Source organism: Acidovorax sp. LjRoot38 (assembly GCF_964252975.1).
Taxonomy (GTDB): domain Bacteria; phylum Pseudomonadota; class Gammaproteobacteria; order Burkholderiales; family Burkholderiaceae_C; genus Acidovorax; species Acidovorax facilis.
Genome location: NZ_CAXUPT020000005.1, coordinates 57672 through 114384, shown reverse-complemented (window position 1 = coordinate 114384; position 56713 = coordinate 57672). Strand labels below are relative to the sequence as shown.

The following is a 56713-nucleotide window of genomic DNA, read 5'->3' as shown; positions in this document are numbered from 1 at the left end:
TGCCAGCAGGTTCACGTTGCTGGGCAGTGCGCAGCTCAGCCAGGGGCCGTCGTCCGACAGGTCCTGGCCCAGGCTGTGGCCGATGCCCGGGAAGTCCCGTTCAAACCCCGCGAGGTAGAACCAGGGCAGGCAGGCCTGGCGCCCATTCAGCCGCCCGCTTTGCGCCGCCAGCCAGGCGCCATTGCCCATGGTGAGCAGCTTTTGCCCTGCGTCCAGCGCAATGCCCAGCTGGCGTGACAGCGCCTGGTGGCGGGCTGCCACAGCACGGATGGCCGGGATGTCCGGCGCGTGGAACGAAGGGATGAACAGCGCCCGGGTGGGGGCCAGTGCCGCATCCTTGTCATCTGGCACCGTGTAGGCTGCGAGGGGGCTCGGCAAGGGTGCCAGGGGCAGGCCCTCGGCGTCCAGCAGGCGCCAGGCAAGGCGGGGTGCTTGTGCACCCAGCCGCTGGCTGGCCAGCAGGTTGGCGCCGCGCAGCAGGTCGATGAGCTGCAGGGCACTGCCTGCGGCCGATTCGGGCAGCAGCGGGATGTCCACGCGGAACACCGGGGGTTTGGGCGGCGCCGAAGGCAAGGACGAAGGTGACGGTGGCATGGCGATATTGGCTCTGTGTATGGCGATTTTCGCTTGTCATGAAGGCAGCGTGCGCTTTTAGCATGAACGTGCTTTTCGCTTCCCCACCCAGGCCCTCGTGGCTGTTCACTCCCTACGGATCTGCCCATGCATAAACCCCTCTCTGCCATCGCACTTGCCGCCGGCCTCGTCGCCAGCGGGCTGACTTTCGTCTCTTCGGCCCAGGCCCAGGCGCTGGATGCCGCGGGCCTGCAGACCATCGACGCCGCCGTGAACGCCGTGGCGCCCAAGATGGTCAGCTGGCGCCGCGACATCCATGCCCACCCCGAACTCTCTGGCCAGGAAGTGCGCACCGCCAAGCTCGTGGCCGAGCACCTGAAGAAGCTGGGCATGGAGGTGCAGACCGGCGTGGGCGGCACCGGCGTGGTGGGCACGCTCAAGGGCGGCCTGCCCGGCAAGGTGGTGGCCCTGCGCGCCGACATGGACGCGCTGCCCGTGCTGGAGAACACTGGCCTGCCCTTTGCCAGCAAGGCCAAGGCCAACTACCTGGGCAAGGAAGTGCCCGTGATGCACGCCTGCGGCCACGACGCCCACACCGCCATGCTGATGGGCGCGGCCGAGGTGCTGGCGGGCATGAAGGCCCAGCTACCCGGCACGGTGAAGTTCATCTTCCAGCCCGCAGAAGAGGGCGCGCCCGTGGAGGCCGATGCCAACGGCAAGGTGCCCAGCTTCGGCGCCAAGGCCATGATCGAAGCAGGTGCGCTCAAGGACGTGCAGGCCATCTACGGCCTGCACATCACCTCCAACCTGCCGGGCGGCGTGGTGGGCTACCGCAGCGGCCCGCTGATGGCCGGGTCGGACAACATCACCATCCATGTGGAAGGGCGGGGCGGCCATGGCTCGTCGCCCTGGGCCACCATCGACCCCATCGTGGCCGCCAGCCAGGTGGTGATGGGCCTGCAGACCGTGGTGAGCCGCCAGCTCAACATCAGCCAGGAACCGGCCGTGGTCACCATCGGCCAGATCCAGGGCGGTACCCGCTACAACATCATCCCCGACAAGGTGGAGATGATGGGCACGCTGCGCACGTTTGACGAAGACATGCGCCAGGAAGCACTCAAGCGCATCACCACCACGGCCGAGTCAATCGCTGCCGCCAGCGGCGCCAAGGCCAGCGTGCGTTTTGGCCCCGTGGCCTACCCCGTGACCACCAACCCTGCGCAACTCACGCAGGCGTCGCTGCCCGCACTGAACCTGGCCATGGGCGGCAAGACCATGGTGATCCCCAAGGTGGCGGGCTCGGAGGACTTCTCGGAGTTCCAGAAGGTCGTGCCCGGCTTCTTCTACTTCCTGGGCGCACCGCCCAAGGGCAAGGAATTTGCCAAGGCGCCACCCAACCACTCCGCGCTGTTCGACATCGACGAAGACCAACTGCCGACCGGCGCACGCAGCCTGGCCGCACTGGCCGTGGACTTCCTGCAGCGCAAGTAAGAAGCGAAAAGCAGAGGGGCGCCGCGCGGCTCAGGCCGTGCGGCGGGGCGAAGCCAGTCGGCTGCCGATGAGCAGGCGAAACGGCAGCAGCAGCGCCACGCCCAGCCCCAGCTTCACCGCGAGGTCACCCAGTGCCCAGGTGATCCACGGGTCGCTGGTGCCCCCAAACGCAATGCTCCAGAACACGGCCGTGTCCAGCATGGCCGCCAGCAGCGTGGCCACCAGCGGCGCGCGCCACCAGACGCCGTGGCGCAGGCGGTCGAACACGGCAATGTCCAGCCATTGCGAGAGCAGAAAGGCTGCGCCCGACGCGATGGCAATGCGCGCAGGCGCCAACACCAGCGAGGCGGCCACCGCCACCCCAAACCCCACCCAGGCCACCCGCCGCGCCTGCTGCGGGCCGTGGGCGCGGTTTACCAGCTCGCTCACCAAAAAGGCCACCGGGTAGGTGATGGCGCCCCAGGTGAGCCAGTCATTGAGGGGGAACTGGACCAGGATGTTGGACGCCAGCACCACGGCGGCCATGGCCAGGGCCGCTGCTGCAAACTGCAGCGGGGTGGGCGAACGCATCATGTGGCGGCACCGAGCAGGCTGCGCGCTACGGCTTCGCCCACCTTGATGCCATCCACGCCCGCCGACAGAATGCCGCCCGCGTAGCTGGCGCCTTCGCCCGCCGGGTACAGGCCCGGCGTGTTCAGGCTTTGCAGATTCTCGCCACGCCCGATCTTCAGGGGCGATGAGGTGCGCGTCTCCACGCCCGTCAGCACCGCGTCGTGCATGTCAAAGCCCTTGATCTTGCGGCCGAACACGGGCAGTGCCTCGCGCAGCGCCTCGATGGCGTAGCCGGGCAGGGCGGCGTGCAGGTCGCCCAGGGCCACGCCCGGCTTGTACGAGGGCTCCACGCTGCCCAGCTGGGTCGAAGGCTTGCCCGCAATGAACTCGCCCACCAGCTGGCCCGGTGCGCTGTAGTCGCGGCCGCCCAGCACAAACGCATTCGATTCGAGCTGGCGCTGCAGCACGCTGCCCGACAGGGGGTGGAACTGACCGGCGGGCAAGGCTTCCACACCGTAGGTCTGGCCCAGGTGGGTCTCAAACGCCTGCGCGTCCTGCGGATAGTCGCGTGGGTCGATGCCCACCACCATGCCCGCGTTGGCATTGCGCTCGTTGCGCGAATACTGGCTCATTCCGTTGGTCACCACGCGGTTGGGCTCGCTGGTAGCGGCCACCACGGTGCCACCGGGGCACATGCAGAAGCTGTACACCGCGCGCCCGTTGGCGGCGTGGTGCACCAGCTTGTAGTCGGCCGCGCCCAGCAGCGGGTGGCCCGCGTGACGGCCCCATCGGGCGCGGTCGATCACGCCCTGCGGGTGCTCAATGCGGAAACCGATGGAAAACGGCTTGGCCTCCATGGCCACGCCGCGCTGGTACAGCATGGCAAAGGTGTCGCGCGAGCTGTGGCCCAGCGCCATCACCACGTGGTCGGCACGCAGCTCGGTGGTCTCGCCCGTGGCCTGGTTCAGCACCTTCAGGCCGCGCAGGTGGCGGGCTTCACCGGTGCCTTCGATGATCACGTCCGTCACGCGCTGCTCAAAGCGGATCTCGCCGCCCAGCGCAATGATCTGCTCGCGCAGGTTCTCCACCACCTTCACCAGCTTGAAGGTGCCGATGTGCGGGTGGGCGACGTACAAAATCTCTTCGGGCGCACCGGCTTTGACGAACTCGTTCATCACTTTGCGGCCCAGGTGGCGCGGGTCCTTGATCTGGCTGTATAGCTTGCCGTCGCTGAAGGTGCCTGCGCCGCCTTCGCCAAATTGCACGTTGCTTTCGGCATGCAGCTCGCGTTTGCGCCACAGGCCCCAGGTGTCTTTGGTGCGCTCGCGCACGGTCTTGCCGCGCTCCAGCACGATGGGCTTGAAGCCCATCTGCGCCAGCACCAGGGCCGCAAAGATGCCGCAGGGGCCAAAGCCCACCACCACGGGGCGCAGGGGCAGGTCTGCCGGGGCCTGGCCCACATGGTGCCAGGCCATGTCGGGCGTGGGCTGGATGTGCGGGTTGCCCGCAAACTGGGCCAGGAGGGCGGCTTCGCGCGCGGGCTGCGCGAGGGTGATGTCCACGATGTAGACCGCCAGCAGGTCGGCCTTGCGCGCATCAAAGCTGCGCTTGAAGACGTGCAGGTGGGCGATGTCGGCATCGGCGATGCCCAGGATTTGCGAGGCAGCGGCGCGCAGGGGCGCCTCGGGGGCTTCGGCCACGGTGAAGGGCAGCCGGATTTCGGAGAGTCGAATCATGTTCTTGCGGGCCCGTGTCGATCGGGCGGGTTGCAATGGCGTGGGGCCGCGATGATACGGGGTGCTCGCCACCCACGGAAGCCCTGGCGTGCAGGGGGCGTGGAGCCGTGTGCCTAAAAAACTATCAAATCAATAGCTGCTCGCGCTTGATGGATAAGCGATAGAGGCACTTTTGAATCATATTTTTCGAGCTTTTGGAACTTCATCATCGCTGCCCGACTGTTGGCGCCAGCGCAGCTCTGCCACACCAAAGGCTATGGCCGCCAGCACCAGTGGCCCAAAGTAATACAGCGCCCGGTAGGCCAGCAGGGCCGCCAGCACTTCTTCCTGCCCCAGCGCCTGGGTGGCCAGCAGCGCCACGCCCACGGCCTCCAGCACACCCAGGCCCGCAGGCACGCGCAGCACCAGCCCGGCCACCGCCCCCAGCAACACGGTGGCCAGCGCGGCGGGGTAGCTCACCTGGTGTTGCAGCACCGTCCACAGCGCGGCGCCCATCAGCATCCAGTTAGCGGCCGACACGGCCACCTGCCACAGCGCCACGGGCCAGCCGGGCAGCGGGAACGCGTGGCCTCTCAGCGTGAGGGCGCGGCCACTGCGCAGGGCACACAGCGCCACATAGGCCAGTGGCAGCAATCCCAACACGGTGCCGCCAAGACGCCACTGCCAGGACTCTACAGCCCACCCGGCCACCGCAGGCGGCTGCCACGTCCACGCCAGCACGCCAGCCAGCAACAGGTAACCCACCCAGTTCGTCACGATGCTGGTGCCCACCACCTGACCGATCGTGCCGGGGTCCACGCCACGCCGGTCGTACAGTCGGTAGCGCACGCCCACGCCGCCAATCAGCGAGCCCAGGTTGAGCGTGAACGGGTAGCTCGTCATGGCGATGGCCAGCGTGGTGGTGCGCGCCAAGCGGTGGCCGCTGCAATGGCGGCCCACCCAGTCAAAGCTGCCATAGGTGAAGTGGCTCAGCAGCGCCAGCGCGCCACCCACGGCCAGCGCGGTGGTGGGCAGGTCGCGCAGCGCCTGCAGCACGGCGGGCCAGTCTACGGTGCGCGCCTGCCGAAAGATCAGCCCGGCCACCACCGCAAAAAAAGCGGCAGCGAACCCCCGGGTGGCCCACGGCCACCAGGCCTGCTGCGGCCAGTGGCGCCAGCCGCGTGGGCTGCTGCTACTGGTGCTGCTGCTGGGGGCAGGTGATGCCATGGCGTCGGCGGTGCCCGTCTGGGTGTCCGCGGGCAGTGTGGAGGTGGCCATGGCGGGGGCTCCGGGGCGCCGTCAGGTGGCCGCGCTGCTGGCGGGCTCGGCCGACGACGTACCTGGGCTGGCCAGCGTGATCGTGGGCTCATGGTGGGGCAGCCAGCCCGCCCACGCCGGGAACCAGCGCATCAGGTGGTACACCGCATAGCTGCGCAACAGACGCAGTCCATTCCAATGGCTGGGCGCTGCAGCTTCGATCTGCTTGCAACTGGTGTCCATCAGATGCGACAGGCGGCGGTGCAGGTGGGCGTTGAAGTCGCGGTCCTGGATGATCACGTTGGCCTCCAGGTTCAGCGACAGGCTCAACGGGTCGAGGTTGCTGGAGCCCACGGTGGACCAGTCCTCATCCACCAGCGCAACCTTGCCGTGCAGCGGGCGGTCGCAGTATTCGTACACCCGCACGCCCGCGCGTTGCAGGTGGTCGTACAGCAGGCTGGCTGCTGTCTTCACGATGGGCATGTCGGGCTGGCCTTGCAGGATCAGCCGCACGTCCACGCCCCGCTTGGCGGCCCGCCGCATCTCTCGGATGAAGCGGTAGCCCGGGAAGAAGTAGGCATTGGCAATGACCACCCGGGTGCGCGCGGCGCGCAGGGCCACGCGGTACTGGCGCTCGATATCGTTGGTGTGCTGCTGGTTGTCGCGCGTCACAAACATGGCGTTGGCTGTGCCTGCGTGGGGGCGGCCGGTAATGTCTGTGGCGTGGGGGCGTTGGTGCGCGCTGCGGTCCAGCACCGCCTCGCGCGTGAAGCGGTGCATCTGCGCCACAACCGGGCCGCGCACCTGCACGGCGTAGTCCTGCTTGGCCTCGGGGCCGAAGTCGGCCATGTGGTCGGCTGAATAGTTGATGCCGCCGATGAAACCCAGCTGGCCGTCCACCACCACGATCTTGCGGTGCATGCGGCGCAGCACGTTCAGCCGCTGCCCGAGGAAGCGACGGCCCGGGTCAAAAATCCGAAAGCGCACACCCGCATCCACCAGACTGCCCACAAACTGGTCCGACAGATCGGGCGAGCCAAACCCGTCCACCAGCACATGCACCTCGACACCGCGCTTGGCTGCGGCCAGCAGGGCGGCATGCAGTTCCTGCCCGATCTTGTCCTCGAACAGGATGAAGGTTTCCAGCATCACCTCGCGCCGGGCCTGGGCAATGGCGTTGAACACACGCGGGAAGAACTCCTCGCCGTTTTCCAGCAACTCGAAGTGGTTGCCCGGAACCCAGCGGGATGAGCGTGGCAGGCTGAAAGCAGGGCGCTTCATAGCAGGATCTCCGCCGCCAAAGGCGCATGGTCCGAGAGCTTGTCCCAGGGTTTTTTGGGCAGTGACAGCGGCGCATGCACAGCGGCGTTGCGCACGTAGATGCGGTCCAGCGCCAGCAGCGGCATGGAGGCTGGAAACGTGCGCACCGCACGGCCAAAGGCCTGCACAAACACCTCTTGCAGGCCCGCTTCGCGGTGCAGGATGTCGTGCGCGCGGTTGCGCCAGTCGTTGAAATCCCCCGCCAGCACCACGGGCTCGTTGGCTGGGAAGCTGCGCAGCAGATCGCACACACGCAGCAGCTGCCGCTGTCGATGGGATTCCTGCAGGCCCAGGTGCACACAGACCGCATGCACCGGCAGGTGGTGGCCCGGCGGCTGCAACACGCAATGCAGCATGCCGCGCCGCTCGGGCCCGCTGATGGAGATATCGTGGTTCTCGTAGTGTGTGATCGGAAACTTGGACAACAGCGCATTGCCGTGGTCGCCGTTGTCATACACCGCGTTGCGCCCGTAGGCGTATTGCGACCAGATGGTGTCCGCCAGAAACTCGTAGTGCGGCACCTGCGGAAAGTTGGCGAACCGGCTGGCATGGCGGTGGTGCGTGCCCAGCACCTCCTGCAGAAACACCAGATCGGCTGCCACATCCCGCACGGCATCCCGCAGCTCATGCAGCATGAAACGCCGGTTGAAGGTGGTAAAGCCCTTGTGCACGTTCACGGTGAGCACCTTGAACGCGATGGGCTGGGGATCGGTAGCGGCGGTGGTGGCCATGGGCAGTCAAACAATCTTTGGAGTGGGTCCCCCGCGAAGCCGCCGCGGTGTGCGCAATGGCCACTAGGGGCAGGCCGAGGGATGACTTGATTGTTTGGGCTGCACTGCCTTGCCGCTGTAGGACGGCTGGCCGTGGTTTTGTGCTGCTGGGGACGAAAAAAATGGGGCCTGATAGCCCCATTTCGTTCTGCAAAGTGCTGCCCTGGCGGCAGCGGCGCTTACGCCGGCAGGAACCCTTCGACCGACAGGTAGCGCTCGCCCGTGTCGTAGTTGAAGCCCAGCACCTTGGCGCCCGCAGGCAGCTCGGGCAGCTTTTGTGCAATGGCGGCCAGCGTGGCGCCCGACGAGATACCCACCAGGATGCCCTCTTCGCGCGCAGAGCGGCGTGCGTATTCACGGGCCGGTTCGGCATCGACCTGGATCACACCGTCGAGCAGGCTGGTGTCCAGGTTCTTGGGGATGAACCCCGCGCCAATGCCCTGGATGGGGTGGGGCGACGGTGCGCCCCCCGAGATCACGGGCGATGCCGTGGGCTCCACCGCAAACACCTTCAGGTTGGGGGACTTGGCTTTGAGCACCCGTGCCACGCCCGTGATATGGCCGCCCGTGCCCACGCCGGTGATCAGCACGTCGATGCCATCGGGGAAGTCCGTCAGGATCTCCTGCGCCGTGGTGCGCACATGCACATCGATGTTGGCGGGGTTCTCGAACTGCTGGGGAACCCACGCGCCGGGTGTCTGCGCCTGCAGTTCTTGTGCGCGGGCAATCGCGCCCTTCATGCCCTTCTCCCGCGGGGTCAGGTCAAACTGCGCACCATAGGCGAGCATCAGGCGGCGGCGCTCGATGCTCATGCTGTCGGGCATCACCAGAATCAGCTTGTAGCCCTTGACGGCGGCCACCAGAGCCAGGCCGATGCCGGTGTTGCCGCTGGTGGGCTCGATGATGGTGCCGCCGGGCTGCAGGGCGCCGGACTTTTCAGCGTCTTCCACCATCGACAGTGCGATGCGGTCCTTGATGGAGCCGCCAGGGTTGCTGCGCTCGGACTTCACCCACACGTTGGCCGCCGGGCCAAACAGGCGGTTGATGCGCACGTGGGGCGTGTTGCCGATGGTTTGCAGAATGTTGTCAACTTTCATGGCGTCTCCTGTGAGTGGCAAAGAAGGGGGTTGATCCAATCCAGCCCTTCAGAACAAATCCGTTCGGGCTGAGTCTGTCGAAGCGGGGCGCGATGGCGAACTCTTCCACAAACTCAAGCGAACGAGTTCCCGGGCTGGCATTGCGGCACCACGCGCATTCTGAACCAGTTGTTCTACAGCCTTGGTGATATGGATATAGCCAAGGCATCCACCCCAGTCTCTGCAACCCGGCTTACAGCTGCGGGCTGATCTCCACCAGCATGGCTTTGTCCACTGGCGTGATCTGCACCCGCACCGGCAAACCCAGTGCAATCGTCTGCGCGTTGGTTGCCGTGTGCTGCGTCACCTCCGTGCAGGTGTAGCGCGCGGCCTGCCCACTGCGCCACACCGCCAGGGCCAGCGGCAGCATCCACTGATCGGCCAGGTGCGGGCCTAAGGCACCCGCGCTGCGCTGGTAGTCGCGCACTTCATCCACCAGCCGCTTGGCAACCTGCTCGGCCGACAGGCTGCGCTCGCCCAGCTGGCAGAACACCTCGGTGATGTGCTCGTACTCCAGCGTGGCGATCAACGCGTTGCCCGGGCCTTCGTTCTGACGCGTAGGGGGCTGGCGCAGTCGGCCGGATTCAAAGGTCCAGCCCATGCGCTGGCCCAGCGCGTCCAGCTCCCGCGTGGCAATGTTGCGCGCCAGGCCCGGCACCAGTGCCTCGCCCCACGCGTCTTGCAGCGGGCCGCGCTCCAGCACGTCCACAGGCGTCAACGGCAGCGCTGCGGGCGTGATGTGTGCCAGCACCTCGCCACCCCCGGCGGGGTAGAAGCCGCGCCGCTGCAGTTGCAGATCCAGGCCCACGCCCAGCCGCCGCACCAGCGGTGCAAACGCCCGCTCCAGAAAATCAAACGGCGGCGCCATCGGGTTGTGCGTGCCGCCCGAGAGCTGCACGCGGCTCTGGCCCTCCGTCAGCATCAGTGCGGGCAGCACGGTCTGCAGCACCAGCAGGCAACTGCCCGCCGTGGCGATCTGAAAGCGGTAGTCGCCTGCGCGCACGGCGCCGGGCGTGAACAGCAGCGTTTGCGACCCCAGTTCCGCGCCTTCTGCATCGCCGCCGCATACCGCCACCGCCGCCTGCACGCAGGCCAGGTGCTGGTGCATCAGCCCCGGCTTGGGCCGCCCGGCGCGAATGCGTGTGATGTGCAGCGGGCGGCCGGTGACCATGGCAAGGGCCAGGCCGGTGCGGAGGATCTGGCCGCCGCCTTCGCCGGTGGAGCCGTCGAGGGTGAGGGGGGTCACATTAGCAATGGGAATTTCTTTTTTCTTTTCCATCAAGGTTTGTTTGAAAACGGATTGCGTTAGGTCGGCACATCCTTACGGGCTTCATGGGTAGCAAGTAGATAAATAGCTAGTGCGCCGGAGAGGTTGACTGCTAGTTCTGCGTGGCGCGCGGCAGGCCGAATGCCTACTTTTCCCTTTCCGTGAGCATCTCCCAACCGGTTCCGGAGTGCCGCTAAACCCTCAACGACAGCCGTGCATCCTCCCAGGATTTGCTTGAAAACCTGTTCAGTATGTTGGGATGGCGCTATTCGCAACTCTTCTGCTGTGAGTCGATAAAGTTTGTTCATGTCAGGGTTGTCGTCGTGTGCAACGTTGCACTCGTCAAGAATTTGCTTGCACACCGACTCAAGGAGTGTTCGAGCCACGGTGATGGCACCCTCCGGATCGGAAGCCCTCCGATCCAGGGCCTTCGACCAAATCGCTTGGGCGTACGCCGAATTCATTCTTTTGACAGCTCCGGAAACCAATGAATCCGCTGGGGAGTCTTGGTCCGATTCAATTTGCTCCAAAAATGGACGAAATTCGCCCCAAATGAAATCTCTTCTTTCGGCATAGGTGGCGTATTTGCCTTTTACGAATTGCCAGAACTGGGGCAGGCTTCGGCACGTTCTCACGAAGCTTGGAACCTGAGACTCAAATCGCCTTTCAGACAAGACGACCTGTCTGAGCCTCACATAGTCAGCGTCGTCTTCGTCATTACCTGTTGCTCGTGAAACCAACAGGTTTTGGAGTGTTTCCACTTGCTCTTTGTAGACGTTCATGCTCTCTCACCCCTTCACACAAACGACCTGCTTGAGCGTGTAAACCACCTCCACCAGGTCCTGCTGCGCAGCCATCACTGCATCGATGTCTTTGTACGCCATCGGAATCTCATCAATCACGTCGGCATCCTTGCGGCATTCCACGCCCTGGGTTGCCTTGATCTGATCTTCGACCGTGTACATCTTTTTGGCCTTGGTACGGCTCATGGTGCGGCCCGCGCCGTGGCTGCAGCTGTTGAAGCTCTCGGGGTTGCCTTTGCCGCGCACGATGAAGCTCTTGGCCCCCATGCTCCCCGGGATGATCCCCAGCTTGCCCTGCTCGGCACTCACCGCGCCCTTGCGGGTTACGAAGACCTCCTGGCCAAAGTGCGTCTCGCGCTGCACGTAGTTGTGGTGGCAGTTCACCGCTTCCACATGCGTCTCGAACGGCTTGGTGATCACCGTGCGCAGCGCGGCAATCACGCGGCCCATCATCACTTCGCGGTTGGCGGCAGCAAACTTTTGCGCCCATCCCACGGCCTTCACGTAGTCGCCGAAATACTGTGCGCCTTCCTCGAAGTACGCCAGGTCCTTATCGGGCAGGTTGCGCTGGTTCATCTCGGCGTCCTTCTTGGCCAGCTCGATGAAGTGGGTGCCGATGGCGTTCCCCACCCCGCGTGAGCCGGAGTGCAGCATCACCCACACGGACTGGTGTTCGTCCAGGCAGATCTCGATGAAGTGGTTCCCCGTTCCCAGCGTCCCCAGGTGCTTGTAGTTGTTGGTGTTCTTGATGCGCGGGTGCGCCTCGCAAATTTCCTCGAACTCATCCACCAGACCGGCCCAGGCGCGGTCGGTCTCGGCGGGCGGGGTGTCCCAGCTGCCTTTATCGCGGCCCATGCGTTTGGGCGTCATCCCCACCGGCACGGCGCGCTCGATGGCGGAGCGCACGCCGGACAGGTTGTCGGGCAGGTCGCTGGCCGTCAGCGTGGTCTTGCACGCCATCATTCCGCACCCCAGATCCACCCCCACCGCAGCGGGGATGATGGCCTTGAGGGTGGGTACCACCGAGCCGATGGTGGCGCCAATCCCCAGGTGCACATCGGGCATCACCGCCACATGCTTGAAAACGATGGGCAGGCGCGCGATGTTGCGCAGCTGGTTGCGGGCTTCTTCTTCCACGGGCACGCCGTTGGTCCACATCTTCACGGGCACGCCGTTGGGTACTTCATATTGTTCGTAGTTGTTCATGTTTCTTTCCTGTTCTGTTGTTCATCTTCAGCTGGCCATTGCATCAAAGACAGCTGCAATGCGTTCGGTCAGCGGGTAGTGGATCTGGCCGCATTTGGCGCATGCCGGGCGCCAGTCGGCGGGTGTCCCGTCCTCTGTCAGCTTCAATAGCTTGTGTGCCCACGCGGCTTTGACTTGCGGATCATTCAGCCATGCCTGCATGGCGGCATGAAAGGGCGCCTCGGCAAACGCGTTGGAGATCGCTCCGCCATTCGTCCAGTATTCCCAGTAGTAGGAATCTACAAAGTTCAGTGTCGCGGCTTCGCGGTCGTCGGCTAACCAGTCGCCCAGCAAGGGCTGTATGGATACTCCGGCGTAGTCCCACATCAGCAGGATGCTGAATGCGTGCTCTCCCTGGAAAAGGCCTTCGCTGTCCGGCTCCCACTGCGCCAGGCCCTCGGCGAAGAATGCCCGTGCATAACCCAGCACGGCAGCCCTCTCGTCAGATGAGTAGGCATCGGCAAGGCAACGCCCCAGCCGGTCGAGATAGATCTCGGTGGAGTGGTGCAATCGGGCTCCTTGCGCCAGCAATTCCAGCATGCGAGGAAGGTAGTACTTGATCTCGTCCGCGGGCTGTACCTGGCTCTTGGCAGAGTCGTTGTATTGATAAAAGTGTTCCCGCGTCAGTTGGCGCAGCGGCAGGCATCGCATCTCGCGCTCCAGTTCGGCATCCATGCAGCAGCCGGTGCAGACATCCAGCAGCCCATGCGGTGCCTGGTATTTCGCAAAGGTCTGGTAGACCGCCTGTGTGGCGGCTTCCAGAGGCATTGCAGCAGTCGTTGGTTTCTTTTTCATGGTTCTCTTTCAGCGCATCTTCACCAGGCCGTTCAGCACCTGGTCCAGTCCACCAAACACCGATATCTTGTCGATGCGCTCGGCCACCCGTTCCAGCGTCTCCAGCTCCTTCATGCGCAGGGCGACGGGGTTGTCCTCCATCACCTTCGCCGTGTTGAGCAGCGAGCGCGTAGCGGCGGTCTCTTCGCGGCGGCGGATCACGTTGGCCTGGGCCTGTTTCTCCGCCTGCACCACCTGGGTCAGGATGGTTTTCATCTCGCCGGGCAGCACGATGTCCTTCACGCCCACGCTTTCCAGCTGCATGCCGTAGGGCGATAGCTTGGCGGCCATGTGCGCGGTCACCACGTCGTCGATCACCGTCTTGTTCTCCAGCAGCTCATCGAGCGTGCGGGTGCCCACGGCGGCGCGCAGCGCAAACTGCAGCTCGCGATACAGGTGATCGGCGGGCTTTTGCAACTGGGCAAAGGCGCGCAGCACATCGGTGTAGCGAAAGGTGGCCGAGAGGTTCAGCCGCAGGCTCACCTTGTCGCGGGTCATGATGTCCTGGCCCGATACCTCCACGGCTTGCAGGCGCAGGTCCACCAGCTCCACGGCGATGGTGCGGCCGTACTTCCAGAACGCGTAGGCGCCCGCAGGCAGCAGCCGATCCACTTTGCCGTCGATGGTGAGCAGCGCGCACTGGCCCTCGGGTACCTGCACCTGCAACACACCAGCCAATCCGGTCACGCTGCGCTGGCGCAGTTGTGTGTGTGTCAGGCGCGCCACCAGGGCGGCGGGCAGCTCGGGGCTCGCTTCCAGGTCGATCACCTGCACGTTCACCTCCACCAGGCCTTTCCAATAAAGGCGGCGGGTGCCAGGGGGCAGCACCTCGACCAGCACGCCGTTTTCGCTGCGCAGGCCCACTTGCTGCTCCGACAGGTTCACTTGCACAAACTCTGCCGCCACCACGGCAGGCTCCTGCGCCATCAGGTAGTCGGCCAGGCCGTGGGTGAAAGCGGGTTGTTCGAGGGCGAAGGTCTCTACGCGCAACTGGTCCATGCCTGCAAACAGCCAGTAGGTGCCGCTTTGGAGCACGCGGTCAAAGCTGCCGTTGCGCAGCAGCAGGGCGCGTTCGTTTTTCTTCACGGTCACTCGTTCGATCAGCTTCATCATTTTTCTTCTCCTTGTTCTTTTGTTGTCGTTACTTCGTCGTTGTTGTCATTGCAATCAGGGTGCCGTTACAGCGATGGCGGGGTGCCAGCGGGCACAGCCGGGGCCTTGCAGTGCGCCGTGGTTGCTGCCCTGCAAGCAGGGCGGCAGCGTGGCTGGCTGCGGGCGCGGGCCGTGCCGGGTGCTGGCACAAACCGCCACCGGCTGACGGGGCCTTGCCTTGCGGGTGCGTCCAAAAACGCAACCCTGGGGCAACTCCCCGCGTTCGGCGGGTGGTCTTTCGACCGGTACTTCCAAGTGCTGGCCTTGCGGCCGTGGGCAGGAATCGAACCTGCGACAACCCCTTTCGGGGGGCTCTACCAGACTGAGCTACCAGTGGTGGCAAGCCGGGAGTCGAACCCGGCGCGTCCTCTTGCGAGGCGTCACCACGACCTTGCCGTTACCCAGCGTTTGCGGTGTGCGGCATGCAAGGAATCGACAAGGCCTTGAGAGCCCGGAATCCCTGCACCGGCGGGGCGAACGTTGGTCCTAACCCCGGCCTGTGAGCGGTCACCGCTTGCACTGGATGTCTTATCTATTGCCAGATGCGTGCCAGTTTGCGTTTTTTCGACTGAACTGCTTCAACCCATTGATTTATATGCAGAAATTCCATTCAATGATTTTTTATTTGTTTAAGAAATGTGAAATAACTAGAATGAAAGCTAAATAAATAGATAAATAGCATGCGCAAAAACAAAGTCGTGATCGGTTTCCTTGGCACCCAGCTCGACTCCGGCCGGGGCGCGGGGCGGTGGGAGAAGTGGCGCCCCACCGTATCGCTGGTGCAGCATGAGGACGTGGTGATCGAGCGGCTGGAGCTGCTCTACACGCCGCCCCACCAGGACTTGGCGCAACAGGTGCGCGCGGACATGGTGATCGCGTCCCCCGAGACCACGGTGAACCTGGTACCCCTGCCCATTGCCGACCCGTGGGACTTTGGCGAGGTGTATGCGAAGCTCTTTGATTGGGCGCAGCGCTACCGCTTTGACACCGAGCGCGAGGAATACTGGACCCACATCACCACCGGCACCCACGTGGCGCAGATCTGCCTGTTCCTGCTGGTGGAGTCGCGCCGCATTCCGGGCGTGCTGGCGCAGACCTCGCCGCCCAAGCGCCAGCAGATGGGCGACCCGGGCAGCTACACGCTGATCGACCTGGACCTATCGCGCTACGACGTGATCGCGCAGCGCTTTGGCGCCGAGCAGCAGGACGCGGTGCAGTTCCTCAAAAGCGGTATTGCCACGCGCAACGCGCGCTTCAACGCGCTGATCGACGAGGTGGAGCGAGTCGCGGTGCGCTCGCGCGCGCCCATCCTGTTCACCGGGCCCACAGGCGCGGGCAAGTCGCACCTGGCGCGGCGCATGTACGAGCTGAAGAAGGCGCGCCACCAGGTCGAGGGCGAATTTGTGGAGGTGAACTGCGCCACGCTGCATGGCGACGGCGCGGCATCCACGCTGTTCGGCCACAAAAAGGGCGCTTTCACGGGCGCGGCAGCCGACCGTGCGGGGTTGCTGCGCACGGCGCACAAGGGCGTGCTGTTCCTCGACGAGATTGGCGAACTGGGCCTGGACGAGCAGGCCATGCTGCTCAAGGCTGTGGAAGAAAAACGCTTCTACCCCATGGGCAGCGACCGCGAGGTGGCCAGCGACTTCGAGCTGATCGCCGGCACCAACCGCGACCTGCGCACCGAGGTGGCGGCCGGGCGCTTTCGCGAAGACCTGTATGCGCGCATCAACCTCTGGAGCTATGTGCTGCCCGGCCTGGCGCAGCGGCCTGAAGACATCGAACCTAATGTGGACCACCAGCTGGCCCGCGCAGGCGCCGAACTGGGCCGCAGCGTGCGCTTTTCCAACGAGGCGCGCGCCGCCTACCTGCGCTACGCCCAGTCGCCCGAGGCGCTGTGGACGGGCAACTTCCGCGACCTCTCCGCCAGCGTGACGCGCCTGGCCACGCTGGCCGACAGCGGCCGCATTGGCCTGTCCCTGGTCGAGGCCGAAATGGCCCGCCTGCGCTGGCTGTGGCAACCCGCCAGCGATGCGCGCAACGGTTTGGCGTTCACGCCCGGCGTGTTGGGCCGCGACGATCTTGCGGCCCTGTTGGGTGAGGAAGCGGTGGGAACCATGGACCTTTTTGATCAGCTGCAGCTGGCGGCGGTACTGCATGTGTGCCGCAACGCCCGCACCCTGTCGGACGCTGGGCGGCAACTGTTCCAGGCCTCGCGCACGCAGCGCACGGTGGTCAACGACGCGGACCGGCTGCGCAAGTACCTGGCGCGTTTTGGTCTGGACTGGGATCGCGTCGCGGCCGCTGGGCGATAATCCACCCCGTGAAGCGCGCCAGACCGCCGCTGGTGCAATCTGGGAAACCAGGCACTGGAGGAACGTCCGGACTGCACAGGACAGCGTAGCAGCTAACGGCTGCCCACCGTGAGGTGAGGATCAGAGCAACAGAGACGAGTCCCGGGGGAGTGCCGCAAGGCAAACCACCGGGGGTGAAACGGGCAATCTCTACGCGCAGCAATACCAAGTAGGCCAACGTTGATGTGGTTCCGCAGAGTTGGCGGGTAGGTAGCACCGAGCCGTGGTGGCGACACCCGGCCCAGATTAATGGCGGTCACACTGCGGGCAACCGTGGTGCACAGAATCCGGCTTATCGGCGCGCTTCACACTTTATTTCCCATCCCCGGTTTCCCCACCGCGGTTCCCAGGCCCTTCGCGCCTCAAGCTCTGCCGATGGCGGGAATAAGCCGGCCTTGCCCAGCAAAGGGCGGGGGCTGGCTCAGTTTTTCGCGCAATGGGGCGCATGCCCCTTTTCCAGCTCGCTGGCTCGCGCCACGGTGTCGGGGTGGCTGCTGAGCAGCGACCAGACAGGGTGCGAGGCCATCTCTTCCGCCGTCTTGCGCTGGCGCGAGCGTTCGGGGCTGCTGGCGCCGGGTTTGGCCGTGGGTGCGGCTGCCTGGTTCTGGCCTGCTTTCTCTTCTTCTTCTTCTTCTTCTTTCTTCTTGTTTTCTTCTTCTTCCTCTTCGTCATGGGCAATGGCCAGCAGCAGCTTGCCCATGGGCGCCGTGGGCAAGGCCGTGTGGTCCATGAGGGCGATGGCGTAGCAGTCGGCTTCGCGTTCGTGGGTGCGGCTGTAGGCCAGGCCGGTCAGCACCGAGGCGCCTGTGGACACCACGGCCGAAACGTCCCCGAGCGCCAGGCCCAGGCCCATGTTGAGCACGCCTTGTTCCACCACCATGCGCGTAGTGTGGCGGTACACCACATGGCCGATCTCGTGGGCCAGCACGCCCACCAGGGCGTCGTCGGGCAGGCCCTGGTCGGTGGCGGTTTTCACGATGCCGTCGGTCATCACGATCTTGCCGCCGGGCAGGGCAAACGCATTGGCGCCCATGCCTGATCGGAACTCCAGCGACAGCGGCGGACGGTAGTCGGGGTAGCGGTGCATGGTTGTGGGCGTCTGCTGCACCAGGGCGTCAAAGCGGGCCTTGAGCTGCTCCTGCCGCTCCTTGGGGAGCTTGCTGGGCTTCAAGGTGCCGTCGTCCATCTGCTTGAGCACGTTCTCGGCCACGCTGGTTTCCCAGCCCAGGGGCACAAAGCGGGTGAGCTGTGTGGCTGCCCAGGGCGTGCCATAGCGGTAGAACAGCGTGAGGCCGATGACGGCGGCGGCTGTCACACCCAGCAGCACGGGCCAGCGGGTCTGCATGCGCTGGGCCAGGCCGGGGCGTTCGCCAGCGGCTGCGAGGGCGGCACGCCAGTCGCTCACGGCATCGATCTCCAGGCTGCCGTGGTCCCGCAGGTCCACGACCACCAGGGGCTGGGGCTTGTGTTCGTTCCAGGCCTCTGGCCAGCCCACGTCCTTCCAGGCGAACACGACCGGCTCGGCGCCCGGCGGTGAGAGCGGGTGCAGCACCAGCGACGGGCCCTGGGGCGTGGCCCGCAGGCCCACCATCACGGGGCGGGCTCTGCTGCTCTGGCCGTCGAACCAGCGTCCTTGGATCAGGTCTGCGTTCACTGGGGCGGGCATGCTCAACCGATGAGGTCCAGGCCTGCCGCATCGGCCAGCGCATCGCCCAGGCCGCCCTGTTGCTGGCGCACCATGGCGCCCGCCACCTGTTCGACGCCGCCCTTGACGTGCAGGGTGACGGATTCGCATTTCATGCGGTATTCACTCACTCGTGCAAACGGGCGGTAGAGGCCGAGCGTGAGCAGGGTGAGCAGCATGTTCTTGATGCGCAGCCCCACGTAGCTGCCGCTCTTGAGGTGGCACTTGAACCGTGCCACATGGCTCACGCCGATGTTGTTCCACATGAGCTGGAACATGCGCGCCTCGCGGTAGGCGCGGGCGGGGGCCGACGCCAGGATCAGCATGAAGATGCCCGCGATGATGGACACGATGATCACCAGAATCATCCACAGGCCCATGCGGTTGCTCTGACCGGCGAACAGGGCGATGGAGCTGCCCGCCAGCACGCCAATCAGCACCGAGAACCCCACCACGGTCAGCACGAAAACGGCCACCGTGGCCAGCCACACCTTGACGAAATCCATGTACACCGGCTTCCAGCGGCCTTTTTCGGCGCCTACCTGGGCCTTGAGCACCAGCAGGCTCTTGTAGTTGTATTCCAGGCGGATGAAGCACAGCACGGTCAGCACCAGGCCCAGCAGCAGCAGGGCGCCCATGGCCGGGGTGAACGAAGGCATCTTGGGGTTGGCGGCTTCGTCCTCCACCTCCTGCAAGACGTCGGCCAGTTCGGGCGAGAGGATCTGCATGCCAAAAAACACGCCGAACCACACCAGCGCCAGCGCAAACAGGGGCCAGCTCGCGAGGTAGACCTCTTTCCAGTGGGCGGTGAACTGCAGGCGCAGGCCGCGCCAGCGCGTGGCGCCCAGCCGAAAACGCATGGCACTGCCCCAGATCAGCGGCGAGAGCACGGCGCCCGTCAGCAGCAAAACGCCCACGGCAGCATCCTGCCCCGTGTTGGCGGCAATGTTGTAGGCCAGGGTGATGAGCATCAGCAGCACGAAGCCCATCACCATCTTGCGCTGCTGCGCAGTGAATTCGAGCGGGCTGCCCGCCACCAGCGTGTGGCTGTAGAAGTATTGCGCCGTGCGGCGCCGGGCCCAGGGGGTGTAGATGCCCAGCGTGACGATGGACAGCAGCACGTTGACGATCCACACCCGGAAGTATTCGCCCCCGCTGCCCGTGAACTCCATCGGGTGTGCATCGATGTTCTGCGGCATGAACGTAGACATCGGCCCCGCAGCGCTGTCTCTGTCTGATGAAACTTGGCTCATGAACTCCCTCCTGTTTGCCGCGCAGTGTAGCAGCGGTCTGTGGAAGAAAAGTTTATGCCGAATTGGCCTCTGGCGCTTTTCCATAAAGTGCTGGCAGCTATGAATTTGATAGCTGTGAACTTGTCGCTTGGAAGCTGGGGCTTACCGTTCGGGCCGAGCATGTCCAAGCTTGGCGCCTTGCTTCGACAAGCTCAGCGTGAACGGTTTGGGTTGGTCTGATACCGAACCCGTCGGCAGGGTCGCCAAGCGGACAGTCGCACCGACGTAGCCACGGGGCACGCGGCCAGACCAGTGCCACCGTGGAACTGGCTTTGCCAGGCCACCGGTGGCGTCCCCCCCGGGGGGGACGGCGCCGAAGGCGACTCAGGGGGGATTCAAAATCTTTCCCAAGGCTGCAAATACCGCCACTGCCCTTCAGGTACCTTCGCCAGCGGCACGCGGCCGATGCGGATGCGCTTCAAGGCCACTACGGCTAGGCCCACGGCCTCGCACATGGCCGGGATCTGGCCGGGGCGGATGCCCTTGAGGGCAAAGCGCAGCTTGGTCTCGTTTTGCCAGCTCACCTTGATGGGCGGCAGCGGGCGGCCGTTGAACGAGAGGCCGTGGCACAGGCGCTGCAGCCCGTTCGGTGCAATGTCGCCTTTTACCTCCACGATGCACTCCTGCTCCAGCGACTCGATGTCTTCCGCCAGCTTGCGCGCGATGCGCTTGTCCTGCGTATAGACCACCAAGCCACTGGCCTCGGTGGGCAGCGGGGTGAAACATTCCAGCTGCTTGAAGTGGCGCTGCAGCACGCGGATGCCTGAGGCGTCCTCAGGCAGGTGGGATGCCGGGCTCAGCAGGGTGGTGGCCGCAGTGGCGCCCTGGCTGCGGCTGGCGTGGGCCGCCTGCCCGGCGGGCAGACCCAGGCCCGCTTCAAACCCCACTGGCTTGTGTAGCAGCAAGGTCACCGGGGTCAACTCCAGCAGGCTGGCGTCTGGCGCCACCGTCACGGCCTGGTCGGGGCGCACGCGTGCGCCGGGGGCTTCCACCACCTGGCCGTCCACGCTCACAAAGCCGCCTTCGATGAATTGCTCGGCCGTGCTGCGCGAGCAGTTCAGTTGGTCGGCCACACGCTTGGCCAGGCGGATGTGGGAGGGGTCGGGGTTTTTGTCATTCATGGGTTGGGGCGGCTTTCTTTGTTGGATGGATTGTGTGGGCACGCCTCTTGTTGTTCGTGGCGCGTGCAGCGGGCGCGCTCTCCGCCAGGGACGCCAAGCAAGGGCCGCCCCGCAGCGAGGGCGTCGTCCCCCGGATGGGGGAAGGCGCCGCGGGCGACTCAGGGGGCGAACATTCTTATTCGCTCCACATGCGCCAGGAGCGAGCGCTGCGCAACGGGCCACATGCGCGGCGGCACGTCGGCGTAGGCGTGCCGCACCCAGTCTTCCATGCTGCCCTGGGGCAGCGCCTGCATGGCGGCCAGCACCTTGGCCTCGCGTGCCAGGCGGTGGGCCTTGAGCTTGGCGATGGCGCCACGGGCATCGCCCAGAACATAACCGTGCGCAGGCAGGATGAACTCCACGCCATGCTCGGCGCACACGGCGTCGAGCTTGTCCAGCGAATCGAGGTAGTCGGCCATGTTGCCGTCAGGTGGGTCCACCACCGTGGTGCTGCCGTTCAGGACATGGTCGCCGCTGAACAGCAGGGCGTCTTCCACCAGCAGCAGGCACAGGTGGTTGGCGGCGTGGCCCGGGGTGTAGATGACCTGCAAAGTATGGGTAATATTGCCCTCTGGCGCTTGTCCATCAAGCGCGAGTAGCTCATTATTTTGTAGCGATCTGTCGGGTGTGAATGTGCTGGCCGTGCGCGCGGTGGGCGCCGAGGGCAGGCCCAGGATGGGGGGCCGGGCTTTGCCCGCCTGCACACACAGTGCCTGCAGCGGCGCGGCGCCCGGCGAGTGGTCGGGGTGCGAATGGGTGCACACGATCATGCGGATGTCGCCGCCCGCCGCGCGCCAGAGCTTGTCCAGGTGTTCGGGGTCTGCCGGGCCGGGGTCGATGGCGATATAGCCCGTGGCGGGGTCGCCCACCAGGTAGCTGTTGGTGCCGGGGCCGGTCATCACGCCGGGGTTGGGGGCGGTCAACCGCTGTACGTTGCGCAGCAGCGGCACGGGGCGCTCGGTTTGCCAGTCCAGCGGGTGCACGATCTGGCCGTCGGGGCACACCAGGGCCAGCTCGCCGTAGGGCATGTCGCTTTCCATGTACCGCGCTTCCTTGCCCGCCAGCGTGCCCGCGCGCGGGCAGCTGGTCCACAGGGGCAGCTCGTGGGCCAGCGCGTCAAACACGGCCTGGGTGGTGGCAAACGTGGCCAGCCGCTGCAGCGTGCGGATGGTTGGAAAGATCATGAAGAACTGCCCCGCCTCATGCCGTGCCAGCGCATCGGCCGGGCGCACCCAGACGGGCTCGAACTGCTCGGCCTCGTCAGCCACAGGCTCCTGGCCCTCGGGCATGCGGGCGACGAGAAATGGCACGTCGAAGCGGCGCGGCAGGTCGCGGTCGGTGATCCAGTGGGCCAGCATGAAAACGCTGTCGGCCGCCAGCCGCAGGCCGCGCGCGGTGCATTGCGCCACAAAGGGCTGGTGGCGGTCGATGGCGGCGATGTCCTGCGCATCGGCCATCAACCCCTTGCGGGGGCCGTCGGCATGGCGGGCCAGCAGCACACCCAGTTCTTCAAAACTCTCACGGATGGCGGCGATGGCCTGGGTGAGGTGCAGGTCGCTTTGTGTGGGGCGGCGGTCGGCGGCGGTGTGCGATTGCGCATCCAGCGCATCGATGCCCCCGCCCGGGAACACATAGGCACCCGGTGCAAAGCTGGCCTTGTCGGAGCGCCGGGTCATGAGGACTTCGATGCCTCCCGCATTGCCGGGTGCATCGCGCAGCAGCAGCACAGTGGCGGCCAGGCGGGTGGCTACAGGTTCGCGGTAGGGGTGCAGTTGTTGGCTGGTGCGGGGCATCGGGCCATTATCGAGGGGAGGCGCGCCATGTGCACACCTCCCACTTCGGTACGGCCCATGGGCCGTACTACGGCGGGTGTGCTGGGGTCGCCCACTCAGCGCATCGCCCGCAGCTGCTGCAGGCGCAGCAGCACCGCATCAATGACGGCGTTGGCGCCTTCCACGTCGCAGCTCCACAGCATCTCCAGCAGCTCGATCAACGCGATGGCGTTGGTCTCCTGCAGTGCCGCCTGGGCAGCTGCCTGGAGGTTGTGTGCGCCCAGATCGTCCAGAACGTTGACGGTCAATCCCATGGGGTACTCCCTGATTTTTTAAGGAGGTCCATCGTAGGCGCGCGGCGGCCGTGCGGCGGGCTGGTCGGCATGATCAATATCAAGGGCGGGCGAGAAAGAAAGCGACAGTGCGCACCCCCTCCTCGCTCAACCGCGTGCCGGAATTGCCAGACCCCTGACCACCGCCGGGCGTGCCACAAACACGTCCAGCACGCGCTGCACGTCGGTGAACTGGCCAAACTCCACCAGGTCGCCCGCGCCGTAGAAACCAATCAGGTTGCGCACCCAGGGCAGGATGGCGATGTCGGCAATGGTGTACTGGTCGCCCATCACCCACTGGCGGCCTGCCAGGCGCTGGTTCAGCACGCCCAGCAGGCGTTTGGATTCGGCCACATAGCGGTCGCGCGGGCGCTTGTCTTCATAGTCCTTGCCCGCAAACTTGTGGAAGAAGCCGAGCTGGCCGAACATCGGGCCCAGGCCGCCCATCTGCCACATCACCCACTGGATGGTTTCGTAGCGCGCAGCGGCCTCCTGCGGGATCAGCTGGCCGGTTTTCTCGGCCAGGTACAACAGGATGGCGCCGGATTCGAACAATGCCAGCGGCTGGCCGTCCGGGCCGTTGGGGTCGAGGATGGCGGGGATCTTGTTGTTGGGGTTGAGCGACAGGAACTCGGGCGAGGTCTGGTCGTTGGTGTCAAAGCTCACCAGGTGGGGTTCATACGGCAGGCCCAGCTCTTCGAGCGCAATCGACACCTTCACGCCGTTGGGCGTGGGCAGCGAATACAGCTGGAGGCGGTCGGGGTGCTGGGAGGGCCATTTGTGGGTGATGGCGAAGGCGGAAAGATCGGGCATCAAAGAGTCCTTGGCGGGTGGCAGCCAGAGCGGCGCCCAAAGAGCGCAAGCCTAATGGGGCCGTGAAACCGGCGCTGCCTGAGGTTATTGGCGGCCCACCGACGATAATCTGACGGATGCAGATTCGCTTTACCAAAATGCAGGGCGCGGGCAACGATTTCGTGGTGCTCGACGAAACGCAGGGCCGCCTGGGGCTCAGCACCGCCCAATACCGTTTTCTGGCCGACCGCCACTTCGGCGTGGGGGCCGACCAGATCCTCACCGTGCGTCCTTCGCCCGCTGACGGTATCGACTTCGAATACGTGATCCACAACGCCGATGGCGGAGAGGTGGAGCAGTGTGGCAACGGCGCCCGCTGCTTTGCGCGCTTTGTGCACGACAAAGGCCTGTCGGGCAAAGACACCCTGCGGGTGCAGACCCAAAGCGGCGTGATCGCCCCCCGCCTCACGCCCGATGGCCGTGTCACCGTGGACATGGGCCGCCCGCAGTTCGATCCCGCGCAGGTACCGTTCGATGCCAGCGGCCTGAGCCCTGTAGAGCAAGGATCAGGGCAAAAATGGCCTCTAGCGCTGGATGGTAAAGCGCTAGTAGCTACTGTTTTGATAGCAGTGGTCTCCATGGGCAACCCCCACGCCGTACAACTGGTGGACAACGTGGACACCGCCCCTGTCGCCGAAGCGGGCCCTTTGATCGAGCGCCACGCGCGTTTTCCGCAGCGCGTGAACGCAGGCTTTTTGCAGATCGTGGACCGCACCCACGTGCGGCTGCGCGTGTTCGAGCGCGGTGCTGGTGAGACCCTGGCCTGCGGCACGGGCGCCTGCGCCGCCGTGTCGGCCGGCATCCGCCTCGGCTTGCTCGATAACGAGGTGCATGTGGACACGCGCGGCGGCCGCCTCACCATTGCCTGGAGCGGTGCCGACACCGATTCCGTTTTCATGACAGGCCCCGCCACCACGGTGTTCGAAGGCCAGATCGATATTCCTGACACCCTCCTATGACGTCCCACATCCCACCGATCACCGAAGACGACATCGCCCAGTTCCTCACCAACACGCCGGGCTTTTTCGAACGCCATGCCGAGGTGCTGGCCAGCGTGCAGATCACCAGCCCCCACGGCGCGCGCGCCGTGAGCCTGCAGGAGCGCCAGGCCGAAATGCTGCGTGAAAAGATCAAGGGCCTGGAGCAGCGCATCATGGAAATGGTGCGTAACAGCACCGAAAACGCTGCCATTGCCAACAAGGTCCACCAATGGACCGGCAGCCTGCTGCAGGTGCGCGACCCGTTCGACCTGCCCCAGGCCGTGGTGGATGGTGTACGCACCCTTTTCGACGTGCCCCAGGCGGCGGTCCGCGTGTGGGAGGTGGCCGCGCCGTACATCGACGCCGACTTCACCCAGGGCGCCAGCGAAGACGCCCGCGCGTTCGCCTCGTCGCTCACCATGCCGTTCTGCGGCCCCAACCTGGGTTTCGAACCTGCCGCCTGGCTGGCCAACGAGGCGGGCGAACCCGCCCAGTCGCTGGCTCTGCTGCCGCTGCGCGCAGGCGCCATCGACAGCGCCACGCCCGCGTTTGGCCTGCTGGTGCTGGGCTCGCAAGACCCGCAGCGTTTTGATGCCACGATGGGCACCGAATTTCTGTCGCGCATGGCCGAGCTGGCCAGCGCCGCATTGCTTCGTCTGAAGTAGCCAGACGGCCAGCGGCCACTCTGCGGCGGCTCAGCCACGGTAACCATGTCTGACACGCCCACTGCGCCCACCACGCTCGACCCCCACGTCCTGCGCTACCTGGAGCACGTGCGCGTCGAAAAGCGGCTGGCAGCGCGCACGCTCACGCTCTACACCCTGGACCTTGAAAAGCTCGCGCAGTTTGCGGCGGCGGTCAGCGTGCCGCTGCTGCAGCTGCAGACCGCACACATCCGCCGTTTTGTCGCGCAGATGCACAGCGGCGGGCGCAGCGGGCGCGGCATTGCGCTCATCCTCTCGGGCTGGCGCGGTTTTTTCATCTGGGCGGGGCGGCAGGGGCTGATTCCGCACAATCCGGTGCAGGACGTGCGCCCCCCTAAGGCGCCCAAGCCACTGCCCAAGGCGCTGGGCGTGGACGACGCCGTCCGGCTGGCCGAATTCGACAACACCGGCGCCGACCCCTGGCTGGAGGCGCGCGATGCTGCGATGGTCGAGCTGCTCTACGGCTGCGGCCTGCGCGTGGGTGAACTCGCGGGGCTCGACGCCATCCCCAATGCCGACACGCAGCGCCAGGGCCGTGGCTGGGTGGATCTGCAAGCCGGGGAGGCCCATGTGTTCGGCAAAGGCAGCAAGCGCCGCAGCGTTCCCGTGGGCAGAGCGGCCACGGCAGCGCTGCAGGCCTGGCTGCAGCTGCGGGCCACGCCCTTCGGCGGTGAAGGATCAGCGCGGCTTGACACCGCACTGTTCGTCGGCCAGCGCGGCAAGCGGCTCACGGCGCAGTCGATCTGGCTGCGCCTGCGCCAGCGCAGCCAGCAGGCGGGGCTGACCACGCCCGTGCACCCGCACATGCTGCGCCACTCCTTTGCCAGCCACCTGCTGCAAAGCAGCGGCGACCTGCGTGCGGTGCAGGAGCTGCTGGGCCACGCCAACATCACGACCACACAGGTCTACACGCGCCTCGATTTTCAGCACCTGGCCAAGGTGTATGACGCGGCGCATCCCCGAGCTAGAAAAAAGCCCCCCTGAGCGGCTGCGCCGCTTCCCCCAAGCGGGACGCTCCCCCTGGCCCGGCAAAGCCGGTTCCACGGGTGCACTGGAATTGGCTGCGCTCACAGCAAGTACTGTGGGAGATCCGCAATGGCCTGTCTCACGGAACCAAGTTGCAACAGGGCGCATCCGAGCAGAGCGCTTGCTTTGAAGCTACTTGGAGTTGTCGTCATGCTGCTGAACTGGATCAAATCGAACCGTGGGTTCATCGTGCTGCTGCTGTGTTTCGGCATCTTCCGCACGGCGGTGGCCGACTGGAACCCCATCCCTTCGGGGTCGATGCGCCCCACGCTGCTCGAAGGCGACGTCGTTTTTGTCAACCGCCTGGCCTACGATCTGAAGCTGCCACTGACCGATGTGGTGCTCGCCCGCATGGGCGAGCCCGAGCGGGGCGATGTGGTCACCTTCTCGTCGCCGCGCGATGGCACGCGGCTCATCAAGCGCATTGCGGCGTTGCCCGGCGATACTGTGGAAATGCGCGACGAGGTGCTGTACCTCAACGGCGAGGCGGCGCGCTATGACGCGCCCGAAGCGGTGACCGAAACCCTGGCGGAATGGGGCGCCCAGGTGCCTGCCACCCGCTGGACGGAGCACCTGCTGGGCCACGAGCGCCGTGTGCAGTGGCTGCAGGGCGTGACCGCGCACCGCAGCTTCGGCCCGGTGACGGTGCCCGAGGGCGAATACCTGGTGCTGGGCGACAACCGCGACAACAGCGCCGACTCGCGCTACATCGGGTTTGTGCCGCGCCACCTGCTCATCGGCCAGGCGCGCCGGGTGCTGGTGTCGGCCGACATCCTTGCCAATTGGGCCCCGCGCCTGGGGCGTTTCGGTCACGCGCTTTGATTCGGCGCGAGCGCTGAACCGCGTTGTGCGGTGGGCGCTGAGAGGCATTGTGGCCACGTCCGCTACTCGGGCAGCGCTTCACTTTCGCCTTGATTGGTCGCATGCAAGCATGGGGTTGAGCTCGCTGGAGGCGTGAGGGACGGGGGCTGCTGACCCCGCATTCAGAGGGAATAACTCTGGAGCTTGCGGCCGCCGCAGGTAGCAGATTGTCAACAAATGTTGCATTTCGGTGGCGCTTGTCGCTTTGCGTAACAGCCCTCCTATGATCGCGGCCACACTTTTGAGCCTGTCCCGATCTATGCGCTTCTCTGGTTCTCTGCTGCGTCCCCCGACCTTGTCTGCCGTGCTGATGGGTGCGGCTTCTTTGCTGAGCGGCTTTAACGCTGGCGCTCAGACTCTGGACGTCTACCTTTCACCGCCCGGCGAACAGAACACGACGCGATCGGGCGCCATTGTTGAAACCTTCTCGGATGCAGCTGGGGCAATTGGTGCGACGGGGAGTTTTGCCATCGGGGCTTGGACGGGTGCCACCGGGGGTGTCAACCGCACTGCGGCGGACCAGTACGGTGGCGCAGATGGGACAGGGAACTACCTTGCAATAGGAAACGGCAACCAGGTCACCATCACCCTGATTGGCGACCGGAAGTACGTTGGATTCTGGTGGTCGGCGGGGAATGCCGGCAACACCATCGAGTTCTATGACGACACCAACACCTTGTTGGCGCAGTTCACGACGAACTCGCTGACAACGCTGCTGGGTGGGGGCGGCAACATCACGGCGATCGACGGCAATTCGTACGCCAAGGCGGACTACTTTGGCAACCCCAATCCGCCTGCGGGTCGCAATACAGGAGAGCCCTATGGCTACATCAACCTGTTGCTGCGGGGGGCCAGCGTCAATTTCAGGACCATCGTTGTCCGCCACGCTGGAGGAGGGGGCTTCGAGCTGGACAACCTGGCCGTGACCGATGCAGCCACGGTGCCAGGCACCTGGGTGGATGTTGGAACCGTGACGGTGACCTTGCCGCCTGGAGCCATCGGCGCTGTGGACGACACGGCCACCACCCCGTTCAACACCCCTGTGCCGGGCAATGTGGCCACCAACGACACGACCGTGGCTGGCTCCACTTTTGCCGTGGTTGCGACACCCGCCAACGGCTCTGTGGTGCTCGATCCATCCACGGGGGCCTACACCTACACGCCGCAACCTGGTTTTTCAGGCCAGGATACGTTCACCTATCAACAGTGCAAGCCAGCACCTGATCAGGCAACCTGCGTCCCCGCTACGGTCACAGTGACCGTCGGCCCGAATGCGGTAGATGACAATGCAGGCCCCGCCACCCAAGGGGTGCCGTTCAATGCTTCGGTGACAGGCAATGATTCCGCCCCGGTGGGTTCCACGTACGCGGTGCTCGCGAGCACCGCCAACGGCACCCTGAATCTGAACAGCGCGACGGGTGCCTATACCTACACGCCGAATGCTGGCTTCAGCGGGACCGACACATTCACCTACCGGGTGTGCCTGCCTGCTCCGAACGCGGCTCTTTGTGACGATGCGACGGTGCAAATCTCGGTGGTTGCGCAGGTGCCCCCTGTGGCCCTGTCCGTGTCCGTTGCGGGCGTGCCGACCATTGGGCAACCCGCCACAGGCAACTACACCTACACGGACGCCAATGCAGACGTGCAGGGTGCGTCCACCTTCCGCTGGGTGCGTAGCCCCAGCAACAGCGTGGCGGCAGGAACGAATGTCGCCACAACGATGGGGTATACCCCGGTGGCAGGCGATATGGGCAACTTCCTGTTTTTCTGTGTGACGCCAGTGGCCGCTACCGGGGCCACGCCGGGTCTGGAAGTGTGTTCGCCGGCAAGCCAGATCGGGTTTGCGTCACCCATTCCTACGCTGTCCCAGTGGGGGATGATCATTTTATCGATTCTGATGGGCTGTTTCACCACGGCCTTTGCACGCCGTCGCCGCTGATGCATAACCAATGAACTACTGCGGTGTCGGTGTATCGGCCCCGCAGTGGTAAGCAATGCGGCTTATACGAACGGCGGGGCGGCTTTCGGCGGAATTTGCAGAGGCAGCGACAGCGTAAATGTGGAGCCCTCGCCCACCCGGGACTTGACGGTTAACGTGCCGCCCAGCAGTTGGGCAAGCGCACGAGACAGCGACAGCCCCAGTCCGGTGCCCCCGTGTTGGTAGCTGACGCGGGCGTGGCCCTGGCTGAACTTTTCGAAAATGACCTCGTGCAGGTTTTCCGGGATACCCGGGCCTGTGTCTGTGACATGGAACTGCACATGGTGACCGTCTGCGCTGGTATCCACGGCCAGGCACACGGTGCCCGACGGGGTGAATTTGATGGCATTGGACAAGAGATTGTTCAGGATCTGCTTGAGCTTGAGGCGGTCGGTTAGCAGAGAGTTCGGGACGTTGGCGGCCGTGGTCGCCGTGAGCGCCAGCGATTTGGCCACTGCACTGACACGGAACAGCTCGATCACATCGTGCAGCAGACCGGGCAGTTCCACGGACTCGGGGTGCGCTGGCATGGCACCCGCTTCAATCCGCGCCAAGTCGAGGATTTCCGTCAGCAGAGCGTTCAGGTGTTCTGCGCCCTGGCGAATAAGGCTCGATTGTTCCCGGGTCTGTGGATCGTTGCTGCGCAGCTCCATGAGTTCGGCAAAGCCGCGGATGCTTGTCAGCGGAGTACGCAGCTCGTGCGACATGGCGGCCAGGAATTCGCTTTTGGCCTGGTTGGCGCGCTGGGCTTCGGCCTCGCTGCGGGTCAGGGCCGCGTGGCTGACCGCCAGCTTGCGTATGCTTCCCAGAAATACGGCGACAAAGGCCACAACCGCCAGGCTCAACAGTGCCGTCAACCACAGGATCGTGTTGCGTGTGGTGCGCCAGCGGGCGAAAGAGTGTTTTTCTGAGGTGCCGCTGAGTACGGCAAGCGGGTAACTTCCGACACGGCTGAAACCAATAATGCGCAGTCTGGCGTCGGACGATGGCGACAACATGGCCCCGCTGTCCTGGCTGCGCAGTGCTTGCAGGAGGGGTGCGGGCAGCTGCATCCCAACTTCTGTGCTGGCCCCCCCCAACACACGCACGCGGATCACTCCGTCAAGCCCCGCAAGTCCCACACCGCCGTCGCTGCCCAGTTGCACGCCCCGGTACACGTCGGCGAAATGGCGTGGATTGAGTGACGCCACCACCACCCCCAGGACGCGCCCATCAGCGGCCGTGACCTTGCGCGAGAGCTGGATGGTGGATACCCCCGACACCTTGCCCAGCAGGGACTTGCTGATGAAAAGGCCGTTGTGCAGCATGCCAGAGCTGGGCGGGGCCGCTTCGGCGGGCAGCAAGTGCACCCGGATATGGTCGCGGTCCATCAGGCTCACATGGTTGCTGCGCGAGCCGTCGGGGTCTAGGTTGCTGCCCTGAAAGCGGCCATCGGGGCCCACGAAGGACAACTGCGTCAGGATGTGCGGCACCATGCCGGTTTCATTGGCGATGGTTGCCAGGTCCTCTCCGTTGAGTGGTCCGTCTTCGGCGGTATGCTGCAAACGCCACATGGCCTGGTCCACCGTGTCCAGGATGCGCAGCGTATGCTCCTTCAGTGCCAGGGCGGTGTTGGTGTTCTGGCGCATCTCGGCGTCCAGGGTTTCCTTCCACTGCCAGCGCAGCATGGCGGCCATGGTGGCCCAGGCACCCAGCAGCACTACAGCGCTGAAAACGCAGGCCACCACAAAGTACATCAGCGCCGGGCTGCTGCGCCAGTCGGAGGATTGGGGCTTGCTGGGCTTCCTGTTCATGTGAGCGGGGCTGGCATCGTGTCCGTGTAGCCTGCGGTGAGCAGCATGATATGGAAGATGGTACCGCCGTCGGGCCCGTTGGTGGCATGGATGCGCCCCCCATGTGCTTCGACGATCTTGCGGCATATCGCCAGGCCCAGGCCCGTTCCGCCGGAGCCATCGCGCGTCTTGCTCGATTGCACGAAGGCCTGGAACACGGTCTCCAGCTCTGCGGGAGGAATGCCCGGGCCTTGATCGCACACCTGGATGTGGATGCTGTGGTCGTCCGAGACTCCGGCGGTGATGTCGATGATGCTGTCTTCGGGCGAGAACTTGATGGCGTTGCTCAAGACATTGCGTACCACTTGCTGAAAGCGCGATGGATCCACTTTGGCGATCAAAGGCATGCGGCCCAGTCGCAAGCCCAAGCCCAGGCGTTTGCGGTCTAGCAGCAACTCCATCTCTGCCGCCACTTCCTCGATGAGATCGCGCACGTCGGCGCGCTCGAATTGGAAGGCTCCAACCGTGCTCTCGATCTTTGCGATGTCGAGCAGGTCATTGACCAGCACCAGCATGCGCTGGCCCGCGTCGTGGATGTCGCTGAACATGGACGCTAGCTTGGATTGATGACGGCCCCGCGCCAGTCCTAGTTCGGAGAAGCCTAGGATGGATTGCAGGGGCGTGCGCAACTCGTGGCTGATGTTGGCCACAAATTCCGACTTGGAGCGCGACGCCTCTTCGGCCAGATCGCGCGCGGCCCGGAATTCCGTGATGTCCATCTTGGCGGTCAGGATACCGATGGGCTGCTTGCCGTTGGTGGTGACGAGCACCTTGGTGACCTGCACATCCCGGAAGCTGCCATCGGGTCGGCGCATGCGCTCTTCGTAACGGACACGACCGCCCTCGCGCAACAGTTGTTCTTGGTGTTCGCAGTACACCTGCGCCTCCTGCTTGGGCAGAAAGTCGATGTTGCGCATCCCCAGGACGCTTTTGCGCGAGAGACCCATGAAACTTTCCCAGGCCTGATTGACCGAGAGAAGACGTCCTTCAGTGTCGGTCATGCAGATGGGCAACGGGTTGCATTCGAGCACCTGGCTTGTGAGGGCCAACTGCTCTTGCAGGCTTTGCTGGGCGGCCAGCAGGGCTGTCACATCCACCGCGCTGCCCGCAAAGCCGCGCAACTGACCCGACCGGTCACGCAGCGGAACCACCGAGATGTCCAGCGCGCGCGTTTCTCCAGCGGGTCCCGTGAGGCGGACCTGCGCCATGCGCACGCCCGGGGGCTGGGTGGCGTCGAACAGGGCATCCACGCCATCGCGGCACTCGGGGTGGACGACGTCCCGCAGACGCTGGCCTCGGGCCATTTCAGCGGGCTGGTTGGTAATGGCATGCCAGCGGGGATTGACGAACCGGATGGTCCCTTGGGCATCGGTGCGGAAGATCAGCTCCTGAACACTTCGGAACAGGACCGACAGCTCTTGTTCGCGCCGTGCGGTTTCTTGCTGGGCCTCATCGCGTTCACGTTGCGCAACTTCTTTTGCGCGGGCATTGCGCCAGGACGCATGGGTGAGAAGTCCTATCAGCGCCAAGGCCACCCCCATGAACAGCAGCGGTCCTCGCATTGCGGCCAGCCACTGCTGGGTCGTGGCTTCATAGGGTTGCTCTACAAAAGCCACCAGAGGCTGGCTATTGGAACTGCGCCAGGCGCCCAGGCTATGGGCCTGAAAGGTTTGCAGCGGGCCGTAAGTTCCTTTGTGCGCTGGCAGCAAACCCTGGAACAAAGGGTGGGAGCCCAGGCTGCTACCAAGATTCAAGGTGTCGTTGCCGACCTGGGTGAGCAAGGTCCCGTTGTCCAATGCCAGCATGACCTGTGTGCCAGGGTGGCCTGCCTCCATCAACTGCCGCTGGTAGGTGGCCAGGGCGTCGGGATTGATCTGTGCCACCAACGTCACCACAGCGTTCGATGGCAGGCGAACCAGGCGCACCATGGGAATGTAGCCAAGGCCCGCTGGCACGGCTGCATTGCGCATATCTTGGGTGAGTGTGCGGCCACGCACCCAGGCTCCAATGACCACCCGCTCATCGGTCGCTGGTGAAGGAGGCAGGCGCTGCAGATCCACCTTGCCACCCCGGTCCGAGGCGGTCGTGGAGGCCAGCACCAGCCCTTCGGAGCTGACGATGGCGATGCTGCGCAGAAAAGGCAGGCCTTGCAAGCGGTAAGACTGCTGTGCTTCGAGCTGCGCGGGAGTGTGATTCTCGGTGGTCAGGTTTTTCGCAAGGCTGTCCAGGGTGAGCTTGGTGTTGTCGAAAACTTGGCTGGCGTGCGACTCCATGACGCTGGCCAGTAGTTCGAGCTGCTTGCGGTCCTGAGCTTCTGTGCGGCGGAACTCCAGCCACATCAGCGATGCGGTGCCGACGATTACGGCCAGCATGAGAAGTGTGCCCCCGAAGAGCGCCCTGCTGCTGGCTACTTCCAGCAGGCTGAGCTTGGCAAAGGGAATGGATCGTTTCATGGCAGAGGCATCAGTTCAGGAGGATGCTTTCGAGTCCGTGGCGCCGTGCTGCCGTTTCCAGGCGGCCGTCCTGCCGAATCCGGGCGACAAAAGCGTTGAGCACGGCTCGCCATTCGACGTCGCCTGGTTTGCTGGCATGGGCGTAGGGGAGCGTATAGAACGGCTTGGGGGGGGCCACCAGTGCGGCCCATTCCGTGCTTTCGATCAGTGTGCGACCGTAGGGGTAATCGGTCATGAAGACGTCCACGCGGCCAGCAATGAGCTCGCGTTCGCGCGTCTGTGGCAGGTGGATGGAGACGAGACCTGCATGCTTGAGGCGTTGCCGCATGACGGGCTCCATGAACGTTCCAGCCTGCACGCCTACCTGCACGCCGGGTTGGTCGATGTCACTCCACTGCCGCACGATGCGGCTGGTGCGTGTGGTTACGGCATAGATATCGCTTTGCAAATAGGGCGTGGAGAACTGGAGTTGCTCCATGCGCTGCGGCAGCATGGCGATGCCGAACATCGCTACATCGCATGTGCCTGCCTGCAGGTCCTGCACCAAGGTGACGAAGGACGAGTCCACGAATCGCAGCTTGACGCGCAGATCAGACGCCAATGCGGTAGCCAGATCGATGTCCAGGCCGCTGAGCTGGCCGGAGCGCGGGTCCCGAAACGAGATGCGCTGGTACGCGGGCCAGATGCAGACCCTGACTTCGCCCCGGGCCTGAACGCGGTCCTGCACCTCACCTGCTGTGGCACCCCAGGAGGCCACTGCGCCAGCCAGGAGCAACAGCACCGCAGCCACCACACGGTATGTGGGCAAGATCATGGCGCATCCTGCTTGTGGTTGATCAGGTCGGCGAAGGCCATGCGTCCGGTCGTGACCTGCTCACGCAGGGCAGAAATGGCGGGGCTGTTGCGCAGGAAGCAGTCCACGATGTCCGGGTCAAAGGCCTTGCCCCGTTCGGCCAGGAGCATCTCCAGCGCTTTTTCGTGGCTGAAGGCTGGGCGGTAGACCCGGTCCATGGTCAGGGCGTCATAGAAGTCCACGATGCTCACAATGCGTCCAGACAGCGGAATGGCTGGGCCCGCCAACTGGTTCGGGTAACCCTTGCCATCCCAGCGTTCATGGTGTGCAAGCGCAATTTCGGCCGCCATCTGGAAGAGGGCGATGCGCGATTTGCCCAGGATATCTGCACCGATGGCGGAGTGCTGGTTCATGGTTGCGCGCTCTTGGGGCGTGAAGGCACCGGGTTTCTTCAGCACGTCGTCAGGAATGCCGATCTTGCCGATGTCGTGCATGGGGGCCGCCTTGCGCAGCATCAGCGCATAGTCCTTGGGCTCGCCCAAGAAAAGCGCCAGGGCCTCAGCCAGGAATCCGATGCGCACGATGTGGATGCCCGTGTCGCCGTCTTTGTATTCCGCCGCCATGGACAGCAGAAACAGTGCCTCGTGGTGGGCGCGGGCCACTTCCTGCAACGCCTCGTTGCGTTCCTGGTACATGCGGCCCAGGTCGAAGACGATCTTCTCCATCTGCTCGGCCGCCGCAGGGCTGAACTGGGTATTTTCACGTGCAGCTGCAACCATGTTCATGGCGCCTCGCCGGGGGTTGTGCCCAGGTGGTTGATGGTTTCGATCAGTTTGAGGGGGCTGAAGGGCTTGAGCAGATAGGCGTCGGCCCCGGCCATCATCCCCGCCTCGATATCCTGGCTTTGCCCGCGAGCCGTCAGCAGCACCACCCAGGGTTTGCCCAGCGATGGGTCGCTTTTGACAAGGCGGCACAGATCGAGTCCGTCCATGCTTCCGGGCATCATGATGTCCAGTAACAGTAACTGGGGGCGCAGCGTTCGCACGGCCTCCAGGCCCTCGTCGGCGTTGACGGCTTCATGGATGTCGTGGTCTTCGAACTCCAGGGTCATGCGGATCAGTCGGCGGATATCCGCATGGTCTTCGATGATCAGAATGCGTTTGTTCATGGTTGGGCATTTGTTGCAACTAGTTTTATCAATTTTATCACAAAAGTGATTTTTCGAAGTGATAAAATTCGCCGCTATGGAACTCAGTCTTCTCTCTTCGCTGCCGGTGGATTGCAGTACCCGTGATGTGGCGCGGGTGCTGGGCATGGCGGTTCGTTCTGTTCAGCTGATGGTGGACCGGGGTGAGCTGGAGGCCTGGAAAACACCAGGAGGTCATCGGCGCATCGCGAAGGCATCGGTCGAGCGCTGGCTGGCCCAGCGGCAGGGTCAGCCCGTTGTACCGGTTGCCGAAGTTGCCGTGTCTGGTGTGGTGGTCGCGCCAGACGATGGGGTGGTCAAAGCTGCTCCCAGGCGCGCCGAGCAGGTCGGCGCTTCTCGCGAACCAGCGGGTACACACGGCCAGCGGGTGTTGCTGATCGAGGATTCCGCACATTTCCAGACCCTGGTGAAGCTGTTGATGGCGCACGATTTCCCGCAAGTGGAACTGCATGTGGCAGACGACGGCATCGTTGGCTTGGCGATGGCGGGCGAACTGCAGCCGGATGTGCTGATTGTGGACATCCTTCTTCCTGGCATTGATGGCGCAACGCTGATTGCGCGTCTGCGCTCGCATCCCCAGTTCCAGCGCAGCCGTCTGATCGTTGTGACTTCGCTCGACGAAGAGCAGCGCAGTCCCTACGCCTTTGCGCTGGCCGGGCTGCCTGTGGTGCACAAGCCCCGCTTGGTGCAGGAGTTGCCTGCGTTGCTGGCGGGGTTCCTACGTCCTGTGGCAGAGAAGGCCTGAGCGCCGTCGTGACGCAGCCGCGCGTGCTGTTGGTAGAGGACGATCCGTCAGTGCGCCGGTTTGTCCAGATGGCGCTCGATCCCCTCGGCGTGAATCTGGTGCCATGCGCCACGCTCGCCGAGGCGAAGCAGGCGCTGACCACCGAAGTGGCACCCCTGGTCCTCACGGATCTGACCCTGCCCGATGGCTCCGGCCTTGATCTACTGGTATGGATGCAGACAAATCTTTCGCCTCAGGGAGCGGCCTGCCGCACCGTGGTGTTCAGTGGCGGGATTGACCCAGCCACGCAGCGCCGGTTGGAGTCGCTCAACGTCTGGCGCGTTCTGCACAAACCCGCCTCCGTGGGGGCGCTGATGGCATGTGTTTCTGAGACTCTGGCCAGCCTCGACTTGGGGGCTCAGGCCGATTCCGCCGTCGTCACCGTTGCTCAACACAATCCAGTGGCCGAGTTTTTCGGCGGCAACCGAGCGCTTTACGAAGCTTATCGACAGGCATGCCTGGCCCGGTTTCCTCAAGATGTAATGGAAGGCGATCTGGCCGTGGCGGCGCAAGATGCACAGGCGCTGCGGCGCGTGGCGCACAACCTCAAGTCAGTGTTGACGATGCTGGGTGAGGCGCCAGCTGCCCAGTGTGCGCGAAGCACCGAGGAGTGGGCTGCAGGGGGCGATTCTGACCTTATGCAACAGGGATGGCGACAGTTGCGGCAGCAGGTGCTGCGCGTGGTTTCTGTTCAAGGCGAAAATTGAATTCTTTGCATCTCGCAAACGGCAGCCTATTGCCGGTACGTGGATCATTTCACAGCTTCTGAACAATAGAAAAACCACCCGAAGGTGGTGATTCCAAGGGGACTTCAACAGCAGACGCCTGGCGTCTGGCGTCTGGCTTTGAGGCTGTCGGGCTTGGAGTGCCGATAGCGAAAGTTGCCCCAGGGGGGCAACTTGCAACAGACGTTTTCCAAGTCCGGCGGGTTCCTAGAAGTTTTCCCACTCTTTCTCTGCATGTGGAGCGGCAGTCACGAGTTTTGCCGAAGGCAGATGCGCTACGCCCGATTTCGCCATTGCCACACTTCGGACAGCAGCCTTGATGGCGGAGGTCGCGGATCGCTGGTTTGGGGCTTTCCGGGCCATCGGCGGCCGTGAAGCATATGTGGTGGATGTGCTGAGCGCTCCTTGTGGGGGCACCACCGCAGGGCGCTCTTCCAAAGCCAAGGGCGAAATCTTGAAGGAGGAAACCACGTTGACCAGCTCCGCTGCCTGGGTGTTGAGGCTGCTGGCTGCTGCCGCCATTTCCTCCACCAGTGCCGCGTTCTGCTGGGTGGCCTGGTCCATCTGGGTGACGGCTTCGTTCACCTGGTCCACGCCCTGGCTCTGCTCGGAACTGGCTGCGCTGATCTCCGCCATGATGTCGGTAACGCGGCCAATTGCCGAAACCACGTCGCTCATGGTCTGGCCTGCCCGGTCCACGAGGGCGGAGCCGGCTTCTACCCGTTCCACACTGGCACCGATCAGCACTTTGATTTCGCGCGCGGCGTCTGCGGATCGGCTTGCCAGGCTACGAACCTCGCTCGCAACCACCGCAAAGCCCCGGCCTTGTTCACCCGCACGGGCGGCCTCCACGGCGGCGTTCAGGGCCAGGATGTTCGTCTGGAAGGCGATGCCGTCAATGACACCGATGATGTCCGAGATCTTTCGGGAGCTGTCGTTGATGTCTTTCATCGTGCGGACCACGTCTGCGACAACCTCGCCGCCTTGGCTTGCCACGTTCGACGCGTTCTGCGCGAGCTGATTGGCTTGCCGGGCGTTCTCGGCGTTCTGGCGAACCGTCGAATTCAGCTCCTCCATCGATGCTGCGGTTTCTTCCAGTGCACTGGCCTGGTTTTCGGTGCGTGCCGAGAGATCGCTGTTGCCCGCCGATATCTCCGCGCTGGCAGTGGCCACGCTGTCGGAGCCTAGGCGTACCTGCGAGACAACCTGTGTCAGCGATGTCTGCATGTCGGAGAGCGCTTGCAGCAGCGGACTGAATTCATCGTTGGCGTTGTCAATGACCTCTCCGGTCAGGTCGCCATCGCGCACGCGGGCTGCGATCACTTGCGCTTCTGACACCCGGCGCTGAAGGACGCTGCCGACATACCAGGAAAACACCATCAAACCGGCTGCAATCGCCGCGACGGCTGCCACCAGGCTGTAAAGCGTTTGTTTCGCATCTGACTCGATCTTTCCAATGCTCTCGGTCAGCGATGTGTTCTGGCGCTGCTTTTGTTGGCTCAGCATCTCGAGCACCACGTTCCGGGCAGGAATCGTCTTGGCGACCAGAAAGTCGAAGCCTTCTTCCTTGTTACCTTGCTCAATCAACTGGATGTTTTGCCCTGCGATCTGCCAGAACGTGCCCAGCGCCTGAACGAGTGCAGCGTACCCAGTCTTTTCGGTCGTGGTGACAGCAGTTTTTTCCAGTGCCAACTGGTCGGTGTCGATCAGCTTCTTTTTCTCCGCAATGTCTGCCAAGGTGGCCTTCACGTCGCTGGGTGTCCTGACCAGCAGCGCATGGCGCAACTGGAGAGATGATCGTGTGACGTTGAGCTCCATGGCTGCCAGCCGCAACTGGTGGGGAACGGACTCTGTGGCGACTTTTCGGGTTTGGGCGGTGACCTCGGAGAGGTTGAACCATGCGAGAAGCGCGACCAGGGTCAGGCCACTGATGAGTGCGAAGGACAGCAGGTGCAGGCGTTTCGCAATGCCGAATGCTCTGAAGAAGTTCATGGGGATTCCGTGTAGGTGTGTTTGTGTTTCGTGGCAATGCGACAGCGCGTCATTGCACGGTGAGGGGCGATGGCAACGAGGGTGCCAAGAGCTTTTCGATGTCGAGCAGGATGAGCATCCGGTCATCGACCGATCCGATGGCCAGCAGGTGGTCCCGATCCACGTCCATGTCGAGTGCGGGGACAGGGCGCAATTGCTCTCTCTCCAGCGTGAGCACATCAGACACGCCATCCACCACAACGCCCACGACGCGCTGACCAATGTTGAGCACGATCACCACGGTCAGATGGTCATAGCGAGCCTCTGGCAAGCCCAGTTTCAGGCGCAGGTCGATGATGGGCACGATCACGCCGCGCAGGTTGACCACGCCCTTCAGGTCGGCGGCGGCATTGGCGATGGTGGTGGGCTTTTCGTACGAACGGATCTCCTGCACCCGCAGGATGTCTACGCCGTACTCCTCGTTGCCGATCTTGAATGCAAGGAACTCACGAAGATCGGTCAAGACCGTTGGGGCTGCATCAGGGATAGAACCCAGGCTGGATAGGGTGTGAAGATTCGCTGACATGTTTGTTTGATAAAAATGATAGTTGTGCGAATTTTATGAGAAATTAATCAAATTTGTCAAATAAATGATTTCAAAAAATGATAAATATGCTTTCTCACCAGCGCTGTGGGTGGTCTTTTGTGCAAACGGGCGGGCTTATCGCAGGGGCAGCGCGTGCTGTTTTTCAAGGGATGATGGTTGGACGGCAGCGGTGAGCCCGCACAATCCGGGGCATGAAAACCCTTCGCCTTCGCCCTGGCAAGGAGCGCTCGCTCCTGCGCCGCCACCCCTGGATCTTTGAATCGGCCATCTCCAAGGGCGGCGGCGACAGCGGCGAGACCGTGCGCGTGGAATCGCACGAAGGCCAGTTTCTGGCCTGGGCTGCGTACAGCCCCAGCTCGCGCATCCGTGCCCGAGTGTGGAGCTTTGATGAGGCGCAGCGCATTGATGCTCCGTTTTTTATAGCTGCTTGCGCACGTTCCATCATCGCCAGGGCACGTTTTGACGTGCAAAGCGATGGCGTACGCCTGGTGCATGGCGAGTCCGACGGCCTGCCCGGGCTCATCGTGGACCGCTATGGCGATACGCTGGTGGCGCAGTTCACCAGCGCAGGCACCGAGCGCTGGAAGGGGGTGATTGCCGATGCGCTGCTGCGCGAAACGGGGCTGACCAAGCTCTACGAGCGCTCGGATGCCAGCGTGCGTTCGCTGGAGGGCCTGGAGCCCGCCACCGGCTGGCTGCGCGGCGGGCCCACGGGTGCTGCAGGTGATGGCGAGGGGCCGCCGCTCGAACTCACGATCCGTGAACACCAGTGGCGTCTGACGCTCAACATCGCTGAGGGCCACAAGACCGGCTTCTATCTGGACCAGCGCGACAGCCGCCAGCGGTTTGCTGACTACACCCAGCGCCTGGGTTTCAAGCATGTGCTCAACTGCTTTTGCTACACCGGCGGCTTCAGCGTGGCGGCACTGGCGGGTATGCGTGCAGCGGGCACCGTGGCCGACGGGCACGTGACCTCCATCGATTCCTCGGGCCCGGCCCTGGAGCGCGCCCGCGCCCATGTGGCGCTCAACGGGTTCGATCCGAACCGAGCCACCTTCCTCGATGCCGACGTGAATGCCTCGCTGCGCCAGTTCCTCAAGGAAGGCCAGCGCTTTGACGCCATCATCCTCGACCCGCCCAAGTTCGCCCCCACAGCGGCCCACGCCGAGCGGGCCGCGCGCGCCTACAAGGACATCAACCGGCTGGCGTTGCAACTGCTGACCCCGGGCGGGGTGCTGTTTACCTTCTCGTGTTCGGGCGGCATCAGCGCCGACCTGTTCCACAAGATCGTGGCGTCGGCGGGCGCGGATGCAGGGGTGGACGGCTACATCCTGGAGCGCCTGGGCGGCGCGCCCGACCACCCGATGACCCTGGAATTCCCGGAAGGGGAGTACCTCAAGGGCCTGGTGGTGATGCGGAAATCTTGATGTTTTTGGCCTCTAGCGCGTATCTCTTATGCGCTAGTGGCTATCAAAGTGATAGTGCATCGGGTGCAGTACGTGCCAGGTAGTCTGAGGCGAACTGCACAAACCAGTCGATGCTCTCGGGCTGCGCCAGCGCGTCGCGGTTGAGCACCCGCTCGGCCGGGTGGCCCAGAAGCAGCTTTTTGATGGGCAGCTCCAGCTTCTTGCCTGTCACGGTCTTGGGGATTACTGGCACCTGCAGGATTTCGTCGGGCACGTGGCGCACCGACAGCGCGGTGCGCAGCGCCTGGCCAATGCGTCGGCGCAGCGGCTCGTCGAGTGTGGTACCTGCGCGCAACTGCACGAATAGCGCCAGGTAGGACGGGCGGCCCAGGTATTCCAGATCCACCACCAGGCTGTCGAGCACGTCGTCCAGCCCCTCGACCACGCGGTACAGCTCGGCCGTGCCCATGCGCACGCCCTGGCGGTTGATGGTGGCATCCGAGCGGCCGTAGATGATGCCGCCCACAGCCTCGGGCCGGGCCACCAATCGCAGCCAGTCGCCCTGGCGCCACACGGGGCGCTGCTCGGCGTCGTAGAAGGTGTCGAAGTAGCTCTCCTTGTAGCGTGTGCCGTCGGCGTCGCCCCAGAAGTACAGCGGCATCGACGGAATGGGCCGGGTACAGACCAGCTCTCCCACCTCGTCCATCACCGGCTGGCTCGCGTCGTTCCAGGCCTGCACGCTGGCGCCCAGCGCACGGCATTGCATCTCGCCCAGGTGCACGGGCAGCGTGGGCAGGCCCACCAGGAAACCCCCTGCGATGTCGGTGCCGCCGGAGACCACGTTGAGCCAGAAGTCGTCCTTGACATCGTAGTAGAGCCAGCGGTAGGCCTCGGGCGACAACGGTGATCCGGTGGAGCACACGGTGTGCAGGGCCGACAGGTCGGCCACCTGCCGGGGCACCACACTGGCCTTCAGGCAGGCGTGGTGGATGGCGGCTCCCACGCCGAAGGTAGTCACGCGCAGACGGCCTACCAGGCGCCACAGATAGGCCCAGTCGGGGTCGGCCCCCCCGCCGCCCGCACCGGTGACGGAGCCGTCGTACAGCACGATGGTGGCGCCGCCCAGCAGTCCCATCACATGCGCGTTCCACACCATCCACGAGGTGTTGACCGCCCACAGCACCCGGTCGCCGGGGTGCAGGTCGTTGTGCAGCACCATGGCCACCAGGCTGTTGGCCAGCACGCCACCGTGGCCGTGCACGATGGCCTTGGGCAGGCCCGTGGTGCCGGATGAATACAGCGTCCACAGCGGGTGGTCGGGTGCGAGTGCGAGCGGCTTAAGCGGTGCGTTGCCCGCCACGGCATCGGCCCAGTGCACCACGGTGCGCGCCTGCGCCTGCGCGGGGGGCGCAGGCGCCGGGTCGAGGCAGGGTACCCAGACCACGTGGCTCACCGTGGGCAGCTGGTCCAGGATGTCGCCCAGCGCAGCGCGGCGGTCAAACGGTTTGCCCGCGTAACGGTAGCCATCCACCGCGACCAGCACCTTGGGCTCGATCTGGCGGTAGCGATCGCTCACGCTCACGGGGCCCATGTCGGGCGCACACAGTGCCCACACCGCACCGATGCTGGCGGCCGCGAGGAAGGCCACCACCGCTTGCGGGATGTTGGGAAGGTAGCCCACCACCCGGTCGCCCGGCTGCACGCCCAATGTGCGCAGCGTGTGCGCCAGCGCGCCCACCTGGCGGCGCAGTTCGGGCCACGAGATTTCTCCGGCGCCACCGGACTCGTCCTCGAACACGATGGCCGGTGTATGTGGCTGCGTGCCTCCTGGCGTGTGGCGCAAAAGGGTGTCCACCAGGTTCAGCCGCGCGCCTTCGAACCATTGGGTGGCGGGCATCGGGTCGTCCGAGCGCATGCGGCGCGGGGCTTGCGCCATGGGTACGTCGAAGAAGGCCAGCAGTGCGCTCCAGAACGCTTCGGGTTCGTCCACCGACCACTGCCACAGGGCTTCGTAGCCGCCAAAGTGCAGGCCTCGCTCGCGCGCCAGCCAGGCCTCCAAGGCGGTGATGAGGGCGCGCTCGCGGCGTGCAGCGCTGGGTTGCCAGAGCGGGGTGTCCGGGGTTTCAACAGGGGGCGAGGCTGTTGGGGGCAAGGCTGTCAGGGTGGTCATGAAACGGTTCTTTCGCCTTCTCTTCTCAGGTGTCCGCCGTGAAGCCGATGTTCTTCACATGCACCCGCCACTGCTCGGCCTCGGCGCGCAGCCGCGTGACTAGCTCTTGCGGTGTGGACGAGCGTGCCGTCATGCCGAATTCCGCCAGGCCGCGCACGAAGTCCGGCTGGGCCACGGCAGCGCGCATGGCGTCGGCAACACGCTGCACCGTGGCGGTTGGCGTGCGCGCGGGCACGAAGACACCAAACCATTCGGTCATGTCCAGCGCAAAGCCCTGTTCGCGGTAAGTGGGCAGGTCGGGCGCGAAGGCGCTGCGCTCGGTGCCCGAGACGGCCAGCAGGCGCAGTCGGCCGGATTTGAGATGCGGCAGGTAGCTGCCCAGCACTGTCGAATAGGCCGGCACCTGTCCCCCCATCAGGTCCTGCAGCCCGGGTGCATCGCCGCGGTAGGCAATGTGGGTGAAGTCGATGCCCGCCATCTTGCCCAGCACGCTGCCCACCAGATGCGGCGTGGAGCCCGACGCCGGCGAGCCGAAGCTGGCCTTGCCGGGATTGGCCTTGGCCCAGGCGACAAAGTCCTGCAGCGTTCGCACGCTGTCGGGCACGGCCGGCCCCACTGCCAGCGCAAACGGGAAGGTGCAGGCCATGGACACGGGTGCCACGTCCTCCAGCGCATAAGGCAGCTTGCGGTAGGTGTAGGGGTAGACGGTGAACGGGGAGGGCGGCGACAGCAGCAGCGTGGTGCCGTCAGGCACGGCGTCCTTGAGCGCGCTCACGGCAATCTGGGTGCCCGCGCCGGGCTTGTTGTCCACAAGCACGTTGGCGGCATAGGTGCCGCGCAGCTTCTCGGCCAGGCGCCGGGCCACGTTGTCGGTGCTGCCCCCAGGCGGAAAGCCCACCAGCAGGCGGGCCAGGTCGGACTGTTGCTGTGCCTGTGCGGCAGAGAAGGTGCCGGTGCCCAGTGCGGCCAGGCTGGTGAGTTGGACAGCGAACTGTCGGCGGGTAGTCATGGTTTGTCTCCTGGTTTTTGGTGTGCCACTGCGGTGGTGCGGTGCGACTGTGCCGCAAGGGCGCAGGGGCTGCTTTCCAATTACTGCGGTGGGTATCGCAAAACTGCGGACCTAGGGGAAAACCTGGGCATCGCGCGCGGTGGGGTGAGACCCCCGGGGCGACTGGGCACGCTACGAGCGGCGATAGTCCGAAGGCGTTACACCCCAGTGGCGGCGAAAGGCGTGGCTGAAGTGGGCCGCCGAGGGGTGGCCGGTGAGCAAGGCGATCTCTAGCAGGGGCTTGCGCGAATCGCGCACCAGCCGTGCGGCCAGCTCCATGCGCTGAAAGTGCACCCAGGCGTGGGGCGTGGCGCCAAACGACATTTTGAAGGCGCGCGCAAAGTGAAACGGGCTGAGCCCCGCGATGTCCGCCAGGCGTGCCACCGGCCAGGGTTCGTGCAAGCCAGCCATCACGGCCTCGGTCAGCTGGCGCATCTGCCGCGAGGTGAGTGTGGCGCCGGTGCGCGGGCGCTCGCCGGGCAGTGCGTAGTTTTCCACGAGGTGGATGGCAATGCCCATCGCGATGTGTTCGCCAAACGCGGGTTGCAGTGAGGCGTTGTTGTCCAGCGACGCCAGAAGCAGGTCGGCAAAGGCCGCGAGCACCGGGTCCTTGCGGCCAAAACACTGGCCCAGCGCCACTTCGCCGCCTGCGGCACGCTGCAGCCAGGCGGGGGCCAGGTCGATGTGGATGTTGTCGCGAACAGCCGAGCTGCGCCAAAAACTCGGGGTATCGCCGGGCAGGATCACCGCCTCTCCACGCTGCCACAGCGTCTGCCCCACCTGGTCTCCATGGCGCTGCAGCAGCCGGGTGGGGGCGCCCCTGCGCACGAGGATGACGCAGTTGCTGTGGGCGGGCACATACAGGTCGCCTACGGGGCCGACTTGGTGCCACACCGTCAGGCCCTGCCAGGGGCGCCCGGCGCTGGAGCGGTGAACGTGGTCCGGCAGCGCCTGCCAGGGGTGGTCCAGGCGGTTGTCCGCCAGTGCCTGCCAGCGCACTGTGTCAAAACCTTCGATGGCAAGCGGAATGTGGCGGGCGGTTAGAGGCGGCGTCATGGTGAGGTTGGGCAATGGAGTGCCACCAGCGGCCTATCGTAGAGGGTTCCAGGTTCTGGGTACCTGTGTTTCCCGTCGGGCTGGGCGATGGTCGGACCGCGCTCTGGTGTGGCCAGGTGCCAGCAGGGGCTTGACAGCCTCGGTACACTGAAAAACATGCCCCTGGGTGGGGCACTGCGCCATGCAGCGCAAGTATTTGATTCCCTTGAAAGACAGATTTATGGCACTGATCCCCGTCACTATCCTCACCGGCTTCCTGGGCTCGGGCAAAACCACGCTGCTCAAGCGCCTGCTCTCCGAAGCCCATGGCCAGAAGATCGCCGTGATCGAGAACGAATTCGGCGAAGAGAACATTGACAACGACATCCTCGTGACCGAGTCCAAGGAGCAGATCGTGCAGATGAGCAACGGCTGCATCTGCTGCACCATCCGCGAAGACCTGCGCGAGACGCTGCAGCTACTGGCCGCCAAGAAGCGCAAGAACCTGCTCGAGTTCGACCGCATCGTGATCGAGACCACCGGCGTGGCCGACCCCGGCCCGGTGGCGCAGACCTTCTTCATGGACGAAGAAATCGCCGAGACCTACCTCATCGACTCCATCATCACCCTGGTGGACGCCAAGCACGCACCCCAGCAGCTCAATGACCGCCAGGAAGCGCGCCGCCAGGTGGGTTTTGCGGACCAGATCTTCCTGTCCAAGACCGACCTGGTGTCCAAGGACGAGACCGAGGCGCTGATCCATCGCCTCAAGCACATGAACCCGCGCGCGCCCATCAAGGCCGTGCATTTTGGCGAAGTGCCGCTCAAGGAGGTGTTGGACCTGCGCGGCTTCAACCTCAATGCCAAGCTGGACATCGACCCAGACTTCCTCAAGGAAGAAGGGGATGGGCATGACCACCACGACCATGACCACGAACATGGCGAGCACTGCAGCCACCCCTCGCACCAGCATGAACATGGCCATGGTCACCACCATCACCACGACGATGATGTGAAGAGCTTCGTTTACCGCTCCGACCGGCCATTCGACCCGGCCAAGCTGGAGGACTTCCTGGGGGCCATCGTGAATATTTACGGCCCGCGCATGCTGCGCTACAAAGGTGTGCTTAATATGAAGGGCACTGAACGCAAGGTGATCTTCCAGGGGGTGCACCAGCTCATGGGAAGCGATCTGGGACCCCAATGGGCCGAGGGTGAGACGCGCACGAGCAAGATGGTCTTTATTGGCATTGACCTGCCCAAGGACATCTTCCTGCAGGGGCTGGAACAAAGCCTGGTCTGACCCTCACCGGGGCCTGTGCCGCCCAGGGGAGAACGGCGTGTTTGTGTTGTATCTGCAACGTTTTCGTTTGCGTCAGCCCAGGTCGATACAATCGCGCCCCGGTAAAACCCCGGAAGGCTTGCCACCCGCCCTTGGCTGCGAATGCAGCTAGGGCCCGCCCGTACTGCGAGGAGACCAGGAAGTGAAAGCCGACACCAGCAAATCCAAGGGGGCCACCAAGGCAACCCCTGCCGCGGCGAAAAGCGCCGCCGCCCCAGCGGCACCCAAAGTTGCTGCGAAGGCCACTGCCAAGGCTGCTGCGGCGCCCAAGGTGGCCGCACCCCCCGCCGTGGCGGCTCCTGCTCCGGCACCCGTGCTGCAAGCAGGCTCGCAGGTACCCGTGCGCACAACCCGGCCTTCTTCACGATTGGCCCAATTGACCGTACCATCCATGGCACAGACAGTGGCTTCGACCGCTGCCAAAGCCAGTTATCTACATACCATGCCCACGACCGCGCAAGCACAGCCTACGTATACGGCTGCCAAAAAAGACCCCAAGCTGGCGAACAACTGGAAAACCAAGTCCGCCGCTGAGTTGACCGATGCCGAAGTCATGGCCATGCCTGACGACGAGTACATGAACGACAAGCAGATGGCCTTCTTCCGACTGAAGCTGGTGCAGCTCAAGCAGGAGATCCACAACAGCGCTGGTGAAACCACCGAACACCTTCGTGAAGACACCGTGGTGGTGCCCGATCCGGCCGACCGCGCGACGATCGAAGAGGAACACGCCCTGGAGCTGCGCACCCGCGACCGCGAGCGCAAGCTGCTCAAGAAGATCGAGCAGTCCATTGCCCGCATCGACGCAGGTGACTATGGCTACTGCGACGAAACCGGCGAACCCATTGGTGTGGGCCGCCTGATCGCGCGTCCTACTGCCACGTTGTCCCTCGAAGCACAACAGCGCCGCGAACTCAAGCAGAAGATGTTTGGTGATTGACCGGGCCGTCTGGCCTGATCAACCCCAAGCGCACCCTGAGCCATGAGCAAGGAAGAAACCACCCCCGGAGGCCTGCTGTCGAAGGTGGTTCGGTTCGTGAAGAACCCGACGGTGAACTGGACCGAGCTGGACTCCATCCAGGACGACCGGGAGAGCCAGTACAGCAAGCAGATGCTCAAGGAGATGATCGAGCGCAAGCGCCGCAACGATTTCGTGCGGCGCCGCGAGTTCGATCAGTTGCGCAAGCTGCGTCAGCGCGAGGTGCTGCAAGGCCAGCGTGTGGAAGACGCCGCAGGGCGCCCCTCGTTCTTTCAGAGCAGCATGGCTTCGCCCGACGAGCGGGCCGTCACGCTCAAGAAGATCGACGAGATCGAAGCGCAGATGTCGCAGCAGTGGTGGAAGAGTAAGCAAGGTGCAGAGGCTCCCACGCAACCCGGCGCCATGCCTGTTGCTGCCGACGCAGCTGCGTCCTCTGATTCCGCCCACGCAAGGGCGTATGCGCCCACGGCACCCGGCAGCCTGCCAGCGCCCCTCGAAAACAAGGCCGGTGTCCAGCCGCTGTTTGCCGATGACAGCATGGCCATTGGCCGGTTTGGCGGCACCGATGCGCAAATGCTCGCGGGTGCAGGTCCTGGCGAAGCGTCCTTCAGCCTTGCGGCAGCTACTGCGGTAACGCCAGCGCCCGCATCCGAACCGGAGGAATTCGTGCACGAACCCGATTTAGAAGAAGCTGCCATCCGGTTTGCCAATGGCGACCACGCCGGGGCTGAGTCCGGCCTGCTCGATGTGCTGGCCCAGCACCAGCAGGATGCGCCCGACGACCAGCTCGAAATCTGGATGACACTGTTCGACCTGTACCGTGCAACGGGCCAGCACGACCGGTTTGACACCCTGGCCATCGACTTCGCCGCCCAGTACAGCCGCTCCGCTCCGCTGTGGTTTTCCATGCCCGAGCAATTGGGCATGGCACCGCCCGCCGCAGCGGCTGCGGCTGGAACGGCTGCAGCCGCACCGGCAGGCGCGGTGCGCCGCGATTTCAGCTGGAACGCGCCGCCCACGCTGGCTGTGTCTTCGGTGGCCGCACTCCAGGCCTCGTTGGCACGCGCCGCGTCGCCCTGGACCCTGTCCTGGGCCCGCTTGGGCGCTATCGATGACGCTGCCGTGCCTTTGCTGGCGGACCAGTTCACCCAGTGGGCCGAGCGTGATGTTCAGCTGGTGTTCTCCGGGGTAGAAAAGCTCAACGCCCTGCTGGATGCCAAAACCCAGTCTGGCGACCGCGCCACCAGCCCCGAGTGGTGGCGCCTGCGCATGGCGGCACTGCGGCTCATGGGCAAGCCGGATGAGTTCGAGCTGGTTGCGCTGGATTACTGCGTGACCTACGAAGTCTCTCCACCGTCGTGGGCGTCGCCGCGCTGCGGGTATTCGGACAACGAAGGTGTGTCTTCGGGCTCGGCGCCTCTGGCGGCCGACAGTGACTTCATGGCCTCCGACCTGGGTGAGTTGTCCGCCCCCGCTCCGCTGGAGGCGGGCCCCGTGGCGCAGCTCAGCGGCTATATCGATGGTGATGCCACGCCACTGCTGGAGCCTTTCCAGGCCTTCCTGCGCCCGGGTGTACCGCTGACCATTGCCTGCGACAAGCTCATTCGTGTGGACTTCGCGGCTGCGGGCTCGGTGCTCAACTGGGCGGCCGAGCAGCAGGGCCACGGCCATGTGATCCAGTTCCAGAACCTGCAGCGGCTGGTGGCAATTTTCTTCAACGTGATCGGTATCAACGAGCACGCTTGGGTGGTACCCCGAAAGAACTGAAACCTCCATGGGACGTATCACCAGTGCGGCGGAGCAACCCTTGCGCGCCGGCTGGGTGCGGGCCGTGATCGTTGCATAGTTTTTGGGTGGGCTGCGGGGCCACAGATTCGCTGGCTGCTCGTGGCTGGTAGCGTACGGCTTCGCCTTGAAAGCGCTGCCCGTGCCCTCAACTGCCGCAGCTATGGACTCATCAAACGACAACCACCCGGTGTTCCACGGCACCACCATCCTGAGCGTACGCCGCCAGACGCCCCAGGGCGTTCAAGTGGCCATTGGCGGGGATGGCCAGGTCACCCTGGGCAACATCGTGGTCAAGGGCACGGCGCGCAAGGTGCGCAAGCTGCACCACGGCAAGGTGCTGGCCGGTTTTGCGGGCGCCACGGCCGATGCCTTCACCCTGTTTGAGCGCTTTGAAGCCAAGCTCGAAAAACACCAGGGCCACCTGGTGCGGGCAGCCATTGAACTCACCAAGGACTGGCGCACCGATCGCGTGCTGCGCCGCCTCGAAGCCATGCTTGCCGTGGCCGATCTGGAGGCCTCGCTCATCATCACCGGCAATGGCGACGTGCTGGAGCCCGAGCAGGGCATCGTGGCCATTGGATCGGGCGGGGCCTACGCGCACTCGGCCGCCAAGGCGTTGCTCAACCACACCGACCTCTCTGCGCAGGACATCGTCAAGAAGTCGCTGGAGATTGCTGGCGAGTTGTGCATCTACACCAACATGAACCACACCATCGAGACCTTGTAGGTCGGGTGTTTTTTGCAGGGCGGTCTTGACCGCATTTGATACGTTTTTGATAGCTGCTAGCGCTTGATAGATAAGCGCTAGAGCCCAATTTGACTGGAATTTTCGCCATGTCGTCCATGACCCCCCAGGAAATCGTCTCCGAGCTGGACCACCATATCGTGGGCCAGGCCAGCGCCAAGCGTGCCGTGGCCATTGCGCTGCGCAACCGCTGGCGCCGCCAGCAGGTCGAAGGCAGCCTGCGCCAGGAGATCACACCCAAGAACATCCTCATGATCGGCCCGACCGGCGTGGGCAAGACCGAGATTGCGCGCCGCCTGGCCAAGCTGGCCGATGCGCCCTTCATCAAGGTCGAAGCCACCAAGTTCACCGAGGTCGGCTATGTCGGCAAGGACGTGGATTCCATCATCCGCGACCTGGCGGAGATGGCCGTCAAGCAGACGCGCGAATCCGAGATGAAAAAGGTGCGCGCCCGCGCCGAAGATGCTGCCGAGGAGCGCATCCTGGACGTGCTGATTCCCCCTGCCCGCGCAGCCGCAGGCACCGAGCCCGCGGCTGACAACACGGCCCGCCAAGTCTTTCGCAAGAAACTGCGCGAAGGCGCGCTGGCCGACAAGGAGATCGAGATCGATGTCGCCGAAGGCCGCCCGCAACTCGAAATCATGGGCCCCCAGGGCATGGAAGAAATGGCCGAGCAGTTGCGTGGCATGTTCAGTCAGATGGGGCAGGACAAGCGCAAGACCCGCAAGCTCAAGATTGCCGAGGCCCTGAAGCTCATCACCGACGAAGAGGCGGGCAAGCTCGTCAACGAGGAAGAGATCAAGACCCGCGCCGTTGCCAATGCCGAGCAGAACGGCATCGTCTTCATCGACGAGATCGACAAGGTGGCTGCGCGCCAGGAAACCAGTGGTGCCGACGTGTCGCGCCAGGGCGTACAGCGCGATCTGCTGCCGCTGGTGGAGGGCACCACGGTGTCCACCAAGTACGGCATGATCAAGACGGACCACATCCTGTTCATCGCATCCGGGGCGTTCCACCTGTCCAAACCCAGCGACCTGATCCCGGAGCTGCAGGGGCGCTTCCCCATCCGGGTCGAGCTGGAGTCGCTGTCGGTCAAGGACTTTGAGGCCATCCTCACGCAGACCCATGCGTCCCTGGTCAAGCAGTACCAGGCCCTGCTGGCCACCGAAGGCGTCACGCTCGAATTTGCGCCTGAGGGCATCACGCGCCTGGCGCACATCGCCTTTGAGGTGAACGAGCGCACGGAGAACATCGGTGCACGCCGCCTGTCCACGGTGATGGAGCGCTTGCTGGACGAGGTGAGTTTTGATGCGACTCGCCTATCGGGTCAGACCATCACCATTGACGCTGCCTATGTGGACGCCCGCCTGCAGACACTGAGCCGGGACGAGGACCTTTCACGCTACATCCTGTGACCACTCGGTCAAGCCTTGAGAGGTCACTTTCATAGGCCTCTCTAAGTGCTTATTTTTCAACGACTTTTGGCTTTTTAATCTCTGCAAAGTCGCGTCTAAGTCGTTGATTTCATTACAAAAGTTTGTTGGGCACCCTCTTGTTCGGTGTGCTTTTCCTGCTACAGTGCAAAAAAGTGCAATTAAGTGGTGAAAAGTGCCCTCAAGGTCCATTGCACGGACCCCGAGGCGCAAAACCGAATTGGAAATCTGTCCGTGTTTCAAGGTGCCTCGTCGCTGAGTCTCGATGCGAAGGGTCGGCTGTCTGTGCCGACCCGGCATCGTGACGTCCTGGCGGCCACGGCATCCGGTCAGCTCACCATCACCAAGCACCCGCACGGCTGCCTGATGGTGTTTCCCCGCCCCGAGTGGGAGAAGTTCCGCGAGCGCATTGCCCAGCTGCCCATGTCCGCCCAGTGGTGGAAGCGCATTTTTCTGGGCAACGCCATGGATGTGGACATGGACGCCACGGGCCGCGTGCTGGTTTCGCCCGAGCTGCGTGAAGCAGCCGGTATCTCCAAAGACACCATGCTGCTGGGCATGGGCAACCATTTCGAACTTTGGGACAAGGCCACCTACGACGAGCAGGAGGCCAAGGCCATGCAGGGCGAGATGCCGGATGTCTTCAAGGACTTCTCCTTCTAAGGCGCGCTGTGACATCCCCCCTGCAACACACCACCGTCCTGCTCAATGAGGCCGTGGATTCTCTCTTGGGCGGCGCAAGCCCTGAGCCTGCGGGCACCTGGGTCGATGCGACCTTTGGGCGCGGTGGGCACTCTCGCCTCATCCTCCTTCGGCTGGGGCCGCAGGGGCGCCTTGTGGCCTTCGACAAGGACCCCGAAGCCATCGCCGAAGCAACGCGCATCACCGATGCGCGTTTTTCCATTCGGCACGAGGGTTTCCGCCATCTGGCCGATCTGCCGCCCGCCAGTGCTGCGGGCGTGCTGATGGACCTGGGGGTGAGCTCGCCCCAGATCGACAGCCCCGAGCGGGGCTTCAGTTTCCGTTTTGACGGCCCGCTGGACATGCGCATGGATACCACGCGCGGCGAAAGCGTGGCCGATTGGTTGGCCACGGCCGAAGTCGGTCAGATTGCGGAGGTGATACGTGACTACGGTGAAGAACGGTTTGCTGGCCCCATTGCAAAGGCGATTGTTGCTCGGCGCGAAGAACGGGGTCCTCTTTCAACCACCGCAGAACTTGCCGATCTCGTGGCTGGCGCGGTCAAAACCCGCGAAGCGGGCCAGAACCCTGCAACGCGCACATTTCAAGCTCTTCGGATTTTCATCAACGCCGAGCTTGAAGAGCTGCAACAGGCGCTAGAGGCCAGCCTCTCGGTGCTGCAGCCGGGCGGGCGGCTGGTAGTCATCAGCTTTCATTCGCTCGAAGACCGCATCGTCAAGCAATTCATCGCCAAACACTCCAAGGAGGTGTACGACCGCCGTGCGCCGTTTGCCGCGCCGCAGGCCATGAAGCTCATCGCGCTGGACCGCATCAAGCCCAGTGCTGCCGAAGTGGCCGCCAACCCCCGCTCACGCAGCGCCATCATGCGCGTGGCCGAGCGCACGGCGGTCGTCTGACATGACGAGGCTCAACGTGGTCCTGTTGCTGGCGGTGCTGGCCAGCGCGATCTATCTGGTGCACACCCAGTATGAATCGCGCCGCCTGTTCACCGAGCTGGACCGCGCTGTGGCCGAGGCCCGTCGTCTGGAAACCGAGCACCAGCGCCTGCAGGTGGAAAAGCGCGCCCAGGCCACGCCGCTGCGGGTGGAGAAGATCGCGCGTGCCCAGCTGAACATGCGCACGGCCACGCCGGCCATCACGCAGTATGTATCTGACCCACAGGGTGTTGCGGCGGCGGCTGCAGCGGCCGCATCGCAACCGGCAGGGGTGCAGCCATGAGCCGCAGCGTGCTCTACACCTCCAGCCCGCTGCTGGCCAGCAAGACACCGGTCTGGCGCAGCAAGTTCATCGTGGCGATGATTGCTCTGGGTTTTCTGGGGCTGGCGGGGCGCGCTGCCTATGTGCAGGTGTTTGGCAACGCGTTTTTTCAGCGCCAGGGCGAAGTGCGTTTTGCGCGCACGCTGGAGCTGCCCGCCAACCGCGGCAAGATTGTGGACCGCAACGGATTGATCCTCGCCTCCAGCGTGCCAGCGGCCAGCATCTGGGCCATCCCTGAAGACGTGGACCAGGACAAGCCCGAGGTGCGCGCCAAGCTCAAGCAACTGGCCAAACTGCTCGACATGCCGCAGGCCGAGCTGCAGAAAAAGCTGGCGGATGAAGACAAGACCTTTGTCTGGATCAAGCGCCAGCTCGACTGGGATGTGGGTCAGCAGATTGCTGCACTCGACATCAAGGGCATCTACCAGCGCAAGGAATACAAACGCCAGTACCCCGAGGGTGAAGCCGCTGCGCACGTGGTGGGCTTCACCAACGTGGAAGACCACGGCCAGGAAGGCATGGAGCTGGCGTTCGACAAGGAGCTCGCGGGCAAGCCTGGCTCGCGCCGCGTGATCAAGGACCGCCTGGGTCGCGTGGTCGAAAGCGTGGGCGAAACCGTGCCGCCGGTCGATGGCAAGGACATGCAGCTGTCCATCGACAGCAAGGTGCAGTTCTTTGCCTACCAGAAGCTGCGCGACCAGGTGGCCGCGCACAAGGCCAAGGCGGGCAGTGTGGTGGTGCTTGATGCGCACACAGGCGAGTTGCTGGCGCTGGCCAACTACCCGAGCTACGTGCCCGACAGGCGCCAGAACCTCACGGGCGAACAGCTGCGCAACCGCGCACTGACCGACGTGTTCGAGCCCGGTTCGACCATGAAGCCCTTCACCATCGGCCTGGCACTGGAGACGGGCCGCGTGCGTCCCGAAACCATCGTGGACACCACACCGGGGCGCATCAACATTACCGGCTCCACCATCTCCGACACGCACAACTACGGCGTGCTGACGGTGGAAGGCGTGATCCAGAAGTCCAGCAACGTGGGCACCACCAAGCTGGCCATGCAGATGCCTGCACGCGAAATGTGGGAGACCTTCTCAGCCGCTGGTTTTGGCCAGAAGCCGCAACTGCATTTCCCCGGTGTGGTGACGGGTCGTCTGCGCCCGTACAAGACCTGGCGCCCGGTGGAGCAGGCCACCATGTCGTATGGCTACGGCCTGTCGGCCAGCCTGTTCCAGATGGCGCGCTCGTACACGGTGTTTGCCAACGGCGGCCGGGTGATTCCCGCCACCATGCTCAAGACGGCCGAGCCCGCCGTGGGCGTGCCGGTATTTTCCGAGCGCACGGCCGACCAGGTGCGCAAGATGCTGCAGATGGCTGCAGGCCCTGGTGGCACTGGCCAGAAGGCCCAGACCGTGGGCTACTCGGTGGGCGGCAAGTCGGGCACGGCGCGCAAGCAGGTGGGCAAGAACTACGCTTCGGGCAAGTACCGCGCGTGGTTCACCGGGATGGCGCCCATCGACAAGCCCCGCATCATCGTGGCCGTGATGATCGACGAGCCCAGCAATGGCGTGTTCTACGGCGGTGCCGTGGCTGCACCGGTGTTCAGCGAAGTCGTGCAGCAGACGCTGCGCATGATGGGCGTGCAGCCCGACATGGCGGTCAAGCCACAGATCGTGGCCAACGCGGTGGAGGAATCGCTATGACGACGGTGCCTTTGCTCCAATCGGTGCACGATGCTGTGGCCTGGCTGCGCGAGCGGGTGACCGGCACCCTGCAGACCGACAGCCGCCAGATTCGCCCCGGCGATGGTTTCATCGCCTGGCCAGGTGCTGCCACCGACGGCCGCGCCCACGTCGGCGATGCGTTTGCGCGGGGTGCTGTGGCTTGCCTGGTGGAGCACGAGGGTGTCGAGGCCTTTGCGCTGCAAGGTTTGCCCGTGGCGGCACTCCATGGCCTGAAGGCCGCCACCGGCCTGATTGCGGCCGACTGGTTCGACCAGCCCACTCAGCGCTTGGACGTGCTGGCCGTGACGGGCACCAACGGCAAGACCAGCACCAGCTGGTGGCTGGCCGAAGCCCTCAATGTGCTATCAAAAAATGAGCTTACTGCGCAAGGTGGATGCGCGCTGGTAGGCACTTTGGGCATGGGAACGCCACCGGCACTCACCAGCACGGGCATGACCACCCCCGACCCGGTGCGCTTGCAGCGCGCGTTCCAACAGTTCGCCGATGCGGGCCGCACGGCCTGCGCCATTGAGGCCTCTTCCATCGGCCTGGCCGAGCACCGCATGGCAGGCACGCGCATCCGTGTTGCCTTGTTCACCAACTTCACGCAGGACCATCTGGACTACCACCCCGGCATGGCGGCCTACTGGCAGGCCAAGAGCGTGCTCTTTGACTGGCCGGGCCTGCAGGCTGCGGTGGTCAACATCGACGATGCACGCGGCGCCGAACTGCATGCCACGTTGGCAGACCGGCTGCTGGACCTGTGGAGTGTGTCCATCACCGGCCCCGCGCGTCTGGCGGCGCGCGACATCAGCATGGGCGAAGGCGGGCTGCGCTTCACCGTGGCCGAAGGTGTGCACACGCATGTGCTGCAGACCCGTGTGATCGGGCAGTACAACGTCTCCAACCTGCTGGGCGTGCTGGCCGGGCTGCGCGCGCTGGGCGTGCCGCTGCAGCATGCGCTGTATGCCTGCGCCCAGCTTTCCCCGGTGCCGGGCCGCATGGAGCAGATCCACCACCCTGGCCAACCCCTGGTGGCCGTGGACTATGCCCATACGCCCGATGCACTGGACAAGGCCTTGCAAGCCCTGCGCCCGATCGCGCAGGAGCGCGGCGGCCAGCTCTGGTGCGTTTTTGGCTGTGGCGGCGACCGCGATGCAGGCAAGCGCCCGCTGATGGGCGCAGTGGCGCAGCACCATGCCGACCGGGTGGTGGTGACCAGTGACAACCCGCGCAGCGAAGACCCTGCGGCCATCCTGCACCAGATTCTGCAAGGCACCATTGCTGGCAACACCGTGCGCGCCGAGCCCGACCGCGCCGCCGCTATTGCGCTGGCCATTGCCGAGGCAGCGCCCGCCGATGTGGTGCTGATCGCCGGCAAGGGCCACGAAGACACCCAGGAGACGGCCGGTGTGCGCCTGCCGTTCTCCGACATGGCCCATGCGCAGACCGCGCTGCAGGCCCGAGGAGCCCGTCCATGACCGCCACCCCTGGGGTGATGATGACCCTGGCGCAGGCTTTTGCGCTGCTTCAGCCGCGCATTCCCGCCGCCCGCCTGGTGGGCGATGGCGCCACGCCGCTCGCACGCGTGCACACCGACAC

The 56713-nt window shown here is 64.5% G+C and carries 49 protein-coding genes and 1 other RNA gene (2 of these 50 only partly in view); 22 read left to right on the top strand and 28 right to left on the bottom strand.

The features are described from left to right. A protein-coding gene (locus ACSQ22_RS10590) for a GlxA family transcriptional regulator (protein WP_436130265.1) crosses the window boundary here: on the bottom strand, positions 1-594 show its 5' portion. Its footprint begins 486 nt before the window's first position; only the first 594 of its 1080 coding nucleotides appear in the window; it begins with the start codon at positions 592-594; its stop codon lies beyond the left edge, outside the window. A gap of 126 nt (positions 595-720) precedes the next feature. Between ACSQ22_RS10590 and ACSQ22_RS10585 the strand changes: the two genes are divergently transcribed. Then, positions 721-2064 carry an amidohydrolase gene (locus ACSQ22_RS10585; protein ID WP_436130264.1) on the top strand — a complete coding sequence of 448 codons (1344 nt, stop codon included), beginning with the start codon at positions 721-723 and terminating at the stop codon, positions 2062-2064. Between the two features lie 30 nt (positions 2065-2094). Here the strand turns inward: ACSQ22_RS10585 and ACSQ22_RS10580 are convergent, their stop codons facing one another. The 11 genes from ACSQ22_RS10580 to ACSQ22_RS10530 all read right to left on the bottom strand — a co-directional run bounded on the left by ACSQ22_RS10580 (position 2095) and on the right by ACSQ22_RS10530 (position 14073). Further along, positions 2095-2637 (bottom strand): VUT family protein, encoded by a 543-nt coding sequence (locus ACSQ22_RS10580; protein ID WP_436130263.1) that lies wholly within the window; start codon positions 2635-2637, stop codon positions 2095-2097. After that, a complete protein-coding gene (locus ACSQ22_RS10575) occupies positions 2634-4352 on the bottom strand; it encodes an NAD(P)/FAD-dependent oxidoreductase (protein ID WP_436130262.1) in 1719 nt (572 codons plus the stop codon). The genes ACSQ22_RS10580 and ACSQ22_RS10575 overlap by 4 nt, the downstream gene beginning before the upstream one ends. Positions 4353-4529: 177 nt before the next feature. Beyond that, the gene (locus ACSQ22_RS10570; RefSeq protein ID WP_436130261.1) at positions 4530-5609 is read right to left on the bottom strand and encodes a lysylphosphatidylglycerol synthase transmembrane domain-containing protein; all 1080 of its coding nucleotides are present in this window, start codon (positions 5607-5609) and stop codon (positions 4530-4532) included. A 21-nt stretch (positions 5610-5630) separates the two neighbouring features. Then, complete coding sequence (gene clsB, locus ACSQ22_RS10565) at positions 5631-6869, bottom strand: cardiolipin synthase ClsB (RefSeq protein WP_436130260.1); 1239 nt, start codon at positions 6867-6869, stop codon at positions 5631-5633. Then, on the bottom strand, positions 6866-7639 hold the full coding sequence (locus tag ACSQ22_RS10560; RefSeq protein ID WP_121507563.1) for an endonuclease/exonuclease/phosphatase family protein: 774 nt from the start codon (positions 7637-7639) through the stop codon (positions 6866-6868). Before ACSQ22_RS10560 ends, clsB begins: the two co-directional genes overlap by 4 nt. A 218-nt stretch (positions 7640-7857) precedes the next feature. Beyond that, positions 7858-8775: a cysteine synthase A gene (gene cysK, locus ACSQ22_RS10555; protein ID WP_436130259.1), complete on the bottom strand. Its 918-nt coding sequence runs from the start codon at positions 8773-8775 to the stop codon at positions 7858-7860. Positions 8776-9007: 232 nt separating this feature from the next. Continuing rightward, a complete protein-coding gene (gene rtcA, locus ACSQ22_RS10550; protein ID WP_436130258.1) occupies positions 9008-10093 on the bottom strand; it encodes an RNA 3'-terminal phosphate cyclase in 1086 nt (361 codons plus the stop codon). Between the two features lie 26 nt (positions 10094-10119). After that, complete coding sequence (locus ACSQ22_RS10545; protein WP_436130257.1) at positions 10120-10863, bottom strand: abortive infection family protein; 744 nt, start codon at positions 10861-10863, stop codon at positions 10120-10122. A gap of 6 nt (positions 10864-10869) precedes the next feature. After that, entirely contained in the window at positions 10870-12090 is a 1221-nt protein-coding gene (locus tag ACSQ22_RS10540) for an RtcB family protein (protein WP_436130256.1), read from the bottom strand. A 27-nt stretch (positions 12091-12117) separates the two neighbouring features. After that, the gene (locus ACSQ22_RS10535) at positions 12118-12924 is read right to left on the bottom strand and encodes a hypothetical protein (protein WP_436130255.1); all 807 of its coding nucleotides are present in this window, start codon (positions 12922-12924) and stop codon (positions 12118-12120) included. A 9-nt stretch (positions 12925-12933) separates the two neighbouring features. Then, positions 12934-14073 carry a slipin family protein gene (locus tag ACSQ22_RS10530; protein WP_436130474.1) on the bottom strand — a complete coding sequence of 380 codons (1140 nt, stop codon included), beginning with the start codon at positions 14071-14073 and terminating at the stop codon, positions 12934-12936. 722 nt (positions 14074-14795) lie between these two features. Here ACSQ22_RS10530 and rtcR point away from each other — a divergent pair. Then, positions 14796-16430, top strand: coding sequence for an RNA repair transcriptional activator RtcR (gene rtcR / locus ACSQ22_RS10525; RefSeq protein ID WP_436130254.1), 1635 nt, complete (start codon positions 14796-14798; stop codon positions 16428-16430). Between the two features lie 10 nt (positions 16431-16440). Next, positions 16441-16780, top strand: an RNA gene (gene rnpB, locus ACSQ22_RS10520) — RNase P RNA component class A. A gap of 110 nt (positions 16781-16890) precedes the next feature. Here the strand turns inward: rnpB and ACSQ22_RS10515 are convergent. From ACSQ22_RS10515 to ACSQ22_RS10490, 6 genes are all read right to left on the bottom strand, one after another. Next, on the bottom strand, positions 16891-18135 hold the full coding sequence (locus ACSQ22_RS10515) for a M48 family metallopeptidase (protein ID WP_436130253.1): 1245 nt from the start codon (positions 18133-18135) through the stop codon (positions 16891-16893). A 2-nt stretch (positions 18136-18137) separates the two neighbouring features. Next, positions 18138-19406: a YjgN family protein gene (locus ACSQ22_RS10510; protein WP_436130252.1), complete on the bottom strand. Its 1269-nt coding sequence runs from the start codon at positions 19404-19406 to the stop codon at positions 18138-18140. A gap of 374 nt (positions 19407-19780) precedes the next feature. Further along, positions 19781-20566: an rRNA pseudouridine synthase gene (locus tag ACSQ22_RS10505; RefSeq protein ID WP_436130251.1), complete on the bottom strand. Its 786-nt coding sequence runs from the start codon at positions 20564-20566 to the stop codon at positions 19781-19783. Between the two features lie 158 nt (positions 20567-20724). After that, a complete protein-coding gene (locus ACSQ22_RS10500) occupies positions 20725-22398 on the bottom strand; it encodes an MBL fold metallo-hydrolase (protein ID WP_436130250.1) in 1674 nt (557 codons plus the stop codon). A 95-nt stretch (positions 22399-22493) separates the two neighbouring features. Next, on the bottom strand, positions 22494-22691 hold the full coding sequence (locus ACSQ22_RS10495) for a hypothetical protein (RefSeq protein ID WP_306555971.1): 198 nt from the start codon (positions 22689-22691) through the stop codon (positions 22494-22496). A gap of 126 nt (positions 22692-22817) precedes the next feature. Then, a complete protein-coding gene (locus ACSQ22_RS10490; protein ID WP_436130249.1) occupies positions 22818-23522 on the bottom strand; it encodes a glutathione S-transferase N-terminal domain-containing protein in 705 nt (234 codons plus the stop codon). A 116-nt stretch (positions 23523-23638) separates the two neighbouring features. On the opposite strand from ACSQ22_RS10490, the gene dapF reads away from it, so the two are divergent. The 5 genes from dapF (at position 23639) to ACSQ22_RS10465 (ending at position 29071) form a co-directional block, all read left to right on the top strand. Then, complete coding sequence (gene dapF, locus ACSQ22_RS10485) at positions 23639-24520, top strand: diaminopimelate epimerase (protein ID WP_121422302.1); 882 nt, start codon at positions 23639-23641, stop codon at positions 24518-24520. After that, on the top strand, positions 24517-25206 hold the full coding sequence (locus ACSQ22_RS10480) for a DUF484 family protein (protein ID WP_055399608.1): 690 nt from the start codon (positions 24517-24519) through the stop codon (positions 25204-25206). The genes dapF and ACSQ22_RS10480 overlap by 4 nt, the downstream gene beginning before the upstream one ends. 45 nt (positions 25207-25251) lie before the next feature. Next, entirely contained in the window at positions 25252-26229 is a 978-nt protein-coding gene (locus ACSQ22_RS10475) for a tyrosine-type recombinase/integrase (RefSeq protein ID WP_436130248.1), read from the top strand. 192 nt (positions 26230-26421) lie between these two features. Further along, positions 26422-27093 (top strand): signal peptidase I, encoded by a 672-nt coding sequence (gene lepB / locus ACSQ22_RS10470; protein WP_436130247.1) that lies wholly within the window; start codon positions 26422-26424, stop codon positions 27091-27093. Between the two features lie 262 nt (positions 27094-27355). Next, positions 27356-29071, top strand: a complete 1716-nt coding sequence (locus ACSQ22_RS10465; protein ID WP_436130246.1) for an IPTL-CTERM sorting domain-containing protein — start codon at positions 27356-27358, stop codon at positions 29069-29071. A gap of 62 nt (positions 29072-29133) precedes the next feature. Here the strand turns inward: ACSQ22_RS10465 and ACSQ22_RS10460 are convergent, their stop codons facing one another. Genes ACSQ22_RS10460 through ACSQ22_RS10440 form a run of 5 tightly spaced genes read right to left on the bottom strand, consistent with a single transcriptional unit; the run spans position 29134 to position 35356 of the window. Then, entirely contained in the window at positions 29134-30903 is a 1770-nt protein-coding gene (locus ACSQ22_RS10460) for a sensor histidine kinase (protein ID WP_436130245.1), read from the bottom strand. After that, complete coding sequence (locus ACSQ22_RS10455; protein ID WP_436130244.1) at positions 30900-33395, bottom strand: PAS domain-containing sensor histidine kinase; 2496 nt, start codon at positions 33393-33395, stop codon at positions 30900-30902. Before ACSQ22_RS10455 ends, ACSQ22_RS10460 begins: the two co-directional genes overlap by 4 nt. A gap of 10 nt (positions 33396-33405) precedes the next feature. After that, on the bottom strand, positions 33406-34209 hold the full coding sequence (locus ACSQ22_RS10450) for an ABC transporter substrate-binding protein (RefSeq protein ID WP_436130243.1): 804 nt from the start codon (positions 34207-34209) through the stop codon (positions 33406-33408). Next, positions 34206-34967 (bottom strand): HD-GYP domain-containing protein, encoded by a 762-nt coding sequence (locus tag ACSQ22_RS10445; protein WP_436130473.1) that lies wholly within the window; start codon positions 34965-34967, stop codon positions 34206-34208. Before ACSQ22_RS10445 ends, ACSQ22_RS10450 begins: the two co-directional genes overlap by 4 nt. Before the next feature lie 2 nt (positions 34968-34969). Further along, positions 34970-35356: a response regulator transcription factor gene (locus ACSQ22_RS10440; RefSeq protein ID WP_055399596.1), complete on the bottom strand. Its 387-nt coding sequence runs from the start codon at positions 35354-35356 to the stop codon at positions 34970-34972. 76 nt (positions 35357-35432) lie between these two features. On the opposite strand from ACSQ22_RS10440, the gene ACSQ22_RS10435 reads away from it, so the two are divergent. Further along, a complete protein-coding gene (locus ACSQ22_RS10435) occupies positions 35433-36140 on the top strand; it encodes a response regulator (RefSeq protein ID WP_228897345.1) in 708 nt (235 codons plus the stop codon). An 8-nt stretch (positions 36141-36148) separates the two neighbouring features. Then, positions 36149-36886 (top strand): response regulator, encoded by a 738-nt coding sequence (locus ACSQ22_RS10430; protein WP_436130242.1) that lies wholly within the window; start codon positions 36149-36151, stop codon positions 36884-36886. Between the two features lie 225 nt (positions 36887-37111). Here ACSQ22_RS10430 and ACSQ22_RS10425 read toward each other — a convergent pair whose 3' ends face one another. Both ACSQ22_RS10425 and ACSQ22_RS10420 read right to left on the bottom strand, forming a co-directional pair. After that, entirely contained in the window at positions 37112-38896 is a 1785-nt protein-coding gene (locus tag ACSQ22_RS10425) for a methyl-accepting chemotaxis protein (RefSeq protein WP_436130241.1), read from the bottom strand. Between the two features lie 49 nt (positions 38897-38945). Next, positions 38946-39398: a chemotaxis protein CheW gene (locus tag ACSQ22_RS10420; protein ID WP_228897342.1), complete on the bottom strand. Its 453-nt coding sequence runs from the start codon at positions 39396-39398 to the stop codon at positions 38946-38948. A gap of 275 nt (positions 39399-39673) precedes the next feature. On the opposite strand from ACSQ22_RS10420, the gene ACSQ22_RS10415 reads away from it, so the two are divergent. Next, entirely contained in the window at positions 39674-40909 is a 1236-nt protein-coding gene (locus ACSQ22_RS10415) for a class I SAM-dependent rRNA methyltransferase (RefSeq protein WP_228897341.1), read from the top strand. A 43-nt stretch (positions 40910-40952) separates the two neighbouring features. On the opposite strand, the gene ACSQ22_RS10410 is transcribed toward ACSQ22_RS10415, so the two are convergent. The 3 genes from ACSQ22_RS10410 to ACSQ22_RS10400 all read right to left on the bottom strand — a co-directional run bounded on the left by ACSQ22_RS10410 (position 40953) and on the right by ACSQ22_RS10400 (position 45162). Further along, positions 40953-43058 carry an acetoacetate--CoA ligase gene (locus ACSQ22_RS10410; protein WP_436130240.1) on the bottom strand — a complete coding sequence of 702 codons (2106 nt, stop codon included), beginning with the start codon at positions 43056-43058 and terminating at the stop codon, positions 40953-40955. 25 nt (positions 43059-43083) lie between these two features. Next, complete coding sequence (locus ACSQ22_RS10405) at positions 43084-44067, bottom strand: Bug family tripartite tricarboxylate transporter substrate binding protein (RefSeq protein WP_228897339.1); 984 nt, start codon at positions 44065-44067, stop codon at positions 43084-43086. A gap of 171 nt (positions 44068-44238) precedes the next feature. Continuing rightward, a complete protein-coding gene (locus ACSQ22_RS10400) occupies positions 44239-45162 on the bottom strand; it encodes a helix-turn-helix domain-containing protein (RefSeq protein ID WP_436130239.1) in 924 nt (307 codons plus the stop codon). A 220-nt stretch (positions 45163-45382) separates the two neighbouring features. Between ACSQ22_RS10400 and ACSQ22_RS10395 the strand changes: the two genes are divergently transcribed. The 11 genes from ACSQ22_RS10395 to ACSQ22_RS10345 form a co-directional block, all read left to right on the top strand. Beyond that, on the top strand, positions 45383-46444 hold the full coding sequence (locus tag ACSQ22_RS10395; RefSeq protein ID WP_055399582.1) for a CobW family GTP-binding protein: 1062 nt from the start codon (positions 45383-45385) through the stop codon (positions 46442-46444). 181 nt (positions 46445-46625) lie between these two features. Beyond that, positions 46626-47423, top strand: coding sequence for an RNA polymerase-binding protein DksA (gene dksA, locus ACSQ22_RS10390; RefSeq protein ID WP_082437502.1), 798 nt, complete (start codon positions 46626-46628; stop codon positions 47421-47423). 42 nt (positions 47424-47465) lie between these two features. Further along, entirely contained in the window at positions 47466-49229 is a 1764-nt protein-coding gene (locus tag ACSQ22_RS10385; protein WP_436130238.1) for an STAS domain-containing protein, read from the top strand. Positions 49230-49410: 181 nt separating this feature from the next. Beyond that, positions 49411-49977: an ATP-dependent protease subunit HslV gene (gene hslV, locus ACSQ22_RS10380; protein WP_055399580.1), complete on the top strand. Its 567-nt coding sequence runs from the start codon at positions 49411-49413 to the stop codon at positions 49975-49977. Positions 49978-50084: 107 nt separating this feature from the next. Further along, the gene (hslU, locus tag ACSQ22_RS10375; protein WP_055399578.1) at positions 50085-51410 is read left to right on the top strand and encodes an ATP-dependent protease ATPase subunit HslU; all 1326 of its coding nucleotides are present in this window, start codon (positions 50085-50087) and stop codon (positions 51408-51410) included. Positions 51411-51662: 252 nt separating this feature from the next. Further along, positions 51663-52091 (top strand): division/cell wall cluster transcriptional repressor MraZ, encoded by a 429-nt coding sequence (gene mraZ / locus ACSQ22_RS10370; RefSeq protein ID WP_008903734.1) that lies wholly within the window; start codon positions 51663-51665, stop codon positions 52089-52091. A gap of 8 nt (positions 52092-52099) precedes the next feature. Beyond that, positions 52100-53026, top strand: coding sequence for a 16S rRNA (cytosine(1402)-N(4))-methyltransferase RsmH (rsmH, locus tag ACSQ22_RS10365; protein WP_055399576.1), 927 nt, complete (start codon positions 52100-52102; stop codon positions 53024-53026). A 1-nt stretch (position 53027) separates the two neighbouring features. Beyond that, positions 53028-53348: a cell division protein FtsL gene (gene ftsL / locus ACSQ22_RS10360; protein WP_055399574.1), complete on the top strand. Its 321-nt coding sequence runs from the start codon at positions 53028-53030 to the stop codon at positions 53346-53348. Then, positions 53345-55090, top strand: a complete 1746-nt coding sequence (locus ACSQ22_RS10355; protein WP_121422309.1) for a peptidoglycan D,D-transpeptidase FtsI family protein — start codon at positions 53345-53347, stop codon at positions 55088-55090. The genes ftsL and ACSQ22_RS10355 overlap by 4 nt, the downstream gene beginning before the upstream one ends. Next, positions 55087-56592, top strand: a complete 1506-nt coding sequence (locus tag ACSQ22_RS10350) for a UDP-N-acetylmuramoyl-L-alanyl-D-glutamate--2,6-diaminopimelate ligase (RefSeq protein WP_436130237.1) — start codon at positions 55087-55089, stop codon at positions 56590-56592. The genes ACSQ22_RS10355 and ACSQ22_RS10350 overlap by 4 nt, the downstream gene beginning before the upstream one ends. Then, a protein-coding gene (locus ACSQ22_RS10345) for a UDP-N-acetylmuramoyl-tripeptide--D-alanyl-D-alanine ligase (protein ID WP_436130236.1) crosses the window boundary here: on the top strand, positions 56589-56713 show its 5' end (the start). 1339 nt of this gene lie beyond the right edge of the window; only the first 125 of its 1464 coding nucleotides appear in the window; the start codon lies at positions 56589-56591; its stop codon lies off the right edge, out of view. Before ACSQ22_RS10350 ends, ACSQ22_RS10345 begins: the two co-directional genes overlap by 4 nt.

What these genes read in the sequence shown, in the direction of transcription:
- ACSQ22_RS10585 (WP_436130264.1), top strand. Translation starts at nt 721, where the DNA reads ATGCATAAACCCCTCTCTGCCATCGCACTTGCCGCCGGCCTCGTCGCC.
- ACSQ22_RS10580 (WP_436130263.1), bottom strand. Translation starts at nt 2,637, where the DNA reads ATGATGCGTTCGCCCACCCCGCTGCAGTTTGCAGCAGCGGCCCTGGCC.
- ACSQ22_RS10575 (WP_436130262.1), bottom strand. Translation starts at nt 4,352, where the DNA reads ATGATTCGACTCTCCGAAATCCGGCTGCCCTTCACCGTGGCCGAAGCC.
- ACSQ22_RS10570 (WP_436130261.1), bottom strand. Translation starts at nt 5,609, where the DNA reads ATGGCCACCTCCACACTGCCCGCGGACACCCAGACGGGCACCGCCGAC.
- clsB (WP_436130260.1), bottom strand. Translation starts at nt 6,869, where the DNA reads ATGAAGCGCCCTGCTTTCAGCCTGCCACGCTCATCCCGCTGGGTTCCG.
- ACSQ22_RS10560 (WP_121507563.1), bottom strand. Translation starts at nt 7,639, where the DNA reads ATGGCCACCACCGCCGCTACCGATCCCCAGCCCATCGCGTTCAAGGTG.
- cysK (WP_436130259.1), bottom strand. Translation starts at nt 8,775, where the DNA reads ATGAAAGTTGACAACATTCTGCAAACCATCGGCAACACGCCCCACGTG.
- rtcA (WP_436130258.1), bottom strand. Translation starts at nt 10,093, where the DNA reads ATGGAAAAGAAAAAAGAAATTCCCATTGCTAATGTGACCCCCCTCACC.
- ACSQ22_RS10545 (WP_436130257.1), bottom strand. Translation starts at nt 10,863, where the DNA reads ATGAACGTCTACAAAGAGCAAGTGGAAACACTCCAAAACCTGTTGGTT.
- ACSQ22_RS10540 (WP_436130256.1), bottom strand. Translation starts at nt 12,090, where the DNA reads ATGAACAACTACGAACAATATGAAGTACCCAACGGCGTGCCCGTGAAG.
- ACSQ22_RS10535 (WP_436130255.1), bottom strand. Translation starts at nt 12,924, where the DNA reads ATGAAAAAGAAACCAACGACTGCTGCAATGCCTCTGGAAGCCGCCACA.
- ACSQ22_RS10530 (WP_436130474.1), bottom strand. Translation starts at nt 14,073, where the DNA reads ATGAAGCTGATCGAACGAGTGACCGTGAAGAAAAACGAACGCGCCCTG.
- rtcR (WP_436130254.1), top strand. Translation starts at nt 14,796, where the DNA reads ATGCGCAAAAACAAAGTCGTGATCGGTTTCCTTGGCACCCAGCTCGAC.
- ACSQ22_RS10515 (WP_436130253.1), bottom strand. Translation starts at nt 18,135, where the DNA reads ATGCCCGCCCCAGTGAACGCAGACCTGATCCAAGGACGCTGGTTCGAC.
- ACSQ22_RS10510 (WP_436130252.1), bottom strand. Translation starts at nt 19,406, where the DNA reads ATGAGCCAAGTTTCATCAGACAGAGACAGCGCTGCGGGGCCGATGTCT.
- ACSQ22_RS10505 (WP_436130251.1), bottom strand. Translation starts at nt 20,566, where the DNA reads ATGAATGACAAAAACCCCGACCCCTCCCACATCCGCCTGGCCAAGCGT.
- ACSQ22_RS10500 (WP_436130250.1), bottom strand. Translation starts at nt 22,398, where the DNA reads ATGCCCCGCACCAGCCAACAACTGCACCCCTACCGCGAACCTGTAGCC.
- ACSQ22_RS10495 (WP_306555971.1), bottom strand. Translation starts at nt 22,691, where the DNA reads ATGGGATTGACCGTCAACGTTCTGGACGATCTGGGCGCACACAACCTC.
- ACSQ22_RS10490 (WP_436130249.1), bottom strand. Translation starts at nt 23,522, where the DNA reads ATGCCCGATCTTTCCGCCTTCGCCATCACCCACAAATGGCCCTCCCAG.
- dapF (WP_121422302.1), top strand. Translation starts at nt 23,639, where the DNA reads ATGCAGATTCGCTTTACCAAAATGCAGGGCGCGGGCAACGATTTCGTG.
- ACSQ22_RS10480 (WP_055399608.1), top strand. Translation starts at nt 24,517, where the DNA reads ATGACGTCCCACATCCCACCGATCACCGAAGACGACATCGCCCAGTTC.
- ACSQ22_RS10475 (WP_436130248.1), top strand. Translation starts at nt 25,252, where the DNA reads ATGTCTGACACGCCCACTGCGCCCACCACGCTCGACCCCCACGTCCTG.
- lepB (WP_436130247.1), top strand. Translation starts at nt 26,422, where the DNA reads ATGCTGCTGAACTGGATCAAATCGAACCGTGGGTTCATCGTGCTGCTG.
- ACSQ22_RS10465 (WP_436130246.1), top strand. Translation starts at nt 27,356, where the DNA reads ATGATCGCGGCCACACTTTTGAGCCTGTCCCGATCTATGCGCTTCTCT.
- ACSQ22_RS10460 (WP_436130245.1), bottom strand. Translation starts at nt 30,903, where the DNA reads ATGAACAGGAAGCCCAGCAAGCCCCAATCCTCCGACTGGCGCAGCAGC.
- ACSQ22_RS10455 (WP_436130244.1), bottom strand. Translation starts at nt 33,395, where the DNA reads ATGAAACGATCCATTCCCTTTGCCAAGCTCAGCCTGCTGGAAGTAGCC.
- ACSQ22_RS10450 (WP_436130243.1), bottom strand. Translation starts at nt 34,209, where the DNA reads ATGATCTTGCCCACATACCGTGTGGTGGCTGCGGTGCTGTTGCTCCTG.
- ACSQ22_RS10445 (WP_436130473.1), bottom strand. Translation starts at nt 34,967, where the DNA reads ATGGTTGCAGCTGCACGTGAAAATACCCAGTTCAGCCCTGCGGCGGCC.
- ACSQ22_RS10440 (WP_055399596.1), bottom strand. Translation starts at nt 35,356, where the DNA reads ATGAACAAACGCATTCTGATCATCGAAGACCATGCGGATATCCGCCGA.
- ACSQ22_RS10435 (WP_228897345.1), top strand. Translation starts at nt 35,433, where the DNA reads ATGGAACTCAGTCTTCTCTCTTCGCTGCCGGTGGATTGCAGTACCCGT.
- ACSQ22_RS10425 (WP_436130241.1), bottom strand. Translation starts at nt 38,896, where the DNA reads ATGAACTTCTTCAGAGCATTCGGCATTGCGAAACGCCTGCACCTGCTG.
- ACSQ22_RS10415 (WP_228897341.1), top strand. Translation starts at nt 39,674, where the DNA reads ATGAAAACCCTTCGCCTTCGCCCTGGCAAGGAGCGCTCGCTCCTGCGC.
- ACSQ22_RS10410 (WP_436130240.1), bottom strand. Translation starts at nt 43,058, where the DNA reads ATGACCACCCTGACAGCCTTGCCCCCAACAGCCTCGCCCCCTGTTGAA.
- ACSQ22_RS10405 (WP_228897339.1), bottom strand. Translation starts at nt 44,067, where the DNA reads ATGACTACCCGCCGACAGTTCGCTGTCCAACTCACCAGCCTGGCCGCA.
- ACSQ22_RS10400 (WP_436130239.1), bottom strand. Translation starts at nt 45,162, where the DNA reads ATGACGCCGCCTCTAACCGCCCGCCACATTCCGCTTGCCATCGAAGGT.
- ACSQ22_RS10395 (WP_055399582.1), top strand. Translation starts at nt 45,383, where the DNA reads ATGGCACTGATCCCCGTCACTATCCTCACCGGCTTCCTGGGCTCGGGC.
- ACSQ22_RS10385 (WP_436130238.1), top strand. Translation starts at nt 47,466, where the DNA reads ATGAGCAAGGAAGAAACCACCCCCGGAGGCCTGCTGTCGAAGGTGGTT.
- hslV (WP_055399580.1), top strand. Translation starts at nt 49,411, where the DNA reads ATGGACTCATCAAACGACAACCACCCGGTGTTCCACGGCACCACCATC.
- hslU (WP_055399578.1), top strand. Translation starts at nt 50,085, where the DNA reads ATGTCGTCCATGACCCCCCAGGAAATCGTCTCCGAGCTGGACCACCAT.
- ftsL (WP_055399574.1), top strand. Translation starts at nt 53,028, where the DNA reads ATGACGAGGCTCAACGTGGTCCTGTTGCTGGCGGTGCTGGCCAGCGCG.
- ACSQ22_RS10355 (WP_121422309.1), top strand. Translation starts at nt 53,345, where the DNA reads ATGAGCCGCAGCGTGCTCTACACCTCCAGCCCGCTGCTGGCCAGCAAG.
- ACSQ22_RS10350 (WP_436130237.1), top strand. Translation starts at nt 55,087, where the DNA reads ATGACGACGGTGCCTTTGCTCCAATCGGTGCACGATGCTGTGGCCTGG.